Source organism: Microbispora rosea, assembly GCF_044460045.1.
Taxonomy (GTDB): Bacteria; Actinomycetota; Actinomycetes; order Streptosporangiales; family Streptosporangiaceae; genus Microbispora; species Microbispora rosea.
The window spans coordinates 850,802-905,253 of the sequence record NZ_JBITJO010000002.1 but is presented as its reverse complement, the minus strand read 5'-3'; the positions used below and the strand labels follow the sequence as shown (position 1 = coordinate 905,253).

At 68.6% G+C, this 54,452-nt stretch carries 55 protein-coding genes, 1 tRNA gene and 3 pseudogenes (2 of these 59 running past the window's edge); 33 read left to right on the top strand and 26 right to left on the bottom strand.

Annotated elements, in window-relative coordinates; genetic code table 11:
* The 10 genes from ACIBK1_RS11490 to ACIBK1_RS11445 form a co-directional block, all read right to left on the bottom strand.
* A protein-coding gene (locus ACIBK1_RS11490; RefSeq protein ID WP_030505678.1) for an acyl-CoA carboxylase subunit beta crosses the window boundary here: on the bottom strand, positions 1 to 192 show its start. It extends 1,230 nt beyond the left edge of the window; only the first 192 of its 1,422 coding nucleotides appear in the window; its start codon is at positions 190 to 192; the stop codon falls past the left edge of the window.
* 14 nt (positions 193 to 206) lie between these two features.
* Entirely contained in the window at positions 207 to 1,439 is a 1,233-nt protein-coding gene (gene fabF / locus ACIBK1_RS11485; RefSeq protein ID WP_076434471.1) for a beta-ketoacyl-ACP synthase II, read from the bottom strand.
* Positions 1,440 to 1,537: 98 nt separating this feature from the next.
* Positions 1,538 to 1,777: an acyl carrier protein gene (locus ACIBK1_RS11480; protein WP_030505676.1), complete on the bottom strand. Its 240-nt coding sequence runs from the start codon at positions 1,775 to 1,777 to the stop codon at positions 1,538 to 1,540.
* Positions 1,778 to 1,857: 80 nt separating this feature from the next.
* Entirely contained in the window at positions 1,858 to 2,814 is a 957-nt protein-coding gene (locus ACIBK1_RS11475; protein ID WP_030505675.1) for a beta-ketoacyl-ACP synthase III, read from the bottom strand.
* Entirely contained in the window at positions 2,811 to 3,707 is an 897-nt protein-coding gene (locus tag ACIBK1_RS11470; protein WP_030505674.1) for an ACP S-malonyltransferase, read from the bottom strand. Before ACIBK1_RS11470 ends, ACIBK1_RS11475 begins: the two co-directional genes overlap by 4 nt.
* 117 nt (positions 3,708 to 3,824) lie before the next feature.
* Positions 3,825 to 5,027, bottom strand: a complete 1,203-nt coding sequence (locus ACIBK1_RS11465) for a PucR family transcriptional regulator (protein ID WP_030505673.1) — start codon at positions 5,025 to 5,027, stop codon at positions 3,825 to 3,827.
* A 178-nt stretch (positions 5,028 to 5,205) separates the two neighbouring features.
* Positions 5,206 to 6,855 (bottom strand): DUF2079 domain-containing protein, encoded by a 1,650-nt coding sequence (locus ACIBK1_RS11460; RefSeq protein ID WP_396734209.1) that lies wholly within the window; start codon positions 6,853 to 6,855, stop codon positions 5,206 to 5,208.
* Between the two features lie 149 nt (positions 6,856 to 7,004).
* Positions 7,005 to 7,448: a DUF350 domain-containing protein gene (locus ACIBK1_RS11455; protein ID WP_357312549.1), complete on the bottom strand. Its 444-nt coding sequence runs from the start codon at positions 7,446 to 7,448 to the stop codon at positions 7,005 to 7,007.
* A gap of 40 nt (positions 7,449 to 7,488) precedes the next feature.
* Entirely contained in the window at positions 7,489 to 8,652 is a 1,164-nt protein-coding gene (locus ACIBK1_RS11450) for a glutathionylspermidine synthase family protein (protein WP_396734206.1), read from the bottom strand.
* 13 nt (positions 8,653 to 8,665) lie between these two features.
* Positions 8,666 to 9,091: a hypothetical protein gene (locus ACIBK1_RS11445; protein WP_396734203.1), complete on the bottom strand. Its 426-nt coding sequence runs from the start codon at positions 9,089 to 9,091 to the stop codon at positions 8,666 to 8,668.
* A gap of 186 nt (positions 9,092 to 9,277) precedes the next feature.
* Between ACIBK1_RS11445 and ACIBK1_RS11440 the strand changes: the two genes are divergently transcribed.
* The 4 genes from ACIBK1_RS11440 to ACIBK1_RS11425 all read left to right on the top strand — a co-directional run bounded on the left by ACIBK1_RS11440 (position 9,278) and on the right by ACIBK1_RS11425 (position 12,391).
* Positions 9,278 to 10,294, top strand: coding sequence for a PHP domain-containing protein (locus ACIBK1_RS11440; RefSeq protein WP_030505668.1), 1,017 nt, complete (start codon positions 9,278 to 9,280; stop codon positions 10,292 to 10,294).
* 69 nt (positions 10,295 to 10,363) lie between these two features.
* Entirely contained in the window at positions 10,364 to 10,822 is a 459-nt protein-coding gene (locus ACIBK1_RS11435; RefSeq protein ID WP_076434476.1) for a helix-turn-helix transcriptional regulator, read from the top strand.
* Positions 10,823 to 11,086: 264 nt separating this feature from the next.
* The gene (locus ACIBK1_RS11430) at positions 11,087 to 11,800 is read left to right on the top strand and encodes a helix-turn-helix transcriptional regulator (RefSeq protein ID WP_030505666.1); all 714 of its coding nucleotides are present in this window, start codon (positions 11,087 to 11,089) and stop codon (positions 11,798 to 11,800) included.
* Between the two features lie 195 nt (positions 11,801 to 11,995).
* Positions 11,996 to 12,391, top strand: coding sequence for a VOC family protein (locus ACIBK1_RS11425; protein WP_396734198.1), 396 nt, complete (start codon positions 11,996 to 11,998; stop codon positions 12,389 to 12,391).
* Between the two features lie 361 nt (positions 12,392 to 12,752).
* Here the strand turns inward: ACIBK1_RS11425 and ACIBK1_RS11420 are convergent, their stop codons facing one another.
* Positions 12,753 to 14,630, bottom strand: coding sequence for a trypsin-like peptidase domain-containing protein (locus ACIBK1_RS11420; protein WP_396734195.1), 1,878 nt, complete (start codon positions 14,628 to 14,630; stop codon positions 12,753 to 12,755).
* A gap of 172 nt (positions 14,631 to 14,802) precedes the next feature.
* A complete protein-coding gene (aceE, locus tag ACIBK1_RS11415) occupies positions 14,803 to 17,556 on the bottom strand; it encodes a pyruvate dehydrogenase (acetyl-transferring), homodimeric type (RefSeq protein ID WP_030505663.1) in 2,754 nt (917 codons plus the stop codon).
* 565 nt (positions 17,557 to 18,121) lie between these two features.
* Between aceE and ACIBK1_RS11410 the strand changes: the two genes are divergently transcribed.
* The 7 genes from ACIBK1_RS11410 (at position 18,122) to ACIBK1_RS11380 (ending at position 21,270) form a co-directional block, all read left to right on the top strand.
* On the top strand, positions 18,122 to 18,316 hold the full coding sequence (locus ACIBK1_RS11410) for a DUF1918 domain-containing protein (protein ID WP_030505662.1): 195 nt from the start codon (positions 18,122 to 18,124) through the stop codon (positions 18,314 to 18,316).
* Positions 18,317 to 18,380: 64 nt separating this feature from the next.
* Positions 18,381 to 18,734 (top strand): YjbQ family protein, encoded by a 354-nt coding sequence (locus ACIBK1_RS11405; protein ID WP_223867350.1) that lies wholly within the window; start codon positions 18,381 to 18,383, stop codon positions 18,732 to 18,734.
* A 140-nt stretch (positions 18,735 to 18,874) separates the two neighbouring features.
* Positions 18,875 to 19,303 (top strand): DUF3052 domain-containing protein, encoded by a 429-nt coding sequence (locus ACIBK1_RS11400; protein WP_030505660.1) that lies wholly within the window; start codon positions 18,875 to 18,877, stop codon positions 19,301 to 19,303.
* Positions 19,304 to 19,376: 73 nt separating this feature from the next.
* Positions 19,377 to 19,832, top strand: a complete 456-nt coding sequence (locus tag ACIBK1_RS11395; RefSeq protein WP_030505659.1) for a peroxiredoxin — start codon at positions 19,377 to 19,379, stop codon at positions 19,830 to 19,832.
* Between the two features lie 71 nt (positions 19,833 to 19,903).
* Positions 19,904 to 20,230: a hypothetical protein gene (locus tag ACIBK1_RS11390; RefSeq protein ID WP_030505658.1), complete on the top strand. Its 327-nt coding sequence runs from the start codon at positions 19,904 to 19,906 to the stop codon at positions 20,228 to 20,230.
* On the top strand, positions 20,227 to 21,183 hold the full coding sequence (locus ACIBK1_RS11385; RefSeq protein ID WP_396734190.1) for an ROK family protein: 957 nt from the start codon (positions 20,227 to 20,229) through the stop codon (positions 21,181 to 21,183). Before ACIBK1_RS11390 ends, ACIBK1_RS11385 begins: the two co-directional genes overlap by 4 nt.
* Positions 21,184 to 21,198: 15 nt before the next feature.
* Positions 21,199 to 21,270, top strand: a tRNA-Val gene (locus tag ACIBK1_RS11380).
* A gap of 59 nt (positions 21,271 to 21,329) precedes the next feature.
* Here ACIBK1_RS11380 and ACIBK1_RS11375 read toward each other — a convergent pair.
* Genes ACIBK1_RS11375 through ACIBK1_RS11365 form a run of 3 tightly spaced genes read right to left on the bottom strand, consistent with a single transcriptional unit; the run spans position 21,330 to position 24,147 of the window.
* Entirely contained in the window at positions 21,330 to 22,487 is a 1,158-nt protein-coding gene (locus ACIBK1_RS11375) for a tyrosine-type recombinase/integrase (protein ID WP_396734187.1), read from the bottom strand.
* Positions 22,484 to 22,690 (bottom strand): helix-turn-helix domain-containing protein, encoded by a 207-nt coding sequence (locus tag ACIBK1_RS11370; RefSeq protein ID WP_396734184.1) that lies wholly within the window; start codon positions 22,688 to 22,690, stop codon positions 22,484 to 22,486. Before ACIBK1_RS11370 ends, ACIBK1_RS11375 begins: the two co-directional genes overlap by 4 nt.
* Positions 22,687 to 24,147 (bottom strand): replication initiator, encoded by a 1,461-nt coding sequence (locus ACIBK1_RS11365; RefSeq protein ID WP_396734181.1) that lies wholly within the window; start codon positions 24,145 to 24,147, stop codon positions 22,687 to 22,689. The genes ACIBK1_RS11370 and ACIBK1_RS11365 overlap by 4 nt, the downstream gene beginning before the upstream one ends.
* Positions 24,148 to 24,258: 111 nt before the next feature.
* Here ACIBK1_RS11365 and ACIBK1_RS11360 point away from each other — a divergent pair, with 111 nt between their 5' ends.
* Positions 24,259 to 25,128: a GntR family transcriptional regulator gene (locus ACIBK1_RS11360; protein WP_396734178.1), complete on the top strand. Its 870-nt coding sequence runs from the start codon at positions 24,259 to 24,261 to the stop codon at positions 25,126 to 25,128.
* Between the two features lie 15 nt (positions 25,129 to 25,143).
* Here the strand turns inward: ACIBK1_RS11360 and ACIBK1_RS11355 are convergent, their stop codons facing one another.
* The gene (locus ACIBK1_RS11355) at positions 25,144 to 25,764 is read right to left on the bottom strand and encodes a DUF4240 domain-containing protein (protein WP_396734176.1); all 621 of its coding nucleotides are present in this window, start codon (positions 25,762 to 25,764) and stop codon (positions 25,144 to 25,146) included.
* A gap of 739 nt (positions 25,765 to 26,503) precedes the next feature.
* Here ACIBK1_RS11355 and ACIBK1_RS11350 point away from each other — a divergent pair.
* On the top strand, positions 26,504 to 27,886 hold the full coding sequence (locus ACIBK1_RS11350; protein WP_396734173.1) for a PIN-like domain-containing protein: 1,383 nt from the start codon (positions 26,504 to 26,506) through the stop codon (positions 27,884 to 27,886).
* 919 nt (positions 27,887 to 28,805) lie between these two features.
* On the opposite strand, the gene ACIBK1_RS11345 is transcribed toward ACIBK1_RS11350, so the two are convergent.
* A complete protein-coding gene (locus ACIBK1_RS11345) occupies positions 28,806 to 29,975 on the bottom strand; it encodes a helix-turn-helix domain-containing protein (RefSeq protein WP_396734170.1) in 1,170 nt (389 codons plus the stop codon).
* A gap of 124 nt (positions 29,976 to 30,099) precedes the next feature.
* Here ACIBK1_RS11345 and ACIBK1_RS11340 point away from each other — a divergent pair, with 124 nt between their 5' ends.
* Entirely contained in the window at positions 30,100 to 30,600 is a 501-nt protein-coding gene (locus ACIBK1_RS11340) for a DUF4265 domain-containing protein (RefSeq protein ID WP_396734167.1), read from the top strand.
* Between the two features lie 240 nt (positions 30,601 to 30,840).
* On the opposite strand, the gene ACIBK1_RS11335 is transcribed toward ACIBK1_RS11340, so the two are convergent.
* On the bottom strand, positions 30,841 to 30,984 hold the full coding sequence (locus ACIBK1_RS11335; protein ID WP_357312498.1) for a hypothetical protein: 144 nt from the start codon (positions 30,982 to 30,984) through the stop codon (positions 30,841 to 30,843).
* A gap of 298 nt (positions 30,985 to 31,282) precedes the next feature.
* Positions 31,283 to 32,683, bottom strand: coding sequence for a MocR-like pyridoxine biosynthesis transcription factor PdxR (gene pdxR / locus ACIBK1_RS11330; protein WP_396734164.1), 1,401 nt, complete (start codon positions 32,681 to 32,683; stop codon positions 31,283 to 31,285).
* A gap of 73 nt (positions 32,684 to 32,756) precedes the next feature.
* Here pdxR and ACIBK1_RS11325 point away from each other — a divergent pair, with 73 nt between their 5' ends.
* The 4 genes and pseudogenes from ACIBK1_RS11325 to ACIBK1_RS11310 form a co-directional block, all read left to right on the top strand.
* On the top strand, positions 32,757 to 33,278 hold the full coding sequence (locus tag ACIBK1_RS11325) for a GNAT family N-acetyltransferase (RefSeq protein WP_396734161.1): 522 nt from the start codon (positions 32,757 to 32,759) through the stop codon (positions 33,276 to 33,278).
* Positions 33,275 to 33,745: a pyridoxamine 5'-phosphate oxidase family protein gene (locus ACIBK1_RS11320; protein WP_396734158.1), complete on the top strand. Its 471-nt coding sequence runs from the start codon at positions 33,275 to 33,277 to the stop codon at positions 33,743 to 33,745. The genes ACIBK1_RS11325 and ACIBK1_RS11320 overlap by 4 nt, the downstream gene beginning before the upstream one ends.
* On the top strand, positions 33,745 to 34,680 hold the full coding sequence (locus tag ACIBK1_RS11315) for an NADP-dependent oxidoreductase (protein ID WP_396734155.1): 936 nt from the start codon (positions 33,745 to 33,747) through the stop codon (positions 34,678 to 34,680). Before ACIBK1_RS11320 ends, ACIBK1_RS11315 begins: the two co-directional genes overlap by 1 nt.
* 29 nt (positions 34,681 to 34,709) lie before the next feature.
* Positions 34,710 to 34,805 (top strand): annotated as a pseudogene (locus tag ACIBK1_RS11310) (ester cyclase); the annotation flags it as partial.
* 25 nt (positions 34,806 to 34,830) lie between these two features.
* Here ACIBK1_RS11310 and ACIBK1_RS11305 read toward each other — a convergent pair.
* Positions 34,831 to 35,493, bottom strand: coding sequence for a hypothetical protein (locus ACIBK1_RS11305; RefSeq protein ID WP_357312487.1), 663 nt, complete (start codon positions 35,491 to 35,493; stop codon positions 34,831 to 34,833).
* 29 nt (positions 35,494 to 35,522) lie between these two features.
* On the opposite strand from ACIBK1_RS11305, the gene ACIBK1_RS11300 reads away from it, so the two are divergent.
* The 3 genes and pseudogenes from ACIBK1_RS11300 to ACIBK1_RS11290 form a co-directional block, all read left to right on the top strand.
* Positions 35,523 to 36,134 (top strand): MarR family winged helix-turn-helix transcriptional regulator, encoded by a 612-nt coding sequence (locus ACIBK1_RS11300; protein ID WP_081903212.1) that lies wholly within the window; start codon positions 35,523 to 35,525, stop codon positions 36,132 to 36,134.
* A gap of 356 nt (positions 36,135 to 36,490) precedes the next feature.
* Positions 36,491 to 36,613, top strand: a pseudogene (locus ACIBK1_RS11295) (IS3-like element ISRhosp5 family transposase); the annotation flags it as partial.
* 8 nt (positions 36,614 to 36,621) lie between these two features.
* A pseudogene (locus tag ACIBK1_RS11290) lies at positions 36,622 to 36,789 on the top strand (integrase core domain-containing protein); the annotation flags it as partial.
* Here the strand turns inward: ACIBK1_RS11290 and ACIBK1_RS11285 are convergent.
* Positions 36,750 to 37,187: a zinc finger domain-containing protein gene (locus ACIBK1_RS11285; protein WP_197042389.1), complete on the bottom strand. Its 438-nt coding sequence runs from the start codon at positions 37,185 to 37,187 to the stop codon at positions 36,750 to 36,752. The pseudogene ACIBK1_RS11290 and the gene ACIBK1_RS11285 sit on opposite strands and share 40 nt — an antisense overlap.
* Positions 37,188 to 37,431: 244 nt before the next feature.
* Between ACIBK1_RS11285 and sigJ the strand changes: the two genes are divergently transcribed.
* From sigJ to ACIBK1_RS11245, 8 genes are all read left to right on the top strand, one after another.
* Positions 37,432 to 38,352, top strand: coding sequence for an RNA polymerase sigma factor SigJ (gene sigJ, locus ACIBK1_RS11280; protein WP_396734151.1), 921 nt, complete (start codon positions 37,432 to 37,434; stop codon positions 38,350 to 38,352).
* 259 nt (positions 38,353 to 38,611) lie between these two features.
* Positions 38,612 to 39,472 carry an NADP-dependent oxidoreductase gene (locus ACIBK1_RS11275; RefSeq protein ID WP_231513716.1) on the top strand — a complete coding sequence of 287 codons (861 nt, stop codon included), beginning with the start codon at positions 38,612 to 38,614 and terminating at the stop codon, positions 39,470 to 39,472.
* A 14-nt stretch (positions 39,473 to 39,486) separates the two neighbouring features.
* Positions 39,487 to 39,987 carry a cupin domain-containing protein gene (locus ACIBK1_RS11270; protein WP_357033053.1) on the top strand — a complete coding sequence of 167 codons (501 nt, stop codon included), beginning with the start codon at positions 39,487 to 39,489 and terminating at the stop codon, positions 39,985 to 39,987.
* A 120-nt stretch (positions 39,988 to 40,107) separates the two neighbouring features.
* Complete coding sequence (locus ACIBK1_RS11265) at positions 40,108 to 40,566, top strand: carboxymuconolactone decarboxylase family protein (protein WP_030505647.1); 459 nt, start codon at positions 40,108 to 40,110, stop codon at positions 40,564 to 40,566.
* Between the two features lie 72 nt (positions 40,567 to 40,638).
* Positions 40,639 to 42,042 carry an FAD-binding oxidoreductase gene (locus ACIBK1_RS11260; RefSeq protein ID WP_396734146.1) on the top strand — a complete coding sequence of 468 codons (1,404 nt, stop codon included), beginning with the start codon at positions 40,639 to 40,641 and terminating at the stop codon, positions 42,040 to 42,042.
* Positions 42,043 to 42,361: 319 nt separating this feature from the next.
* Complete coding sequence (locus ACIBK1_RS11255) at positions 42,362 to 42,706, top strand: hypothetical protein (RefSeq protein ID WP_396734143.1); 345 nt, start codon at positions 42,362 to 42,364, stop codon at positions 42,704 to 42,706.
* A gap of 185 nt (positions 42,707 to 42,891) precedes the next feature.
* Entirely contained in the window at positions 42,892 to 44,073 is a 1,182-nt protein-coding gene (locus tag ACIBK1_RS11250; protein WP_396734140.1) for an NAD(P)/FAD-dependent oxidoreductase, read from the top strand.
* A gap of 289 nt (positions 44,074 to 44,362) precedes the next feature.
* Positions 44,363 to 44,815 carry a DUF4265 domain-containing protein gene (locus ACIBK1_RS11245; protein ID WP_231513715.1) on the top strand — a complete coding sequence of 151 codons (453 nt, stop codon included), beginning with the start codon at positions 44,363 to 44,365 and terminating at the stop codon, positions 44,813 to 44,815.
* A 220-nt stretch (positions 44,816 to 45,035) separates the two neighbouring features.
* Here the strand turns inward: ACIBK1_RS11245 and ACIBK1_RS11240 are convergent, their stop codons facing one another.
* Positions 45,036 to 45,812, bottom strand: coding sequence for an SDR family oxidoreductase (locus ACIBK1_RS11240; RefSeq protein ID WP_396734136.1), 777 nt, complete (start codon positions 45,810 to 45,812; stop codon positions 45,036 to 45,038).
* 172 nt (positions 45,813 to 45,984) lie between these two features.
* Between ACIBK1_RS11240 and ACIBK1_RS11235 the strand changes: the two genes are divergently transcribed.
* Positions 45,985 to 46,866 (top strand): helix-turn-helix transcriptional regulator, encoded by an 882-nt coding sequence (locus ACIBK1_RS11235; RefSeq protein WP_030505642.1) that lies wholly within the window; start codon positions 45,985 to 45,987, stop codon positions 46,864 to 46,866.
* Positions 46,867 to 46,956: 90 nt separating this feature from the next.
* On the opposite strand, the gene ACIBK1_RS11230 is transcribed toward ACIBK1_RS11235, so the two are convergent.
* On the bottom strand, positions 46,957 to 47,832 hold the full coding sequence (locus ACIBK1_RS11230; protein WP_396721852.1) for an alpha/beta fold hydrolase: 876 nt from the start codon (positions 47,830 to 47,832) through the stop codon (positions 46,957 to 46,959).
* Positions 47,833 to 48,164: 332 nt separating this feature from the next.
* Between ACIBK1_RS11230 and ACIBK1_RS11225 the strand changes: the two genes are divergently transcribed.
* On the top strand, positions 48,165 to 49,955 hold the full coding sequence (locus ACIBK1_RS11225; RefSeq protein ID WP_396734133.1) for a hypothetical protein: 1,791 nt from the start codon (positions 48,165 to 48,167) through the stop codon (positions 49,953 to 49,955).
* 66 nt (positions 49,956 to 50,021) lie between these two features.
* Here ACIBK1_RS11225 and ACIBK1_RS11220 read toward each other — a convergent pair whose 3' ends face one another.
* Complete coding sequence (locus ACIBK1_RS11220) at positions 50,022 to 50,681, bottom strand: response regulator (RefSeq protein WP_030505639.1); 660 nt, start codon at positions 50,679 to 50,681, stop codon at positions 50,022 to 50,024.
* Complete coding sequence (locus ACIBK1_RS11215) at positions 50,678 to 51,901, bottom strand: sensor histidine kinase (RefSeq protein ID WP_396734130.1); 1,224 nt, start codon at positions 51,899 to 51,901, stop codon at positions 50,678 to 50,680. The genes ACIBK1_RS11220 and ACIBK1_RS11215 overlap by 4 nt, the downstream gene beginning before the upstream one ends.
* 204 nt (positions 51,902 to 52,105) lie before the next feature.
* On the opposite strand from ACIBK1_RS11215, the gene ACIBK1_RS11210 reads away from it, so the two are divergent.
* Positions 52,106 to 52,738 carry a hypothetical protein gene (locus ACIBK1_RS11210; RefSeq protein ID WP_396734127.1) on the top strand — a complete coding sequence of 211 codons (633 nt, stop codon included), beginning with the start codon at positions 52,106 to 52,108 and terminating at the stop codon, positions 52,736 to 52,738.
* Between the two features lie 65 nt (positions 52,739 to 52,803).
* On the opposite strand, the gene ACIBK1_RS11205 is transcribed toward ACIBK1_RS11210, so the two are convergent.
* Positions 52,804 to 53,706 (bottom strand): VOC family protein, encoded by a 903-nt coding sequence (locus tag ACIBK1_RS11205; RefSeq protein ID WP_396734124.1) that lies wholly within the window; start codon positions 53,704 to 53,706, stop codon positions 52,804 to 52,806.
* A gap of 503 nt (positions 53,707 to 54,209) precedes the next feature.
* Here ACIBK1_RS11205 and ACIBK1_RS11200 point away from each other — a divergent pair.
* Positions 54,210 to 54,452, top strand: partial view of a tetratricopeptide repeat protein gene (locus ACIBK1_RS11200; protein ID WP_197042385.1) — the 5' portion only. The gene runs 1,446 nt beyond the window's last position; 243 of the gene's 1,689 nt are visible here — the first part of the coding sequence; its start codon is at positions 54,210 to 54,212; its stop codon lies off the right edge, out of view.

The window sequence follows — 54,452 nt, the reverse complement described above, 5'->3', positions numbered from 1 at the left end:
GCTGCAGAACGCCACGACCGGCACGCCTTCGATGCGCCCGGCCACCGCCCGCACGCCGCTCTTGTCCTCGGGGGTGATCGGCCGGATCGAGCCCTCGTCGAGCAGGTGGCCCAGGCGCACCAAGGGGTCACGGGGGTCGACGGCGGCGGCGTCGGCGGCGTCGGCCACCGTCCTGCTGTCCAGCACTGTCATTCGAGACTCCCTTGTCAAACCGTCGTGAAGGCCACGGCGACGTTGTGTCCGCCGAACCCGAAGGAGTTGTTGATCGCGGCGAGCTGATCGCCCTCGAGCTTGCGGGGTTCGCCGCGTACGAGGTCGATTTCGATGCCGTCGGCCGGGTCGTCCAGGTTCGCGATGGCCGGCACGATCCGCTCGTGCAGGGCGAGAATGGTGAAGATCGACTCGATGCCGCCGGCGCCGCCGAGGAGGTGACCGGTCATCGACTTGGTGGCGGTGACGATCGCGTGGTCGCCGATGGCGTCCTTGATCGCACGGGCCTCGATCTCGTCGCCGAGCGGGGTCGACGTGGCGTGGGCGTTGACGTGGACGACGTCCGACGGGGCGAGGTCCGCGTTCTTGAGGGCCCGGAGCATGGCCTCCGTGCCGCCCTTGCCGTCCGGGTCCAGCCCGGTGATGTGGTAGGCGTCGCTGGTGTAACCGGCTCCGGCGGCCACGGCGTAGATGCGGGCGCCGCGAGCCAGGGCGTGCTCCTCCGACTCCAGCACCACGATGCCCGCGCCCTCGCCGAGCACGAAGCCGTCGCGGCCCTTGTCGAACGGGCGGGAGGCGCGCTCGGGCTCGTCGTTGCGGGTCGACATGGCCCGCGCCGCGGCGAACGACGCCACGTTCAGACCGTGGATCGCCGCCTCGGTGCCGCCGGCGACCACCATGTCGGCCCGGCCGGAGCGGATCATGTCGATGCCGTAGCCGATGGACTCGGCGCCGGTGGCGCAGGCGCTGACCGTGGCGTGCGCGCCGGCCTTGGCGCCCAACTCGATGCTGATCCAACCGGCCGAGCCGTTGGGCATGAGCATGGGCACGGTGAACGGCGACAGCCGGTTCCAGCCCTTCTCCCGGTAGAGGTCGTAGGCGGACAGGATCGTTCCGATGCCGCCGATGCCGCTGCCGACCACCACGCCCAGACGGTCGCCGTCCACCTCGGGGGCGCCCGCGTCCTGCCAGGCCTGCCTGGCGGCGATCAGGGCGAACTGCTCGGCGCGGTCGAGCCTCCTGGCCTCGGGCCGGGGAAGCACCTCGCCGGGGTCGACGGCCGCCACACCGGCGAACTTCACCGGCACGGTGTCGACCCAGTCCTCGGTGAGCGTGCGGATGCCCGACCGCCCCTCGAGGAGCGCCGACCAGGTCGATGCGACGTCTCCACCGAGGGGCGTCGTCGCGCCGAGCCCGGTGACTACGACACGTACCCGGTCCTTACTCACTTGTCTGCACTCCTCTTGGTATCGGGGCGTGAAAGGGGGCCGGACGCGCCCTGTCGCCTCGCCGGAGGCGGGACGGGCACGTCCGTGCGGCCGTCGAACTAGGCCTGGATGAAGCTGATGACGTCCTTGACGGTCTTGAGGTTCTTGAGCTGGTCGTCGGGGATCTCGACGCCGAACTCGTCCTGGGCCGCGACGGCGATCTCGACCATGGAGAGCGAGTCGATGTCCAGGTCGTCCACGAAGCTCTTCTCCGGGGTGACCTCGTCGGCCGAAATGCCGGTGATCTCGTTGATGATCTTGCCGAGGCCCGCGAGGATCTCCTGCTCGGTCAGTGCCATGTCGCGAATACTCCTTGGATTTACTGTCTTCCGGGTTTCCTGGGTTGCCCCAGCTCTGTACGGCAGGCCGTACAAGTTCCTCAGGGGATCTCGATCACCTGGGAGGCGTAGGTGAGGCCGGCGCCGAAGCCCAGCAGCAGCGCCAGGCCGCCCGACTGGACCTCGCCGCGCTCGATCATGCGCGAGAGCGCGAGCGGGATCGACGCGGCGGAGGTGTTGCCGGCGAGCACGATGTCCCTGGCGACGACCGCGTTGTCGGCGCCCAGCTTGCGCGCGATGGCCTCGACGATGCGCAGGTTCGCCTGGTGGGGGACGAAGGCGGCCAGGTCGGCGGGGTCCACGCCCGCACGTTCGCAGGCGAGCTTGGCCACCGGGTGAAGCGCGGTGGTGGCCCAGCGGAACACCGTCTGGCCTTCCTGATGGAGGAAGGACTGGCGGTCCTTGATCTGGATCGCGTCGGCCTTGTCGCCGGCGCTGCCCCATGCCACCGGGCCGATGCCGGGCCGGTCGGAGGGGCCCACGACCGCGGCGCCCGCGCCGTCGGCGAAGATCACGACGGTCGACCGGTCTTCGGGGTCGACCCACTGGGTGAGCTTCTCGCTGCCGACGACCAGCACGTTGGTCGCCGAACCCGACCGCACGGCGTCGGACGCGGCGGCCAGCGCGTAGCAGAAGCCGGCGCAGGCGGCGTTGAGGTCGAAGGCGCCGGGGGCCGTGATGCCGAGCCGGTGGGCGACGCGGCCCGCGGCGTTGGGGATGGGCGCCTCGATCGTGCAGGTCGCCACGATCACCAGGTCGATGTCGTCGCTGGACAGGCCGCTGGCCGCCAGGGCCTTGCCGCCCGCCTGCACCGCGAGGTCGATCTCCGACTCCTGCGGGCCCGCCACGCGGCGTTCCTTGATGCCGACGCGGCTCTGGATCCACTCGTCGTTGGTGTCGATCCGGGCGGCGAGGTCGTCGTTGGTCACGACCTGGGCGGGCTGGTATCCGCCGAACGCGAGAATCCTCGCCGCGGGGGCGCCTTGGCCGAGCCTCACTGCAGCACCTCCCGGGCGGTGTCCAGGTCGTCAGGGGTCTTGAGCGCGACGGTCTTCACTCCGGGCAGGGCCCGCCGGGCCAGGCCCGTCAGCGTGCCGCCGGGCAGCAACTCGATCATGGCGGTGACGCCGCGCTCGGCCATCGTCGCCATGCAGGAGTCCCAGCGGACCGGGTTGGCCACCTGGTTCACCAGCCGGTCGAGGAACTCGCCTCCTCCGGAGACGGCCGCGCCGTCGGAGTTGGACAGCAGCGTGACCGACGGATCCGCGGGGGCGAGAGCCTCGGCCTCCGCGCGCAGGTGGTCGACGGCGGGGGCCATGTGGACGGTGTGGAAGGCTCCGGCGACCGCCAGGGGGCGCACCCGCGCCTTCTCCGGCGGCTCGGCCGCGAAGGCCTCCAGCTGTTCCCGCGTGCCGCCCGCGACGATCTGGCCCGCGCCGTTCATGTTGGCGGGGGTCAGCCCGTGCTTGGAGATCGCGGCGAGGACGTCCTCCTCCGCGCCGCCGAGCACCGCGCTCATGCCGGTCTCGGTGACGGCGGCGGCCTTGGCCATCGCCCGGCCGCGCTCGCGCACCAGGGCGAGGGCCTGCTCGGGGGTCAGCACCCCGGCGATGGCGGCGGCGGTGAGCTCGCCCACACTGTGTCCCGCGACCATGCCGGGCCGGACCCCGAGCGTCTCGAACGACGCCAGGGCGGCCGCCACGAGCAGGGGCTGGGCCACAGCGGTGTCGCGGATCTCGTCGGCGCCTGCGGTCGTCCCGTACGCCACGAGATCGAGCTCCACGATCTCCGACCACGCGGAGATCCGCTCGCGGAACTCGGGTATCTCGAGCCACGGACTGAGGAATCCTGGGGTTTGGGCGCCTTGGCCCGGAGCGACGATGACGAGCACGTACTCAACCCTGCCCTGTAGAGGTTCACCACACTGATGGAGATCCGAACGAACTTTGTGGCCGCCGCGTTGTGGGGTACCTACAGTTTCGGTGTCGAGCTGATTAAGGCACCCGGCTCAGGTTACGGACAGGCGTCCGAGTATGAGACCCACCTGGAGGGTGAATGCGGACCGCCCCTCCGTGGGCTGGTACCCGGTCAGTTCCGTGATCTTACGTAGACGGTACCGCACGGTGTTGGGATGGACGAACAGCAGCCGGGCCGTCGCCTCAAGGGAGGTCCCCTGCTCCAGATACGTCGCGAGCGTGTCGAGCAGCGGGGTTCCGGCGAGCGGCTTGTAGACGTTCTCCACCAGCTGGGCCCTGGCGTCCTCGTCGCCGTCCAGCGCGCGCTCGGCGAGCAGGTCCTCGGCGAGGACCGGGCGCGGGGCGTCGGGCCAGCCGGCGGCGGCGCGCAGGCCCGCGATGGCGGCCCGGGCCGAGCTGGCCGCCGCGTGCAGGTCGGGCACCTCCGGCCCGATCACGACGGGCCCGGGGCCGAAGCGCGCCACCACGCCGCGCGCCGCGTCCTTGACGCCGTCCGCGCCGCCGACGATGACGATGAGCCGGTCGCCCTGCACTCCGGCGAGCAGCTCGTGGCCGAGGCGCCGCCCCTTGTCGCGCAGCCCGTCGATGACGCTCTGCGGGTCCTCGTCGGGGGCGCACCCGGCGAAGACGACGACCGGCGCGGAGGTCCAGCCGAGCGCGGCGGCCCACGAGTGCAGCCCGTCGTCGACCTGGCCGCGCACCAGCGCGTCCACGATCAGCGCCTCCAGCCGCGCGTCCCACGAGCCGCGCGCCTCGGCCTCCCTGGCGTACACCTGGGCGGCGGCGAAGGCGACGTCGCGCGTGTAGCGCAGCATCGCGTGCCGCAGCAGCTCCGCGCCTCCGGGCGCGGCCAGCTCCTCGACCTGGGCCTCGACGACCTCGACGACGATGCGGACCAGGTCGACCGTCTGCTGGAGCGACACGCTGCGCTTGAGCTCGCGCGGCGCGGTGCCGAAGAACTCGATGCTCGGCGTCGGCCGCCCCTCGCCCGCGTGGCCGAACCACTCGACGAACGCCGCGATCCCGGCCTGCGCCACCAGGCCGACCCACGATCTGTCCTCGGCCGACAGCGCGCGATACCAGGCCAGCCGCTCCTCCATCCGGGCCATGGCGGCCGTCCCGAGGCTGCCCATGGCCCGGTCGAGCCGCCGCGCCGTGTCCTCCCGGATCCTGTCGTCCTCCCGGGTTCCGGCGTCCTCCCAGGTCCCGGCGCCCTCCCGGACCCCGTCGCTCATCGGCACACCGTCTCCGGCCACCCGGACGACGTCTTCGCTCTGCCCGTCCGTACGCACCTGTCCGCCGTTCCACGCGCCCCGCTCGCTCACGCCCTCTAGCGTGCCAGGTCATGCCGTTGATCGTGCCGTACGGGGGTGTGGACGGCGTCTCCGCAGGTCGGAGCGGCGGCTCGCGGCCTCAGGCGCCGATGCGGTGCAGGACGACGATGTCCTCCCTGTCGAGGCGCAGCTCGTAGCCCTCGGTCAGGTAGCTGTCCACCACGCCGCGCAGGTCGTTGTTGACCGAGGCCACGATCCAGGGCGTGCCGCGCTTCTGGTAGTCCCACCACAGCACGGTCGTCCGGCCGGACAGCCGCGCGCCGAAGTCGTCGGTCGCCTCCACCACCACGCCGTCGGGGACCATGCTCATGGCCTGCTCCCTGGCCTCCGTACGGGGGTCGGGGTGGTAGAAGTCCGGGCTCATCAGGTTGTCGAACGGCCGGTAGGGGACCGTGGTGACGGCGACCGCGAAGACCGCGGCGGCGTAGGCCAGCCGCAGGCCGTGCCCGGGACGTGGCACCCCGCGCCGCTCCAGCCAGCGGATGAGCCGGGCGGCGCCGTCCACCCCGGCCATCAGCAGGATCACCACCACGAACGCGTCGTAGTGCCAGCCGGTCGACCACCAGTTGTCGGAGTCGGCGAGCAGCCGCTCCAGGATCAGCGGCAGCGCCGCCAGGAACAGCGGGGACAGCAGGCACACGAACAGCGCCGGCCACAGGAGCAGGCCCCAGGTGTCCCACTTCGAGTGGTCGTCGAAGAGCATGGCCACGAACTGGTGCGGGTGCGTGACGGCGCTCCACACCATCTGCGGCAGGTCCGCGCCGAGCTTGGAGTAGCGCGTGTAGTACGCCGGGTTGCCCCCCGCCAGGGGGATCACGAACTTGCGCACCACCTCGAACACGGCCACGCCGGTGAACACCAGCCCGGCGCCGAGCCTGCGCTGCCCGGTGAAGAACAGCCAGACGCCGAGGCCCGCCACCATGAGGCCCAGGTCCTCCTTCGTGAGCAGCAGGCCGAGCACCGCGAGCAGCCCGGGCAGCCGCCGCCCTGCGTGCAGCCGCTCGACGGCGATCGCGCTCAGCAGCGGCACGAAGGCCACCTCGTGGAACTCCACCGCCGTCGCCTGCGCGATGGGCCAGGAGATCGCGTACGCCACGGAGACGAGGTAGGCGTGCGGCGTGCCCAGCACACGGCGGGTGAACATCCACACGAACGGGATCGCCAGGGCGAACAGCACGGCCTGCGCGACGAGCAGCGTCTCGGGCCCGTCGTGGATCCAGTAGAGGGGCGCCAGCAGGGCCAGGATCGGCGAGAAGTGGTCGGCGAGCTGCATGTAGTCCATGCCGAAGCCGCCGGTGACTCCGCGCAGCGGCACGGTGGGCGCCGAGAAGTGCGAGTATCCGCGCACCGCCTGGTCGAAGATGACCAGGTCGTAGGTGGCCACCTGGAAGTGGGCGAACCTGAGCAGCGAAAGAGTCCAGTTCAGGGCCGACGACAGCGCGCAGAGCACGGACAGCGCGATCAGGTGCCGGTGGGACCTGAGGAACCGCGCGGCGGGGCCTCGCGCGTCCGCAGTGTCGGCCGGCCGCTCCTGCGGTTCGGCGGCGGCCGTGGCGCCGGAGGTGTCCGCGGGCTCCGCCTCGCCGCTCGACCTGGTGCCTGCGGCGTCTCCGGGCTCCGCGACGGCCGTTCCGTCCACGGCGGCTGCCTCCAGGGTGTCGTCGGGGTCGTTGCCTTTCCGGGGCGGCTCCTCCGCCGGTTGCCCGGACGTCGTGGTCCCCGTGATCACGAGGAGGAGAGTAGGCCCTTCCGGAGGGAACGGTCTATACGGGCGTATCTCCGGAAACCCCTCGGCGGGACGTCCGACGCTCCCACCTGGACCTCCTCGTGCGCGCCCATGAATCTTTCAGCGGCGCGGGACGACGACGTCCGTACGGGTCAGATGACGGCTACGGCCGTGATGAGGCCGATGAAGAAGTGCGTCACGCCGAGGAGGACGGTGGCGGGCTGCAGCGTGGTCTCCCGGACGAGCTCGCGCACCGAGATGCCGGCGACCTTGTCGAAGGCCACCATGCCGAGCGTCTGCACGGCGATGCCCACCAGGCCGAACACGAGCGTCGCCAGCAGCCCCTCCTGCAGGGCGCCGCCCGACGACCAGATGGAGGCCGCCACGACGAGCCCGACGCCGGCGACGCTGGAGGCGGCCAGCGCCGTGGCGTTGGGATTGCGGTCGGTGCGGATGATCTTGCTGAGCCGTCCGGGCGTCGCCAGGTCGATGACGTAGAACCCGGCGACGAGCAGCAGCACGCCCAGGATGGCGTACGCGAGGATCGCCAGGGCGCCGTGCGCGAGCACGTCGGCGATGGAGGTTGTCGTGTTCACGGGGGGCCTTCGCTTTCAGCCGTGGATACGGTGGGGGATTTCAGCCGCGGATACGGTGGGGGACGAAAGAGGACGTGTCGTCGGTGACGAGGCCGGAGGTCTCCCGGATGCCGAGCCCGGCCGACTCGTCGTCGACCACCCACGCTCCGAGCACCGGACGCCAGCCGTCGAAATCCGGCAGCGGCAGGAACTCCTGGTGGACGAAGCCCTCCCTGCCGTACTCGCCGTCCGTCTCCACCTCGACGCCCGGCGCGGCGATCCGCATCGAGGCGCCCTCGCGGCCGAGCAGCGGCTTGCGCACGTAGCCGGGGCCGGCGGCCAGCTCGCGGGGACCGTCGAGGTAGGCGGGCAGCAGGTTCGGGTGGCCCGGGTACAGCTCCCACAGGATCGCCAGCAGGGCCTTGTTGGACAGCAGCATCTTCCACAGCGGCTCGATCCACGTCATGGAGACCTGCTGGGCGAGCGCGTGCGGCGCGAACGGCTCGGCGACGATCCACTCCCAGGGGTACAGCTTGCACAGCGTCCGGACGACCCGGTGCTCCATGTCGACGAACCTGTGGTTGAGCGCGTCCCAGCCGATGTCCTCCATGGCGATCGCCGCCGTGACCAGCCCGGCCTGCTCCGCGGTCTCCTGGAGGTAGCCGATGGTCATCGCCTCCTCGCCCGTCTCGTCGGCGCTGGTCCACGCGAAGTGGGCCGGGCCCGTCTGGAGCGTGAGGGACTTCCAACGGTCGACCAGGCGCTCGTGGATCGAGTTCCACTGGTCGCCTTCCGGATAAACGTCCTTCAGCCAGAACCACTGCACGACGGAACTCTCGACCAGGCTCGTCGGGGTGTCGGCGTTGTATTCCAGCAGCTTGGCCGGCCCCGTGCCGTCGTAACGCAGGTCGAACCGGCCGAAGACGTGCGGGTCGCGCCGCCGCCACGACTCCGCGACGGCCGCGCGGCAGTGTGGGGGGATGCCGAGGTCGGCGAACCGGCCGGAGGTCACGATGTGGTCGGCCGCGGCCAGGCACATCCGGTGCAACTCCTCGACCTGCTCCTCCAGGGCCAGGACCTCGTCCATGGTGAACACGTAGTGGACGCTCTCGTCCCAGTAGGGCCGGGTGAGGCCCTCGGGGTGGGCGGAGCGGTGGAACGCGAGCCCCTGCGACTCGACGAGGGCGGCCCAGTCCTCCCTGGGCGCCGAGCTCAGCCTGCGCATGTGCCGGCCCCGCTCAGCCGCCGCCGCGGGAGTGGAAGCCGAAGCCGCCCCGCTGCACGACCCGCCCCGACCGGGTCGAGATGTGGGCGTCGGCCGGCCGGACCGTCGTGCCGTGGTAGACCCGGCCGCCGTTCCGGGTGCCGCCGTAGTACCAGCGGTACGCGCCGTGCGAGCCGTAGTAGTGGCTGCCACTGCCGTCGTCGTCGTCGCAGAGGTCGTCGTCGACGACCAGATACGACCCGTCCGGGTTGAGCGTCGAGGTGTCCACGCAGTCCGCGCCGACCTCCTCGTAGTCGTCCTGCGCCGCGCAGAAGCCGACGACGAGGACGGACAGCACGCCCAGGGTGCCGAGTTTGATCGCCGTGGAGGACTTGATGCCGCGCGACGGCGGCGGCGTTCCCGGCGGCGGCGTGCCCATGGCCATGGGGTGCGGGGGCACGGAGGAGCCACCGGGTGGCGGCGTCGGTGGGGGGCTCTCCCCGGGCTCTGCCAATCGGGCTCCTGCTGTCGAGATCGGCACACATTATCGTCTGGTTGGACGAACGGGACAGGCAGGTGCGGGGTTCCTGGTGAGTCTGTTTTCGCGTTCCCGGCTGAGATTCCGTACGCCGGGTAGCGTGCGCATGTGGATCCCGTCGAGGCGCTGAAGCGCATCGCCTTCCTGCTGGAACGGGCCGGCGAGCCGACCTACCGCGTGCGCGCCTTCCGGGGCGCCGCCGCCGCGATCGAGGACCTGCCCAGGGAGGAGCTCGTACGGCTCGCGCGCACCGGCGGCCTGACCGAGCTGCGGGGCATCGGCAAGGTCACGGCCCTGGCCGTCACCGAGGCGCTGGACGGCGCCGTGCCGACCTACCTGCGGCGGCTGGAGGACACCAAGGACGTCGACCTGGACGAGGCCGCGCAGGCGCTGCGGTCGGCGCTGCGCGGCGACTTCCACAGCCACTCCGACTGGTCGGACGGCGGTTCGCCCATCGAGGAGATGGCCGACGCCGCCCGCTCGCTGGGTCACGAGTACCTGGCGCTGACCGACCACTCGCCCCGGCTGACCGTCGCACACGGCCTGTCCGCCGACCGGTTGCGGCGGCAGCTCGACGTGGTCGCCGAGCTCAACGAGCGGTACGCGGGGGACGGCGGCCCGCCGTTCCGGATCCTGACCGGCATCGAGGTGGACATCACCGCGGACGGCTCGCTCGACCAGGAGCCGGAGCTGCTCGAACGGCTCGACGTCGTGGTGGCGAGCGTCCACTCGCTGCTGCGGATGGAGGCCGCGGACATGACCCGGCGGATGGTCGCGGCGGTGGCAGACCCCGACGTGGACGTCCTCGGGCACTGCACCGGCCGCGTCGTACGCGGGCGCGGGCGGCCGGAGTCCCGGTTCGACGCCGAGATCGTCTTCGAGGCGTGCCGGAGGTTCGGGGTCGCGGTGGAGATCAACTCCAGGCCCGACCGGCTCGACCCGCCCAAGCGCCTGATGCGGCTGGCGTACGAGATGGGCTGCGAGTTCGCGATCGACTCCGACGCCCACGCGCCCGGCCAGCTCGACTGGCAGCGGTTCGGGTGCGAGCGCGCGGCCCTGTGCGGGATACCGCCCGAGCGCATCCGCAACACCCATCCCTGGGGGATTGCCACGGACGTGGGGTGATAGTGCTGTGGCGTCCGAGTGAGGCGTGTTGTGTGGGTTTCGCCGCACTGATCGACGTAGCGTCGAATCATGAAACGCCGCGACGCGCTGGTGAAGGAGCTGGAATCCGCCGGATGCCTGCCGGCCCGCGAGCTCGCCTCGCGTCTCGGGGTCAGCAAGAGCACCGTCGTGCGCGACGTCGCGAAGCTGCGGGAGGCCGGCGTCCCCATCCGGCTCGACCAGGGCGGCTACGCGCTCGCGGGCCCCGACTCCGTGAAGCGCGCCATCGACAGGGCGCTGCGCGGGCGGCACGTGCTGCGCCTGGAGTACGTCAACAGCAAGGGCGTGCCCACCGTCAGGGACGTCGAGCCGAGCATCTGCCTCGGGGGCAGGGGCGGGCACTGGTATCTGGTGGCCTGGTGCCGTTTACGCGACGACGTGCGCGTCTTCCGGCTCGACCGCATCTCCTGGGCCGAGGTCATGGACGAGCGTTTCCCCGAGCCGGGCCGCGACCGTCTCGCCGAGCTCGCCGAGGCCGTCGGCGGCTGACCCTGCCGTCCGCCGACCGGTCCGCGCACCGTGCCGCGGGTACGTCCGGCCGGAACCCCTGCTGAACCCTGGCCGAACCCCGCCGAACCCCGCCGAACCCCGCCGAACCCCGCCGAACCCCGCCGAACCCCGGTCGAACCCCGGGAGGCGCCGGCGGGAGCGGCCGCCCGCGTAATCCGCGTGCCGCTGTGACGACCTGCGCCGACGGGATGTAGTCGAACGCGTCAGCGAGAAATGTCGGTGGGGTGGCCTACCCTCTGCGGCGTGAACCGTACCGACCGGCTCTATGCGATCGTCGAGGACCTGCGGGCGATCTCCCCGCGCTGCCGGTCCGCGCGTGAGCTCGCCCTGCGCTTCGAGGTGAGCTCGCGGACCATCGAGCGGGACATCTCCGCGCTGCAGCAGGCCGGCGTGCCGATCTACGCGGAGGTCGGGCGCAGGGGAGGGTACGCCCTGGACAAGAGGATGTCCCTGCCCCCGCTCAACTTCACCCCCGCCGAGGCCGTGGCGGTGGCGATCGCCCTCAGCCGCACAGAACAGCAGCCCTTCGCCGACGAGGCGCGCAGCGCGCTGCGCAAGCTCGTCGCCGCCATGCCCGGCCCCGAGGGGGACCGGGCCCGGCAACTGGCCGCCCGCGTGCAGATCCTCACCGACGACAAGCCGGAGTCCCGATACACCGGGTCGATCGGCAGGGTCATCGAGGAGGCCCTGCTCAAGGGGGTCGTCTTACGCATCCACTACGGCGACGCTCAGGGCGTGCTGACGACCAGGGAGGTGGAGCCCGGGGCGTTCGTCGGCGGGCGGAGCGGGTGGTGGTATCTGGTGGCCTGGTGCCGGCTGCGCGACGCCGTCCGCGTCTTCCGGCTCGACCGCATCGCCGAGGCCGTCGTCACCGAGGATCCGGTGCCCGGCCGGCCCCTGGAGGCGTTCGACGCCTGCGTGCCGGACATGATCGCGCGCACACCGGTGCTCGACTGACCGTTGATTCGAAAAAATGTTCGTGAATTTCTGGAAACGCCGACAGGGGGGTGTCGCCGGAGAGCGGGAGGCTCTACTCACACGACGAGGAACCGGCCGTGGCCCACCGAGCACCTTCCCCGCTCGTCACGCCGCCGCCGGAGCCGTCGCCCAGGAGAGCAACGCCCGCAGAGGCAACAGAGAAAGAGACCGATGATGACCACTCCCGCCGCCCCCGCCGTCAACACCGTCGCCTGGTTCGAGATCGCGAGCGACGACCCCGAGGGTGTCCAGCGCTTCTACGGCGACCTGTTCGGCTGGCGGTTCCGCACGGACGAGGGCTCGGCCGCCATGGGCATGGACTACCGGCTCATCAGCTACGACGGTGACGACGAGGTGCGCGGCGGCGTGTTCGGCACCCGCGGCGACATGCCTGGTCACGCCGTCTTCACGGTGCTCGTGCGGGACGTGGCCGAGACCTGCCGCACGGTGGAGGCCCTGGGCGGGAAGGTGCTCAGCCAGGTCGTGGGCAACGAGGGCGGCCCCGACTTCGCCTACCTCCACGACACGTCCGGCAACCTCTTCGGCGTCTTCGCTCCCGCCGGTTCCTGACCGGCCGGAGCGCACCCAGGCCGTCCGAACGCCCGCCGGGATCCCCCGTGCTTCCCCTGCGGCGCCTTTCCCTCCGGGCCCTTCCCCTCCGGGCCGTCAGGGCGCTCGGACGGCCGTACCCCGCCCCCGCCGGCCGGGTGGGGTCCGCCGGCCGCCCGTTCGAGGTGCCGAACGGGCGGCCGGCGGCGGCGCGTCGCCACGCCTGCGGTGGCGGTGCCTGCGAGAAAGGCCGGCGGCGGTTGCGTCGTGTCTGGTTGCTCCGTGCCTGGTTGCTTCCTGCCCGGTTGCCCCGTCTGCGGTTGCTTCGTCTGTCCGGTGGAGAAACGCGGACCGATACCGACGGGCGCCGCGGCGGGCCCCGTCACGCCTCCGGCTGCCGGTGCTGCAACTGGCGACGCAGCTCGGCGATCTCCCGCTCCAGGTCGGCGACGTCCGGAGCGCCGGAGTCGCCCGGGCCCCGTCCCGCCGCGGCCTGCGACCGCTGCTGCCCGTAGGGCGAGGGAGCGGGACGCACGTACTGCGTCGCGCCGTCGGGCCGCTGGGGGTCGTAGCCCCCGCCCGGCCGCTGGGGATCGTGGTCGTGCGAGCGTGCGGCCTCGTAGCCTCCGCCCGCCCGCCCGGGCTGGTGGCCGTTGGCCGGCGGCAGGCTCTGCGGCTGCCAGCCCTGCGGCAGCCCGGGCAGCTCCTGGAGCACCTGGCCGTTCACCGGCTGCCGGTCGTAGCCGCCGCCCGCCTGCGCCGGGAAGCCGCCGCCGTTCACGCCGGGGTACGGCCCGCCGTACGAGGGCGAGGGCGACCGGCCCTGCGGAGAGGAGGAGCTCTTCCTGCGCCTGCGCATGAGGAGCAGCAGCAGGACGCCGCCGCCGATCACGATCAGGACACCGGCGCCGACGGCGGCCCACAGCCACACCGGCTGCGGGGTCTCGTCCTTGCCGGACGAGATCGCCTGCTGCGAGTCGGTGATGTACTTCGCGACGTACGGGTGGCCCGGGAACAGCGCCTGCACCTCGCGGAACTTCGGCAGCGCGTCCTTGTAGTGCCGCTGGAAGAAGTCGTCGAGCGCCTCGTTGTACTTCGTCGTCGTCAACGACGCGGCGGGCTTGACGTTCTTCTCGTTGAGCTTCTCCTTGATGATCGAGACCGGGAGCACGAAGCTCTCGTTCTCCGACGCCTCGCCGTTCTCGCTCACCGTGCCGGCGATCAGCATGCCGACGACCTTGCCCGCACGGCTGAAGACGGGACCCCCGGAGTTGCCGTGGTAGGAAGGCGCCTGCGTCTGGATGTACGGCACGCCTTCCTGCGTGCTGCGCTTGGCGTTGTACGGCCCCTCGGTCAGCGCGGGGTCGAGCTTCGACTCGATGCTGAACCACGGCGTGTTGGTCACCAGGCCGGGGAAGCCGCTGATGTAGAGCGTGTCACCGGTCTGCACGTCGGCGTCGTCGCCGAGCGGCACGGTCGGCAGGTTCTGCTGGCCGTTGACCTTGAGCAGCGCGAAGTCCTTGCCCGGGTAGCTCTCGCCGACCGACACCAGCTCGGCCGGGACCTCCTTGGCCGTCTTGTCGACGCCGCCGCCGGGCAGGCTCTGCAGGACCGACAGGCTCTTGCGCAGGCCGCGGATCTCCAGGTGGGTGCTGTTGAAGGTGACGTAGATCTGCTGGACGAGCTCGATCATCTCCTTGTCGGCCTCGAAGTTCCGCAGGGCGTTGATCATGTCCTTCGCGTCCTGCTTGTTGAACTTCTCCAGCGCCTGCTGCGCGAAGGTCTGCGACAGCTCCTCGTTGCTCATCTCGACGCAGTGCGCGCCGGTGACCATGTAGCCGTCGGGGGTCACCCACCAGCCCGTGCACATGCCGCCGACCTGCGCCTTGACCGTGCGCTCCGGGCCGACGGGCTGGAGATACCGGTCGACGTCGGCCGCCACGCGCTGGAAGAGGAACTTGGCGATGCTCCGCTCGTCGGAGGGGATCTTGCCGGCGAGCACGGCCCGGGTGGCGTCGTTGGTCAGCTGGTCCCACGCGGCTTCCTTGGCCTGGCTGCTCGGGACGACGACCTCGCCGGAGTAGGTGATGCTGGTGAGCTGCACGGCCGGGTGGGTGCGAGCGGCCAGCCGGGTGCCGACGGGGACCTCGTCCCCGGTGTCCGCCGAAGCGGGAGCGGCCACGACGAGCAGGGCGAACGCCGCCGTCGCGGCCATCCCCCCGGTCAGTCTGCCGAAGTATTTCCTGAGATTTCCATCCACGGCCGCAAGAGTGATGGAACGGTCTTGTCTCTTGCTTGGAGGTGGCTTGGGACCGGCCGGTGGCGCGCCGCAGCGCCGCATCCGCGCCGCTCAGGTGGGGTGAGGGCGCCCGAGACGACCCGGAGACGACGGCGGCCCCCGCCGGAGCGGGGGCCGCCGGACGATCCGCGGATCAGACGCCCATCGACTGGGTGTCGTTGGTCTCCGGGGTCTGCTGAGCCACCACCTCGGTCACCCCGTTCTTGAGGTGATAACGGGCGACGGCCTCCTGCAGCGTCTCGGCCTTGATCTCGCCGCGCCGCACGAGCTGCGTCAGCACCGCCAGCGTGATCGAGGCCGCGTCCACGTGGAAGTGGCGGCGCAGCGCAGAACGCGTGTCGGACAGGCCGAAGCCGTCGGTGCCGAGCGAGGTCCAGTCGCCGGGCACCCACTGGGCGATCTGGTCCGGGACGGCGCGCATGTAGTCGCTGACGCCCACGAACGGCCCCGGCACGCCCGACAGCTTGGTGGTCACGTACGGCACGCGCTGCTCGGCGTCGGGGTTGAGCAGGTTGTGCTCCTCGACGTCCAGGGCGTCCCTGCGCAGCTCGCTCCAGGAGGTGGCCGACCAGACCGAGGCCGACACGCCCCAGTCCTCCGCCAGCATCCGCTGCGCCTCCAGCGCCCACGGGCCGGCGACGCCGGACACCAGGATGTTCGCCTTCGGCCCGTCGCCCGTCGCCGGGGCGTAGAGGTAGAGGCCCTTGAGGATGCCCTCCACGTCCACGCCCTCCGGCTCGGCAGGCTGCGGATAGGGCTCGTTGTAGACGGTCAGGTAGTAGAAGACGTCCTCGGGGTGCTCCCCGTACATCCTCCGCAGGCCGTCCCTGACGATGTGCGCGATCTCGAACGCCCACGCCGGGTCGTACGCCACGGCCGCGGGGTTGGTCGAGGCGATCAGCGGGGTGTGGCCGTCCTCGTGCTGCAGGCCCTCGCCGTTCAGCGTGGTGCGGCCGGCCGTCGCGCCGAGCAGGAAGCCCCGGCCCATCTGGTCGCCGAGCTGCCACATCTGGTCGGCGGTCCGCTGGAACCCGAACATCGAGTAGAAGATGTAGACCGGGATCATGTGCTCGCCGTGGGTGGCGTACGACGAGCCCGCCGCGAGGACCGAGCCCATCGAGCCGGCCTCGCTGATGCCCTCGTGCAGGATCTGACCCTCGGTCGACTCCTTGTACGACAGGAGCAGCTCGCGGTCGACCGCCTCGTACGTCTGCCCGTGGGGCGAGTAGATCTTGGCGGTCGGGAACATCGCGTCCACACCGAACGTGCGGGCCTCGTCCGGGATGATCGGCACGAACCTGGCGCCGATCTCCTTGTCCCGCATGAGGTCCTTGAGCAGGCGGACGAACGCCATCGTGGTGGCGACGTTCTGCTTGCCGGAGCCCTTGCGCAGGCCCGAGTAGACGGGGTCGCCGGGGAGCTTGAGCGGCTTGGCGCGTACGACCCGCTTGGGCAGGTAGCCGCCGAGCGCCGCCCGGCGCTCCTTCATGTAGGCGATCTCGTCGTTGTCCTCGCCCGGGTGGAAGTACGGCGGGAGGTCGGCCTCGAGGTCCTTGTCCGGGATGGGCAGGTAGAGCCGGTCGCGGAACTCCTTGAGCTCGGCCTTGCTCATCTTCTTCATCTGGTGCGTGGCGTTGCGCGCCTCGAAGTCCTTGCCGAGCGTCCAGCCCTTGATCGTCTGGGCCAGGATGACGGTCGGCTGGCCGACGTGCTCGCGGGCCGCCTTGAACGCGGCGTACACCTTGCGGTAGTCGTGGCCGCCGCGCGACAGCTTGCGGATGTCGTCGTCGGTCATGTGCTCGACCATCTTGCGCAGGCGCGGGTCGCCGCCGAAGAAGTTCTCGCGGATGTAGGCGCCCGACTCGACCGAGTAGGTCTGGAACTGCCCGTCGGGCGTGGTGTTCATCTGGTTGACCAGCACGCCGTCGACGTCGGCCGCGAGCAGCGGGTCCCAGTCACGGCCCCAGACGACCTTGATGACGTTCCAGCCGGCGCCGCGGAAGTACGACTCCAGCTCCTGGATGATCTTGCCGTTGCCGCGTACCGGTCCGTCGAGCCGCTGCAGGTTGCAGTTGATGACGAAGGTGAGGTTGTCGAGCTCCTCGCGGGCGGCCACGCCGATCGCGCCGAGAGACTCGGGCTCGTCCATCTCGCCGTCGCCGAGGAAGCACCAGACATGGCTGCGGCTGGTGTCCTTGATCTTGCGGCTGAGCAGGTAGCGGTTGAACCGCGCCTGGTAGATCGCGCCGATCGGGCCGAGACCCATGGAGACCGTGGGGAACTCCCAGAAGTCCGGCATCAGCCGCGGGTGCGGGTAGGAGGGCAGGCCCTTGATCCCGTGGGACAGCTCCTGGCGGAACGCGTCGAGCTGCGGCGCGTCGAGGCGGCCCTCCAGGAAGGCGCGGGCGTAGATGCCCGGGGCCGCGTGGCCCTGGATGAAGATCTGGTCGCCCGACTCCCCGTGGTCCTTGCCGCGGAAGAAGTGGTTGAAGCCCACCTCGTAGAGCGAGGCCGCGGACGCGTAGGTGGCGATGTGGCCGCCGACGTTGGTCCGCGCGTTGGCACGGGTCACCATCACCGCCGCGTTCCAGCGGATGTAGGCCCGGATGCGGCGCTCGACGTACTCGTCCCCGGGGAACCAGGGCTCGCGCTCCGGGGGGATGGTGTTGATGTAGTCCGTGCTGCGCAGGCCGGGCACGCCGACCTGGTGTTCGCGGGCGCGCTCGAGCAGCCGGAGCATCAGGTAGCGGGCACGAGTGCGGCCCTCGGTCTTGATGACGTTGTCGAGCGATTCGAGCCATTCGTTGGTCTCGCTCGGATCGACATCAGGCAACTGGCTGGGTAGGCCGTCACTGATGATCGAATAACGCTGGCGTCCGGAAGCCACTGGGTCTCGCCTTCCGAGAATGGACTTTGTCTCGTCGGATCTGTTACGTCTGTGTTGCCTGCTGCGATGCGGTCAGCGCATGATCGCGGCGTTGCGGTCTTCTTCCATCCTGTCTCGTCCCACCGGAAAGTGCATCTCTACCGCCCGGTAACCGGACCGTCCGCGCTGGCTACGGGGCAGGTCTTGGCCTAGACCACCGATGGTAGGACGATTTTTACCAACCATCCATTCCCGGCCTCCGCCGGGGGCGTCGCGAGGTCGCGGACGTCACATCGTGCCTGGTCGGAGGCTCCCTACCCGGCCTGACCGCGCCCTACCCGGAAGCGCGGGCGAAGTCGCCGCGCGGTCGCGGTCCTCGCCATTCCGTAATCGTCTTCGGCGCTCTTTCGCCTCGCCTGTCTCCAGGTCCGCGGCATGTCGCAGGAAACGGCCGTACGGGGCCGGTGGTGGTGGGACGGCCACGTAACGTTTTGGTATGAGTTGTCCCTTCCTCTGAGGAGAGGGGGGTTTCTGCTCTTTCCAGGTGGCGATAGCCGTACAAGGCTCTGGAGAGAGGGGGACCGAGATGCACGCAACGGTTGGGGACCGGCTGGTGGTGCACGGTGCCGTCGTGGGCGACCACGAGAAGCACGGTGTGATCGTCGAGGTCCGTGGTCCGGAGGGCGGCCCGCCGTTCCTGGTGAAGTACGAGGACGGGCACGAGGCGCTCGTCTTCCCCGGCCCGGATGCCGTCGTCCTCCCAGCTCAGCGCGAATCGTAATATCGCGGATGTGAAATCGACGGTGATCGAGGTGCGGACCGGCGCGCGCGAGCGCGTGCACGACATGACGAAGGAGTGCGCCGATTTCGTGCGCGAGTGCGGAGGAGACGGGCTGCTGCACGTCTTCGTCCCGCACGCGACGGCGGGCGTGGCGCTGCTGGAGCTCGGCTCCGGCAGCGACGAGGACCTGCTGGCCGCTCTGGGGGACCTGCTGCCGGCGGACGACCGGTGGCGGCATGCGCACGGCTCCCGTGGGCACGGGAGGTCGCATGTCATGCCCGCCTTCATTCCGCCGTACGCGACCGTTCCCGTCCTCGGGGGCAGGCTGGCACTGGGGACCTGGCAGTCGGTCGCCCTGATCGACCTCAACGTCGACAACCCCGACAGGCGTGTACGTTTGTCGTTTTTGACCGATTAAGAGATAACGGTGCGGGTCACCCGCCGTGGCGACCGTTGACGACGAAGGGTCGCAGCGTGTGGACTGTGCCGAAGCATGGCTCTCAACGAGCCGGGACAACCGCAAACATCGGCGGGGTCACCCAAGCAGGAGGGATAAACGTGAGCGCGACCGCGGGTCAGGCGCAGGACGAGCGCGGCCTGGCCGAACGACTCGGCCTCAAAGCCGGTCAGGTGGTGCAGGAGGTCGGCTGGGACGAGGACTGCGACGAGGCGCTGCGCCAGTCCATCGAGGAGCTGACCGGCAACGAGCTGGTGGACGAGGACTACGAGGACGTCGTCGACGTGGTGCTGCTCTGGTGGCGTGACGGCGACGGCGACCTCTTCGACGCGCTGAGCGACGCGATGACCGCACTCGCCGACGGAGGCCAGATCTGGCTGCTGACCCCCAAGGCGGGGCGCGAGGGCCACGTGGAGCCCAGCGACATCGGTGAGGACGCGGCGACCGCCGGGCTGTCGCAGACGAGCAGCGTGAGCGCCGCCAGGGACTGGTCGGGCACGAGGCTCGTCGCCCCGAAGGCCCGCCGCTGAGTATTGCCCTGCCGTACGGCCTGGGGATGCCGTACGGCAGGATGATGGGCGGACACCTGGGGAGGGACTGCTCATGGCGATAGAGGTCGGGCAGCGGGCTCCGGATTTCACGCTCAAGGACCAGCACGGCGTTCCCGTGCGCCTGTCCGGCCTGCGGGGCAGAACGGTGATGCTCGTCTTCTATCCCCTGTCCTTCAGTCCCGTCTGCCATGGCGAGCTCGCGGCCATCCGCGACGAGCTCGCCGGCTCGCTGCCTCCGCACGTCCAGGTGCTGGCGGTGTCGGTCGACTCGATGTTCAGCCAGCGCGCCTGGGCCGACCAGGAGGGCTTCTCCTTCCCCCTGTTGTCGGATTTCTGGCCCCACGGTGAGGTCGCCCGGGCGTACGGTGTCCTCGATGAGGACAGGGGCCTCGCGCTCCGGGGCACGTTCATCATCGACGGCGAAGGCGTCGTGCGCTGGAAGGTCGTCAACCCGATCGGTTCCGCACGCGATCTCGACGAGTACCGGAAGGCGCTCGCGGACATCTGATCGTTTCATTGCCCGCCCCCGGGCACTGACATATTCGACTCCGACTCCGACTCGCCCCATTGGAGGCCACGATGCCCTGCTACAGGTGCGGGGCCCGGCAGACCGACCCCGTTCGCGGCGCCAGCCCCTGGAAGCGCGGGGTGCGTCGCGAAGCGCAGGTCCTCGTCTGCCCGGACTGCCAGCGTGTGCACGACCTCGATCTCGACACGTGCGCCTCGTGCGGCTCGATCGCGCTGATCTGCCGCCTGGGGGAGATCGAGTGCCGCTCGTGCGGTGAGGTGCGGCTCGCCCGCACCGACGAGCCGCTCGTCACGGCCGGCTCGCCGGGCTCCGCCCGCATGCCCGGCCTCGCCGCGGAGGTGGAGGCGGCACTCGACCGCGTCCTGGGCCGCTCGTGACGTACGTCGTCGCACTGGACGTGGGCGGCACCTCCATGAAGGGCGGCCTCGTCACCCGGCGGGGCGAGGTCACCGTCCTCGCCGGGCGCCCCACGGGGCGTGAGAACGGCCCCGGCGCGGTCGTGGACGCCGTGCGCGCCTACGCCGGCGAGATCGCCGACCTCGGCCGCTCCCGGTACGGCGCCGAGCCCGCCGGGGTGGGCCTGGCCGTCCCGGGCATCGTCACCGCGTCCACCGCCGTCTACTCGGCCAACATCGGCTGGCGGGACGTGCCCGCCGAGGCGTTCACGCCTCCCGGCGTCCCGGCGCGGCTCGGCCACGACGTCCGCACGGGCGGCCTGGCCGAGAGCGTCTTCGGCGCGGGCCGCGACGTCGCCGACTTCCTCTTCCTGCCCATCGGCACCGGTATCGCGGGAGCGGTGGTGCTCAGCGGCGAGCCGTACGGCGGCGCGCACGGCTGGGGCGGCGAGATCGGGCACGCGTCCGTCTGGCCGGCGGGGGAGAAGTGCGCCTGCGGGCAGATCGGCTGCCTGGAGACCTACGCCTCCGCCTCGGCCGTGGCCCGCCGCTTCACGAGCCGCTCCGGCCGTACGGCGACCGCGAAGGAGGTCGTCGAACTCGCGGTCGCGGGAGACCCGGTGGCCGCCGAGGTGTTCGGCGAGGCGATCGAGGCCCTGGCCATCGCCCTCGCGTCGTACGTGCTCGTGCTCGACCCGGCCCTGATCGTCATCGGCGGCGGCCTGGCCGAGGCCGGTGCGGCCCTGTTCGACCCGTTACGGGAACGGCTCGCCGGCCGGCTGGCCTTCCGGGAGCCCCCGCCCGTACGCCCGGCCGCCCTCGGCCCTCGGGCGGGCATGCTGGGTGCGGCCCTCCTCGGGTGGCAGGCGGCGGGAGACGACGACGCGGGCGCCGGCTGGTCACTCGATGTGCTGAGAGGCGGGTCGGTGTCGTAAGGTGTAGTCCGGTCCGGGCGGTTAGCTCAGCGGTAGAGCACTCGCCTTACAAGCGAGGGGTCACTGGTTCGAACCCAGTACCGCCCACCTGGTGAAACGGCATGTTGCCGATCTTGTTTTCGCGGACCGAGTGACTATCTGAGTGACTATGCCTCGAAGAGGCTGTCCATCTTCTCCGCGCCCTGCATGAGCACCGGGCGGATCTGCTTGCGGTAGACGGTCTCGGTGACCACGGTGTTCCGGTGGCCGACGAGGCGGGAGATGTCCTCGATGGGGACACCGGAGTCCGACAGCAGCGACACGAAGCTGTGCCGCATCTCCCGAGGGGACCAGTCCTTACCAGGAAGATCGGCGTCGTCGAGGATCTTCCGGAAGTCGCGCCGTACGTTGTGCGCGGTGAGCGCCGTTCCGTTCTTGGTGCAGAAGACGAGATCGGAGTCAGTGGAGGTCTGCTTGTCGGCCAGGGCGTGAAGGGCGTCGACGCAGAGGCGGGGCAGCTTGAGGGATCGGCGGGACTTGACGGTCTTGGTGTCGCCCTTCTGCCGGACCGAGCGCCAGACGTGGATCGCGAACTCCTCGTGGTCCCAGCCGGCCTCGTCAACGGGCAGCCACGCCTGCCGCTCCTCGTCGTACGCGACGACATGCGACCAGGTGAGCGCGCGAAGCTCCTCGGTCCGAGCGCCGATCAGCAGCGAGAGCACGATGTACGCACGCATGCGCGGCGTGGCCTTGGCCGCCTCGTCGAGGATGGCCTGAGCCTGCGCCAGGGTGAGCGCCTTGGAGGGACGACCGGCACGCCCTTCCGGGATCTCGCAGAGGTCGACGACGTTCCGTTTCACCTTGTCGCGGCGCATCGCGCTCTTGACCGCACGGTTCAGGATGCCGTGGATCAGCTTGAGCGACCGTGTGCTGAGCTCTCCCTTCTTGCTGGCCAGCCAGGAGTCCACGTCCTCCACGGACAGGTCACGCAGCTTGCGCGCGCCGAGCGCCGGGAGGACGTGGGTCTCCGCGAACGTGGTGTACATCCGGACCGTGCTGGGGGACCGGCCGCCGAGGCCGTGAGCGAGCCAGTAGGTTACGGCGTCGCTCACGGTGTAGTTGCTCGGGGCAATGGCCAGGCCGTCTTCGTGGTCGCGGATGATCTCTTTGAGCTTGGCCTTGGCTTCGGTCTTGGTCTTGCCGCTGGCCTTCTTCACGATGCGTTTCCCCGCAGGGGAGTAGCCCAGGGTCACCGAGGCGATCCAGCGTTGCCGCTGTTCGTCCCAGTGCAGGCCGCCGTCTCCTTTGCTGCGTCGGGCGGTCATGATGCCTTCCTTGCCTCCTTTTCGAGTAGACGGATGTAGTCGTCGATGGCCGAGGCCGGGATGAGCCGGATACGGCCCTGGCGGACGGAGCGCAGTCGCCCCGAGCGGATGAGTTCGTAGATGACGCTGCGACTGAGGCTGAGCAGGCGCATCGCGTCAGGGATGCGGTAGAGCCGCCGATCGGCGGATGGGGGTGGGGTCATCCGCCCTCGCGCTCTGCCCTGATGGCGCGGGCGGTCTGGACGCGCTGGCGGATGTGCTCGGCCATGATCGCCTCACCAGGCGTGTGGCCGATCCCGGCCAAGCGCCAGTGGTCGAGGACGAGCGTGGTCGCGTCGCCGAGGGCGGGCAGCCCGTGGCGTTCGCGTGCTTCGGCGGCGCGGTGCTGGGCGCGAGCGCCGCGCAGGTCGCCGAGTTTGAGGGAGTAGGCGCGGCTCTTGCTGGAGAAGTGGCCCCGGAAGCCGAGCATGTGCGCCCATGGCCGCAGGCGCAGGGCGGCGAACTCCGGGCGTCCGCCGAGGTCCCAGCAGGTGCGGATCATGCGCCGGGCGTGGTCGGTGACCGGCAGTGCGTCCAGGTGGAGCCCCGGTTTGAGTCCGGTTCCGTGGCAGCGCCCGCAGGTGGCGATCAAGGTAAGTCGTCCGCGACCGCCGCAGGCCGGACACGACACGCGGTGATCGACGGTGCCGGAGGCTTCCGCACCTTTGGTGGCGTACTTGGCGATGTAGCCGGCCACCGCCCGTTCGCTGAGACCTTCGGCTTTCTCGTCGAGGAGGACGGGCCGGATGTCGAGCTGGTCGCCCCAGGTCAGCTCCCACTGTCCGAGGTCGCTTTCGGGTGAGGAGAGACGGACACGGGCGACCGCAGGTGGGACCGCCCGTACGAGCAGGTCGTGATCGGCCCATGCGGGAGGGGGTTCAAGGGCTCCTGCTGACCCGTCGAGACGAATGACCGCGTGGAAGTGGACCAGGCCGCGCCGCTGATACTCGGCGACCTTGGCGAAGGAGACGCGCACCTCCTTACCAAAGGCACGGCGGCTCATTCTCATCTGTGCGGCCAGCTCTTGCCGCATGGCCAGGGTGAAGCGGTGCCACAACGCGCCCGCGTGTGCCTGCCAGAGGACGGCCCCGATGTAGTCGTAGCAGTCCGGGCATATGGGTTGTCCGAGCTGGTCATCTCGTGGTTCGTGCCGGGCATGGCAGCCGACCGGCCGTCCGTGCTCGCACACCTTGTCACGCTTCCGGGGACGGCAGGCACGCCCGTCCCGATGGGAGTGGACCGGGCCGAAGGACGGAGCGGTCAGCGTGACGAAGGCCCGCGGATGGGAGCTGACCGTCTCCGGAACTCCCTTGCCACCTGACAGACCAGCGCGGATCAGGTGGAAGGTGTCGGCCCGGTAGACCTCCGAGCAGGCCGGGCACACCGAGGCGCGCCGGTTGCCGCAGGCGATGAGCAGGCGACCGCCCGGTTGGTCGGCCGTGGTGTAGCTGTGCAGGACCTCGCCGGTGCCCGTGTCCACGATGGCCGACTCGCCGGCCAGGTGGATGGGGTGGGCACAGCCGCCCGTCGCGGCCACCATCGAACGCCACCGGTCATAGCCGGGTGCGTTGATGACCCGAACGAGGTCGGTCATCCAATCGTGTTCGTCGTTCGCGCTCATGATCGGTACCTCCCTCCTGCCGTAGGACTACTTGTAGTACATGTTGACGTGCGTTGCTGGTGCTCGTCAACCTGTAGTACAAGTTGTGTTGAGAGAATTAGGAGGGATCGTATGGAGACCGAGGAGAAAGACCCGCGCTGGCGCGTCATCGCTACCGACCTACGCGCCGCCATCCTCGATGGCCGTTATCCGCCTGGCGGTGCGCTGCCGAGCGAACCGGAGCTGGTCAGAAAGTACGAGGTCTCCCGCCCCACGGTCCGCAAAGCCATCGACACTCTCGTCTCCGAGGGCCTGGCCTACGTCATGCGCGGACGAGGCTCGTTCGTGCGCCCCATGCCCGAGCGGCGCGCCATCATCATCACGGACCGGAACCGGCCGGACCTGGCCGCGCCCGGCAACCATCCGGACGTTCAGGAGTTTGGCTGGGATCTGGCCATGAAGGACGTCGAGCCCGAGGCCCCGCTGTTCACCGACGAGAAGATCAGCGCGAACCGAGACGTCGCCATCATGCTCGGCGTCCGGCCCGGACACCCGGTGATCCATCGCCGCAGCATGTGGCACCGTGGCCACGCTGCAGGCATCCACGGCGCGTCAGCCCGGCTGGAAATCAGCTCCTACACGAACGCGGACATGCTCCCCGAGTGGGACGAACCTGAGCGCTACCAGCAGTTCCGCAAGCGTCCCGGCTTCTTCTACCAGTCACTCATTCGTGAGCACGGCCCCGTCCGGTGGATGACCCTGACGACGGCTCGCATCGCGTACGAGGACGAGCGCGCGTTGCTGGGGCTGGACTACGCCGAGGCACTGCTGATCATCCGACGCACGATGGCCCACGCCAACGGCCGTCCGATCGAAGTCACCGAGGTCAAGGCCCCCGCCAACCGCTACGAGATCGGCTACCACACCGAGCTTGCCGACGATCCTGAGGCTGACCTCACGCCACAGGAACTCAGCGACAACGGCATCGACCTCGTGATTTAGATGCCGGCTAACGTCTTATTGGCCGTAGAGCTCGTTCAGGTACTGATGGATTCGGGGTAGGCGCCGCGCCGACTCTTCCCAGTCGTCGAGCTCCCATTCCTCGTCGCTGGGATGGGGATCTGACCGTATCTCGTGGCCACGAGCTCGAAGAGCTTCAAATAGTTCATCCCTGTTCCTGCAGGTCGCTTGTTCCCAAGCATCGCCCGACACATAGTCCAAGCACTCGAAGTCTGGCCAGTCATCATCAGTCCAGGCCGATATCTTCATGGCCCTCTTGACGGGCAAGCGTAACCACTCCCGCTGCTTTATGAGAAGTCGCTGGACTGCTGGTAATTCAGCAAGGGCATCCGGCTCACTCGCTACCCGTTCAAAGGCCTCACGTCCCAGGGCGACCAGCCACATTTGAAAATACCAGAAGCCATCGTTTGAGCCGAACTTGAACAGGGCTCGCATCGCGCCCCACATCAACCAGGTGTCAACTTTGCTCCGCGCCATCAACAGCCATTCTCCAAAGTCAATAATGTCTTTGGTGGAACGCTGCGCTAACCGCTCTCGAAGCCACTCCAAGCGCGCACTCTTCCCATCGGTTTCGCGCTCGGACTGCTCGATCAGATACCAGAACTCGTCGATCTCCATGAGGTGTGATCCTGACATACGCGTTACAGCCCGCCAAGAGCCAACAGATGCCAGACAGCCACTGCAAAGCTTGACCAGGTCGGCCACGCTGAACTGGCTCAGAGTTTCTTTACTTGTTCAAGGCGGTCCGCACTGCGGCGGCCCGCCCGCGCGCCGGGCGGCCAGCCGGCCGGGCATGCGGCTCTCCGGCCGGTCCCGGCCGGCGCCGCCCCGCGCTGAGCACAGGCGGTGCATAGCCGAGATGAAGCGGTCCTCTACAAGGTCGACCGCGCCAACCGCCGTGAGCACCCGCGGATAGTCCGTAGCCAAGCGGAGGTCCTTTCCTGCCTCCGGCGGGGTCTCCGGCCCCGAGGTGGTCAGGGCGCGTAAGCCGGGGTTAGTGGGTGGCTGGGGAGCCTGATCGCCTCGCCCGCCATCGACCCAGGCAAGCCCAGCAGACCGGCTCCTCCGGCTCAAGCCCGGCCGTAACCGTTGGCATCGAATGACCGAGGAACCACGACCAGGTTGACGTACACGCGAGGCCGACCTTGCGCCTTCGTCTCCGGCCCGCTGCCGCTCCGCGGTGGGTCGACGGCGCACGAGGTGATCAGGGAGTCGGTGAACTAGAGCAGGCTCATCGAAGTTCCTTTCCTATACGGCAGGCGTGCTATTGGGTAAGATTTGAGTCCGACGATCACCTGAACCGGCTCTAGCTTTTGGCCTCTAAACATCCGACCGTTGCGCAGGAGAGTGATGGTTTATGGATAGTCTTACCTCGCGTTTTGGCGCGTACTATCCTCCTTCAAACGAATTGCTCCAACGGATATTCAAAGAAGGTTTAATTGTTCTCGATGCAAATGTGTTGCTGAACCTGTATAGATATCTGCCTTCTGCTAGAGATGAGTTATTTAATGTCTTGGAGAGGCTAGCAACTAGCCTTTGGGTGCCCGATCAGGTTGGTTTTGAGTTCTCTCGGCGCCGATTGGCTGCAATTCGAGATCACCGCTCTGCCTTTGACAGTATTACGAGCGTGTTGACTAAATCCTTGGGTTCGTCAATCTCTGGAATAGCTGAGTTCGCAAATCGCATCTCTCTAGACCCTGAGATCAAGACGGGCATGATTTCTAAGCTGGAGGAGGTCTACGGGGTCGTTAGGAGCGAAATTGCCAAAATTGGTCCAGATTCCCAAATAAGTGGGAGCATCGACGCGGGCGTTGATCCCATTACCGTTCGTCTCGAGCAGTTGCTTGCAGGGAAAATTGGGCCCGCTCTTCCGGCACATGAGAAGGAAAAGGTGCGAGCTGAGGCGGCCCGTAGAGCTGACCTTGGTATACCGCCTGGATATAAGGATAAGGCCAAGGGAGATTCCAGCGGGGATTACTTGATCTGGTATCAAATGATCCTCGAAGCGGGCCTCCGGAAAGTGCCTGTAATGCTGGTGACTGATGACGTCAAGGAGGATTGGTGGCTGCGCGAGCACGGACAGACTCTCGGTCCGCGACCGGAGTTGTACGAGGAAATGTTAGAAAAGGCTGGTGTGTCATTCGTTATTACTACCACTGGAGGTCTTCTTAAGAGAGCTAACACCTTCCTTGGTGCAGAGGTTAGTGCAGCAACTATCGAGGCAGCACAAGAGGTACTTTCTACCGATCCCGACAGAGGGCATAGCTTGAACTCTGAGGCTGTGGAAGTTCTGCTCGCCATGGCAGACAGGGATGAATATCCCGCAGCCTTTCGCGGCACCATACAGTATCTCGCATACTCGGAGAAGGTATACGCTTTCCTGTCCGAGCTTCCAGGGATGAAGGTAAGGCGTCGTTCTGACGGCTCGGGATTCATTCTTGGCTCGAAAGATGGCAGTGCAATCCTCGTTCTGGTTAAATACTTCAGCGCAACATCTACGAGGACGCTCTCTTCTCGACTAAGAGAGTTTGAACAGCGGAAGGCGCCGCTTATTGATGTGGCGGCAGACTCAGTAGGCATACTCATGATCACAAATGTAGAACTTCCGGATTATTTGCTGGAGAGACATGCTCATGAAAATCCAGAAGGGTATCGCCGCGAGGTAGTCACCTGGAATGGGCAGCCACAAGAGACGCGGAGCCTGATCGAGGCGATCTCAAGGCTGATGCATAAAGACTAAGAGGGAAGGACTGATAGGCGAGACTGAAGGCCGGCCTGGCGAGCACCAAAAGGTCGCACTCCCGTCGGCCTGCAACTTCCGCTGTGGCAGAGAAGATCGTCTCAACCAGCCACTTACCCTTGCCGATCAACAAAATTCAGATGCCTGATTCCTCGTGGATGTCTACCACCACGTCTATCCGCCTATCGCGCTTCTCCGCACAGTAGGGCAGCCCATACGTCGCGCGCCTGGCGGAGAGGCCAGCGGTGGGTCTCCTTGATCTCCTGTTCGGGCTCAGACTGGAGAGTGCTGCGGATGAAGGCTTGGCCGCCGGCCTGGCATAGCTCGTAGATCGTCGCCCGGCAGTCGCAAGTCCAAGCCAGAACGCGGGCGCGTCCGATCCTGTAGAACGGTTCATGCCAAGCCAGCTTGAGGTGCCCGCGCTGCGCCAAAGGCACATGCGGAGCCAGACACTTGTCAGATTCGATCATGGTGCGCTGTTCGTCAGTAGGGCGGACAGCGGATGGTGCTGGCGGAGATCCTTGTAGCGGACGGCGATTCGGCGAGCGGTGGTTACAGGGTCGTCGACTGGACCGAACGCGTAGACCCACCGCTGCGTGCGGGCGGACTTACGTCCCGACCACCAGCGGTAGCAGCGGCCATCCGTCCAGACAACCAGTTCGACCCACACAGACACCAGGGCGAGCCCATATCCCTCGTGGATATCAGTCCGTATGCCGAGAGCCGCCAATTCATCGCTCAATCGCCCAGCGGCTAGCGATGGCGTTGTGGGTGCTTTCCTTCTTGCGTCAGTGGGATGGAATCCCGTCATGGCCGGATGCATGCTGCAACGCTATGAGCGGCCACAATAGCCTGGAAGTGCGATTTCGTGTCACTTCCCGATGCCCCCAAACGGAAGTGACACGAGCGGTGTCACAACTCAGTAATCGAGCCGCACAAAGTCTGCGAGATCGCGCATTTCGTCGGTAAGCGTTCGTCGCCTGCCGATAATTCCCTTGAGGATGTCTCGGGCGTATCGCTGGTTGGTCATCCACTCCGGGGCGTCACGTCGAACGCTTTGCAAGATGTCGAAGGCCTCGCTGTGCCGGTGCATCCGGCGGTGTGCCTCGGCCACGTCGAGGAGGTGGCGGTTCCGGTTGTTAGAAGTGGGCCGCAGGTCCGTAACCGGGATCGTCTGCGAGAGCTGGACGACCGTATCCGGCCGATCCTCGATCATCGCGTTCTCCACGCGCTTCATCGCGACTGTGATCGGGCCGAATGTGCGTAGAAAGTCCTCGTCCGGCGTCAGGTCGCGTCCCATGGCGACGGCCGCGGTTCGCGCAAGGCGGATTGTGTCGTCGGCTTCGCCAGGCCGGTTGTCGCGGATGGCGGCTGCTGAGGAGCGAAGCAGCAGCCAGCCCCAGGCGGACAACTGGTGTGGTGTGGCACGGGAAATGCGCGGCTCCACGTCGTCGGCCCAGTGCATCGCCATCTGGCGGGCTTCGTCGAGCCGTCCCTGACGTAGGAGAAGCCAGCAATGAGTGCTAACCGTCGCCGCCGCGTCAAGGGGATCGTTCATGTCGTCCATGGCCCGCGATAGCGCGAACTCGGCCTCGTCGAACTGGCGGGTCTGGGTCATCAGCCAGCCGACAAGGTGCAGCAGCCTGCCTCGTACGTGACGCGCCGACAGGTCCGCCTCTACGAGCGCATCGACGTCCCGAAGCATCACCGGCAGCATGGCCGCGATCTGCGAATAGCGATCCTGCTTCCACAGCGGCATCGACGCTTCTAGGGCTGAGCCCAGTCCTTCTCGGGTCGGCGCCTCTAAAGGCGGACCTTCGAGGCCGTAAAGCGCCCGCCGTACCGGCCCCCACAGGTCGAGAGTCTGCTCGTCGGCTGGCTCCGGGTCGTGCCGGATCATCAGCGAGGTTGTCGGCACCTTGAGGGCCACCGCTATTTTGCGCAGCGTTTCCAGCCGCACGTCTCTCCGGGCGTCCTGCTCAAGCTTCCGGATGAGCGAGGCGGACACGCCGGCGAGGTCGGCCAGGCCCTGCTGAGTCAGGCCCCGCCGCTTCCGGACGCTGCGGATGCGTTCGCCTATCGTGGCCATGAATCCATGCTAAAGACGGTTGTCTCGCGCCGCTGTTATCCGACCTCGCTATGTGGAGGGACGGGCGCGAGGTTGCCTGTGGTGGATCTGTACCGGAAGGAGCGTCTCCGACAGGATCGTCAGCATGGTCTCCTCCTCGTCCGAGAGCACAGCGATGATTGCTGATGGCAGGGTGAAAGTTTGGTACCGCTTCGCACCGCGTGAGGGGTGGCCGCGGTTCGACCAGGAAGGTGTGTGGGCGACCCTGCTCGGCGGGGATCTCGCACGGGTGGATAACGTTCCGTTCTTCGTCGATGGCGCTGCCGAGGGCGACATCGTGCGGTTCACCATGGACGCCGAGGGTGTCCGTTGGGTTGAGGAGCGCGTCGAATGGTCCGGTAGGTGCACGATCCTCGTCTTGCCGGTTCGCGGAGGGCCGAAGGCGACCGCCAAGGCGGTGCACGAGGTATTCGCTCCGTTGGGCATCGGAGCAGAGGGGTACAGCGCGGAATTCCCACTCGTTGCTCTCAGCGTGCCTCCTGATGCCGACGTCCGCGCCGCTAAAGCGCAGTTGAACCGAGGTGTGGAGGCGGGATGGTGGGATTATCAGGAGGCATGCATCGGGGATGCGTGGCGTACTGCATAGCAGCCGGGCAGGCCCTCTCATCCGGACGGTTATTGAGTGACTATCTGGGTGACAATCGCCGTGGACGAGCCTGGACGGCGGTGGATAACAGTGGACTGTACGCCCAGGTCAGGGCGGGAGGGAGTGCTGGTCCCGCCCCTTCCTGGGTTGACTTACAAGCGAGGGGTCACTGGTTCGAACCCAGTACCGCCCACCTGGTGAAACGGCGTATAGCCGATCTTGTTTTCGCGGACCGAGTGACTATGCCTCGAAGAGGCTGTCCATCTTCTCCGCGCCCTGCATGAGCACCGGGCGGATCTGCTTGCGGTAGACGGTCTCGGTGACCACCGTGTTCCGGTAGTTGGTGGGCATGAGGCTTGCCGATTTGATGGCAGCGTCCGGCATGGAATCGCCTTGCTCACGGATCGCCAGTGGTCGGGGGAGCGGGCAGTCTGCATGCTTTCGAGGGCGTCCGGCTCGCCGTGCTCATCGATGTACCGCGTCTGAGTACCCAGGAAGACATCGCATTCCGCCATGCCATAGGCGAGGTTGAGCGTGTGCAGCTGGTAGGACCAGTCGGCCATGCCAGCCGCGCTGCTGAACCGGTAGTTGAGTTGCCAGTGCAGCCACTGCCCGGGTGCGAGGCGTACGGCGGGAGGGTGCCGTCGGCGGGGCGGGACTAGCTCGCCGGTCGATGTGCATTTCATCGGGTTGATCCGTGCTGTCCGTTGGTGATGGTGGCGAGGAGGGCGATGGCCTCGTCGATGGCGTGGGGGGTGATGTTGCCGTAGCCGATGACGACGCCGAGGGGGTCCGCGGCAGGGGTGAGCTGGTAGCGGGTGATGGAGTCGAACGCGATCCCGACGGCTCGGGCGCGCGCGGTCAGCTGGTCGGAATGGGTGCCGTCGAGCTGGGTCGCGAGGGTCTGGACGCCGGCGGGTGCCCCTGCAAGCCGCAGGGGCACGTCATGACGGGTGATGGCCTGCTCGAGGGCTTGCCGGGCGGTTCGGTAGCGGGTCCGGGCGGCGCGGATGTGCCGGTCGTAGTCGCCGGCATCGATGAGGTGAGCCAGAGCGAGTTGATCGAGGGTCGGGCTGCCATGGTCGGCGAGGAACTTGGAGAGCAGCAGCTCGGTGTGTAGTTCGGCCGGGCTGACCATCCAGCCCAGACGTAGCGCTGGGGCGAGTGTCTTGCTGGTGGATCCAAGGTAGACGACACGGTCAGGCGCACGGCCTTGGAGACAGCCCACAGCGCGTCGGTCAAAGCGGAACTCCCCGTCGTAGTCGTCCTCGACGACGATCGCGCCGCAGCGGCCGGCCCAGGCCAGCAGTGCCTCCCGGCGGGCGGGTGCCATGACCGCGCCGGTAGGGAACTGGTGAGCTGGGGTGGTCAGTACTGCGTCAACGCCCTGCTCGGGTAGTTGGTCGACGAGGATGCCGTCGCCGTCGACCGAGACGGGCACGACAGCGAGACCGGCTTGGTGCAGGATCGGTGCGCGGTGAGGCAGCCCCGGATCCTCGATCGCGACGGTCCGGGCACCTCGGGCGCGCAGGGTATGGGCGAGCAGGTGAAGGCCCTGGGTGAAACCGGCACAGATCAGCAGTCGCTGCGCGTCGGCGTCCACGCCGCGGACCCGACCGAGGTAGGCGGCCAGCCCCTCGCGCAGCCGGGGATGCCCGGCGGAGTCGGGGTACGCCAGATCGGAATCTGCGGCAGCACCCAGCGCGGCCGTCCATGCCCGCCGCCACAGGTGGCGGGGGAACGCCGACAGCGCCGGAATACCTGGGCGCATGTCCCATCGGGCTGAGGGCTCCGGCGATCGGAGAGCAGCGGGCGCATTGGCGGCCGGCGGCAGGGGCAGATCAGAGACGCAGGTGCCAGAGCCGGGCCGGCTGACCAGATAGCCCTCGGCGGTCAGCTGCGTGTAGACCTCGACGACCAGGCGACGAGAGACTCCGAGGTCGCCGGCCAAAACGCGGCTGGCTGGCAACCGCTGACCGGCCGCGAGCCGACCGGTACGCACCGCGTCGCGCAGGGCGCTCTCAAGCTGAACGCGGCGAGGTCGTCCGGGCTGCGGTGGTTCGATCGGAAGGAGGAGCTCCACCCCAGAAGTGGTACCCATATCTGGCATGGATTTGGACCCTACTACGGGTCCGACTGTTGGCTAGCGTCGTCGCATGGAAGAAACCACAGCGAGCGCGGATACCCCGCTGATGCGCGCGTGGGCCCGTGAGCTGGAAGATCCGGAAGCTGACGATCAGGTTGTGGCGCTGTTGGCACAGCTGCGCCCGGACACCGTCGACCTGACTGGGGCCATCGCAGCGTCGGCGGCGCAACGGGTGCGTCATCTGGGTGCGTTCGAGCAGGCCGAGAGACTTGTCGGCCTGGCCAGCTGGCGAATCATGTCGACCACACGGAGGCGGGTGCTCTACGTCGACGACCTCGTGACCGATCCGGGGATGCGACGCATGGGCGCGGGCCGTGCGTTGCTCGCCTGGCTCGAGCGGGCGGGCGTCGCCGCGGGCTGTCAGACGATCGAGCTGGACTCGGCTGTGACGCGGACCGACCCGCATCGGTTCTACGCACGCGTCGGCCTGTCCGTAAGCGCTTTCACTTCGCCAGGACGCTCGCTGCCGGCTACGGACGTACGCGAAAAAGAGGGACTCAGAGAGGGAATAAGAGAGGAGTCAAGAGCATGATCAACGCCGACATGCGGCTGATCGTGGAGGCCGCCAAACTTACCTTCGTCGCGACGGTGCGGCCGGACGGCTCGCCCAATCTGTCACCGAAGGGATCGGCGCGGGTGTACGACGACGAGCACATCGCTTTCATGAACATCGCCTCGCCCCAGACGATCGCCAATCTCACCGCGGACCCGCGCATCGAGATGAATGCGGTGGATTTCCTCCGACGCCGGGGCTATCGATTCACCGGAACCGCGACGATTCATGGCCAGGGAACGCCGGTTTACGAATGGCTACGCACCTGGCTGCTCGACCTGAACGGACCGGGTTACCCCGCCCACGAAGCTGTCTTGGTCCACGTCGATCAGGCCCGACCGATCACGTCCCCCGCCTATGCCTTCGGCGACGCGGACGAAACCGCCCTCATCGCCGAGTGGTCTGCCAAGTACCAGATTGTTCAAAGTGAAGAGGAGGAAGTGTGATGCGTGCTGCTGGAGTGCGTGAGTCCGCTGGTCAGGTCGAGTTGCTCGACCTCCCCGACCCTCATAGCCCCGGTCCGGACGAGGTCCTGATCGAGGTCGAGGCGGCCGGTGTCGGCAACTGGGACGACATCGTCCGAACCGGCGTGTGGAACGTCGGGCCAACACCGCCGATGGCGCTCGGCGTGGAAGTCGCCGGCACGGTGATCGCGGTCGGTTCGCAGGTCACAGGCCTTCGGCAGGGCGACGAGGTCCTCGGTCACCCGCTGCCGCTGCATGACCAGGGTTGCTGGGCGGAGCGCGTCGTTGTGGACGCCGGTCTGGTCGTGCGGAAGCCTCTTGGCGTGTCGTGGGAGGTGGCGGCGGCGTTCCCGGTGCCCGCGCTGACCGCGAAGCAGGTCCTCGCTGAGTCGCTCAAGCTCGCCGAGGGCGAGACGCTGCTCGTCCACGGCGCAGGTGGGACAACCGGTGGGCTGATTGTGCAGCTCGCCGCCCTGTCTGGGGCTCGGGTGATCGCCACCGCCGGACCGTCGAGCGTCGCTCGAGTGGCAAAGGCCGGAGCGGCCGAGGTCGTCGACTACCACGACAGCGGGTGGCCCGATCGCGTCCGCGAACTGACCGGCGGCGCGGGCGTCGACGCTGCTGTCAACGCTGTTCGCGGGGGGAGTGCCGACACCATCCTGGCCTTGCAGGAGGGTGGTCGGATGGCGACCATCACCGGCGACCCGCCGGCAGCCGACCGTGGAATCAGCGTCGCCGACGTCTACGTGCGCCCGGACGCCACCCAACTCGCGGAGCTCTGTGCGCTACTGGGAGATGGCCGGCTGACCCTGTCGGTCGGCTCCGCACTGCCGCTGGCCGAGGCGGCGACAGCGCTTGAGCGCGCCATCGCGGGCGCCAACGGCGGTCCTGTTGTGCTGCAGGTCAAGCCCGGGTGACCTGCAGCGAGCCCGCGGTCACCGAATGGATGCTCGCCGGCACCCATCTGGGACCCTTTCTTCTCCCCTGTGGGCGTTACCTGGAAGCGACCGGCCGTCATATCGCCGTCCGCGGTTGCTGCGTGGCTCACGTCGAAGACGACAAGGTCATCACGCACCAGCAGTATTACGATCAGCTGGAGTTGTGCAGCACGCAGCGGAAAGTGCCGATTCGGAGGTGTCGGTATCTGTCGCCTGGTCGGCGGATTCCGGCCGTTGGACGCGTCGGCTGATCGCTGAGGCGAGCACGACCGAGGCCAGCAGCAGCGGTGTGGTGAACGCGACGAAGCCGAGGACCCGTTTGATCGCTGTGGCCGCGCCAGCCACTGCGATCACTGCGGGATGTGTGCGGGGCCAGTCCAGCAGCAAGGTCCATATGCCGATGTTCTCGACGTAGTCGAGGACGGTCATGGCAACTGTCGGCACCAGGACCGGCCACCATCGGTCGCCATAGCGGCGGGCCAGCAGTGCCGTTGCCACCACAAGCAGGGCGGCGAGGGCGGCCGGATATGCCAGGTCGAGCAGTTGCTGGTGCAAGTACGCGGTGCGGCCGGCAGGGCCGCATGCGGTCAGCATGGCCCGGGCCTCCTGCAGGGTCCACCAGCTGCGGACGTCCAAGGGCGGCAAATCGGCGCAGGCGCGGCTCACCGCCGCGAGGGAGCCGGCCGAGCCACCGAACATGAGCCCAGCCAGTGGGAGGTAGACGGCTGCCGTCACAGCGAGGTGGCGAGGACGGACGAAGGAGATGATTGAGCGCAGCACAGGGGTCGCCATCACTTCAGTTAGTGCTCTATCGTACGAATATGCAACGTATCGGTAGTAATCCTCGTCCGTCCAGTCTGTTGTTCGACATCTGGCTCGTGACGCACCTGACCACGAACCTGCTCGATGAGGCGTTGCGGGACCTGGCCGTCACCGCGGATGAGTTCGGGCTGTACTCACTGCTTCGCGAACTCGGACCGAGCACGCCGACGCAGATCTCGCGCTGGACCGGGATGGCACCGACAACCGTGTCCGGCATGGTCCGCCGGCTCACCGTCCGCGGGCATATCGCCCAGATGCCCAACCCGCGCGACGCTCGTTCACGACTGCTCGGACTCACCGACGAGGGCCATCGCGTCGCGAACGACGGCGGCGGTCGGCTCGCCGCAGTCATGCCGAAACTGCTCGACGCGGTCGGACCACACACGTCCATGGCACACGTCGGACTCCGGCGGCTCGACCGGGCGCTCCGGGTGGTGATCGGTGCCGCCGAACGGCCGGACGAGCCCTTGCCCGATGAAACCGGCGAGGCCGTCGACGGTGGCAGCGTGCCCTACGCCGGCACACCGCTGACCGAGACGCAACGGCAGGAAGTCCAGCAGTTCATCCGCTGGATCATCGATCGCGACGCATCACCCGCCAATCGTCGCTGACCGGCCGTCATCCAACACAGCAGCCGGCGGTACGCCAGGAACGGCAGCGCCGGCAGACCGCAGTCTCTTGCCGCGGAGCGTGAGCGTCGCCTCGTTCGGAACAGTCAGGACTGCCAAACATCCGGGCGTTTCGCGGCGCTCGTGGACCGGCCGCGCTGAGTGACTATCTGGGTGACAATCGCCAGGGACGGGCCCGGACGGCGGTGGACGACGCTGGACCGTACGCCCAGGTCGGGGCGGGTTCCGGTGCTGCTCCCGCCCTTTCCTGGGTTGACTTATAAGCGAGGGGTCACTGGTTCGAACCCAGTACCGCCCACCTACGAAAAGAGCCCCGTCTCCCATCAGGGAAAACGGGGCTGATGCGCGCCTATGGCATCGTCGGGCTGTACCTGCGTAAGAAGGTCCGTACCACCGTGCCGAAGCCGGCGGCGCAACAGGTGCCGGACCTGCTCAAGCGGGACTTCACCGCGGCGGGGCCGCCCCGGCGCGCGAGACGCTCCAGGGCGCCAGGCGCTGGCCCTCCGCCCGAGCCGCCCGCCTGGCCGTCTTCGCCTGGATCACCCGCTACAACACCCGAAGGACACACTCCAGCCTGGGCTACCTCAGCCCCATCGACTACGAGCAGCAGCCCCATAAGCTGCTGATCGCCGCATAACAGCCGGTGTCCACACATCGGGGGCAACCCCCCTTCTCCGAGAAGATGCGGGTGACCCCGGCTTCGGCGAGGGAGGCGAGCTGAGCGTCCAGGGGCTGCCTCGCGGTCGAAGCGCGGGCGTACCCGAGGCGGACGTGCCCGACGGGCTCGGCGCCGACGCACACCGGCCGGGGCAGCTCGGTCCACACCGACCCCGGTTCCCGTACGGCCGGGGTTGGAGCCTTCAGCACCTTGACGAGTTGGGGCACGAGGCGGAAGCGGGCGGTGTGGTATCGGATCGCCACCTTGCCCTTGCCGGTCCGGCACGGGGAGCCCGTCGGGGCCGCGCAGGTGGACATCGGGCAGTCGCGCGCTTCCATGGGAGTGAAGTCGTCGCTCACGACCCCGGGCTGTTTCATGGGGGCGTTTCAAACGCCCAGTCGTTTGCAACAGCTCATGAAACACGATCGCCGCAGGCGGACCGCCGGGCGGTCTGTTTCACGAGCGACCACCTATGAAACACCGCCCACAGCCGCTGGCATGCCTACGCCGACACCATCCCCAAAGCAGTTCGATCACGACTTACGGCTGCCGTGTCTGAGCGGGCTGGCTCGCTTTCGCGGAGCTGTCTTCGAAGATCCCGAGTTCGGATGGCTACGCTGGATGCGCAAGCTGGGGGAGGTTGCGATTTGTATGGGTGACGGGCACGGGCCCGGACGGTCTGAGCAGGAGGACCCGCTCGGAGCCGAATGGGAGAGGCACCGGCCCGCGGTTTTCGGTGTGGCCTACCGACTGCTGGGGAGTGTGGCCGATGCCGAGGACGTGACCCAGGACGTGTGGCTGCGGGCGGCCGGAACGGACCTACAGGACATCGATGATCTGCGGGCCTGGCTGGTGACGGTGGCCGCGCGACGGTCGTACGACATTCTCAAGAGCGCCCGTTTCCGCCGCGAGACCTATGTCGGGCCGTGGCTGCCGGAGCCGCTGCTGACAGGGCCGGACGCGTCGCAGCCGGTACTCGTCGACGAGTCCGTCAGTTCGGCGATGCTGCTGATCATGGAAGAGCTGAGCCCGCCGGAGCGGGTGGCCTTCCTCCTGCACGATGTGTTCGGCCTTGAGTTCGGCCGGATCGCCGAAGTGCTGGACGTCTCCGTGCCGGGTGCCCGGCAGCTCGCCTCACGGGCACGACGGCGCGTGGCTCAAGCGAAGCAGTCCACGCCGCAGGCGTCGAAGGCGGAGCGCGAACGCGTCCTCATGCTCTTCCGCGCTGCCTACGAGGCCGGGGACCTGGCCGGCCTGGTCAGGCTCCTGCACCCGGACGCCGTCTACGTCACCGATGGCGGCGGCAAGGTTTACGCGGCACGCAAGCTCATCCACGGCGGTGAGCGCATCGCCGAGGTCATGGTGCGTGTGGGGCACCAGTGGCACCCGGATCGCATCGACTTCGCCGAGGTCGGCGGCGAGCTCGCCCTCGTGTTCCGCCGGGAGGGCCGGGTCCACTCTGTCGACACGGTCCAGATCGCAGACGGTCTGATCACCGCGTACCGCAGGGTCATCAATCCCGACAAACTTGTGCGCGTCTGAGCTGTCACACCCTTAGGGGCTACCTCGTCTCCCTGATGAGAACGCAAAACGGGCGACGAAGGAATACACGACAGCAGGTGGGTCGATCCTGCAGAACGGCATACATCCACCTGCTGCGTCACCCCGATGACGAGCCGCTGTGAGTCCTGCGTGTGAACAGGCTGCGCGCTCGAGTCGCCCCTCCCCAGTGAGGACCTGTATGCAAGCCATCACTGTGCGAGACCGTAACGCCGGTCTTGCCGGAATGTCCCTGACGGACATGCCCTACCCCCATGCGGCCGAGAACGACGTCATCGTGCGGGTGCGTGCCGCCGGCTTCACCCCTGGCGAGCTGGACTGGCCCGCCACGTGGACCGATCGCGCCGGCCGCGACCGGACGCCGAGCGTGCCCGGACACGAGCTGTCCGGTGTCGTCGTAGAGCTGGGGTACGGCACCACCGGCCTGAGCGTCGGACAGCGGGTGTTCGGCCTGGCCGACTGGACCCGCAACGGCACGCTCGCCGAGTACACCGCGGTGGAGGCACGCAACGTCGCCCCGCTGCCGGCGGACATCGACCACACCGTGGCCGCCGCGCTGCCGATCTCCGGGCTGACCGCCTGGCAGGGCCTGTTCGACCACGGCCGCCTCACCACAGGCCAGACCGTCCTGATCCACGGCGCCGCGGGCGGCGTCGGCTCGATCGCGGTACAGCTCGCGCGCGAGGCCGGCGCCCGAGTGATCGGCACCGGCCGGGCCGCCGACCGGGACGGGGTACTCGGTCTCGGCGCCGACACCTTCGTCGATCTGCAGACTGAGAAGCTCGAGGACGTCGGCAAGGTCGACGTCGTGTTCGATGTGATCGGCGGCGACATCCTCGACCGCTCGGCCGCGCTGGTGCGCGCCGGCGGCACGCTCGTCACCATCGTCATGCCGCCCAAGGTCCAGCCCAGGGACGGGCGGGCGGTCTTCTTCGTCGTCGAACCCGACCGCGCCCGGCTCGCCGACCTCGCCACACGGCTGAGGGACGGCCGGCTCAAGCCGCTCGTCGGTGCTGTGCGGCCGCTCGCCGAGGCACCCGCGGCGTTCGCTCCCGGCAGGCGCATCCCCGGCAAGACGATCATCCGGGTCACGGAAGACTGAGTAGGAGAGCCATCGTGATTGGAACGCGGATTGCCGGTGGCCTTCTGGCTGTCGGCCTGGTGGCCACGGTCACCGGATGCGCTTCAACAGCAGAGCCCGCAACGAGCAAGGCGTCAGTCGCCGCCGCGAAACCTGTGACTGCCAAGGCGCCGTCCGCCGCCGCGGTTTCGAAGCCACCGTCCGAAACCCTGACGCCTCTGCTCACACAGGCGCTTCCGAACGTCAAGGGCAAGACGTTCACCTCGGCGATCGTCACCCTCCCGCCGACTGCACGCGCGATGCCGCACCGGCACGGCTCGGCGTTCGTCTACGCCTTCGTGCTCGAGGGCACTGTTCGCAGCCAGGTCACCGGCGAGCCGGTGCGTACGTTCCATCAGGGCGAGAACTGGGTCGAGCAGCCGGGTGCCCACCACCAGCTCACGGAAAATCCCAGTCAGACGGAACCGGCGAAGCTGCTGGTCGTCTTCGTCTCCAACACCGGAGAAGAGCTCAAGGTCAACGACCCGGGCTCATAGCCCTGGGCACGCAGCGGGCGGGAACACTCCGCACGAACTCTGCCCCTGCCGGAACACAAATCCCGCCACCAAGACGCGCCCGAAGGGCGCGGCGCAGACCACCAAAGAATCAAAGGAACCATGACCAACCACCAGCGCGTCAACATCGGCGAGCAGCACCCGGCTGCCTACAAGGCCCTCATCGCCCTGTCGTCGGAGGTGGAAGAGGCCGCTGCCGCGGCGGGCCTCAACCCGCTCCTGGTCGAGCTGCTGAGGATCCGCGCCTCCCAGATCAACGGCTGCGCGTTCTGCCTGCGCATGCACACCCGCGCCGCCCTCAAGAAGGGCGAGAATCCCGACCGGATCGCCGTGCTGCCCGCCTGGGCAGAGACCGACTACTTCTCCGAGACCGACCGCGCCGCCCTCCGCCTGACCGAGGCGATCACACTCGTGCCGGACGGACACGTCAGCGACGCGGACTTCGACGCCGCCGCGGCCGTACTCACCGCAGACCAGGTTTCCGCCATCGCCTGGCTGGCAACCGTGATGAACGCCTTCAACCGCGTCGCGATCACGAGCCGGTACCCCGTCGGCGGCTGACCTCGACGGTGACACCGGCCCGTCCGGTTGTCTCGGCTCCGGAATATTTGCACTAGTAACAGGATGTATGTAATGACTTTCGACGATTCATCCCTGCCGCCGGTCCTTCCGGAAGATGCCGCGGCCCTCGTGGCCGCGGTGGCAGGTTCGGTTCTGCTGCCGGGCGACGCGGGATACGACGAGGAACGCGCCGTCTTCAACCTGAATCACGAGCTGGTGCCCGCGGTGATCGTGGTGGCGGAGAGCGCTGCCGATGTCCAGGCCGCCGTCGCGTTCGCGGCAGGGCAGCACCGGCCGGTCCTGGTGAAGACCACCGGCCACCAGATGGTCGGCCCGGCGCACGGCGCCGTCGTGATCGCGACCCATCGGATGAATGACGTGGCCATCGACTCGGTCGGCCGCACGGCCCGGGTCGGCGCCGGAGCGATATGGTCCGAGGTCGTCGAGAGGGCGGCCAAGGACGGGCTGGCCCCGCTGAACGGGTCGAATCCCACGGTGGGAGTCTCGGGTTACACCCTGGGCGGCGGCCTCAGCCCGACCCTCGGCCGCTCCCACGGCTACGCCGCCGACCATGTGCGCTCGCTCGAGGTGGTGACCGCGGACGGCGAACTGCGGCATGTCGACGCGGAGTCCGAACCCGAACTGTTCTGGGCGCTGCGCGGCGGCAAGGGTAACTTCGGAGTGGTCACCGCGCTGGAATTCGCCTTGTTCCCGGTGCCCCGCCTCTACGGCGGCGGCATCTACTTCCCCGGTGAGCGGATGGCCGACGTGCTGCGCGCCTGGACCGCCTGGCACCCCGGCACACCGGAGACCATGATCTCGTCGTTCGCCGTGCTGCGGCTGCCACCGCTGCCCGAACTGCCCGAACCGCTACGCGGGGCGTTCGTGGTGTCTCTGCGGTTCGCCTACAACGGCACGGCCGAGGACGGCGAGCGGATGATAGCGCCGCTGCGGGCAGTAGCTCCGGCGGTCCTGGACACCGTGAGGGACATGCCGTACGCCGAGGTCGCGTCGATCCACGACGAGCCGACCGAACCGTTGCCCTACTACGAACGGGGCATCATGCTGCGGGAGTTCCCCGCGGAGGCGCAGGACAAGCTGGTCGAACTCGTCGGCCCGGGCTCCGAAACGACCCTGTGGATCGCCGAACTGCGTGCCCTGGGCGGGGCGTGGGACCGGGAGCCGGCGGTGCCCAACGCCGTGGCGACCAGGGGCCTGCCGTACAGCCTCCTGGGCGTCGAGGTCGGTCCGCTGTCGGAGGAGCAGCGGCTCAAGGAGTCGGTCGCCGCGCTGCTCGACGGAATGGAGCCCTGGCGGGGCGACCGGCGGCTGGTGAACAACCTCGCGCCGGATGAAGCGACCGACGCCGCCGCGATCTACGGCCCGGAGCGCTACGAGCGCCTGGCGGCCGTCAAGAAGACCTACGACCCGGCCAACATGTTCCGGATCAACCACAACGTGGCGCCGGGCGCCTGATCAGACACTGGCCGACCGGGCGGGGCCGGACGTGATCAATTCGTCGATCATGTCCGGCACCACCGCTCTCGAGTAGAGCCAGTCCTGCTCGGTGTCGCAGCCGATCCGGCGCCGGGCGGCCACCAGCTCGGCCAGGTCGCTGGAGGTGATCCCGGGCTCCAGACCTGCGTCGATACGGTCTTGTCTGCGCCAGTTGCAGCTGGTCTGGTCGCTAGATCGGCGGCCACTTGCTGCACGGTGCGGTCCGCCTTCAGCAGGTCCAGGACTCTGCGACGGAACTCGGGGGGATCTGACCGCCTTGAAGTGACACGATGCCTGCATGCAGCTTGATCAAACCCTTGTCGACGCAGCCATCGCACAGATGGATCGACGATGGCCGGCTGATGAGCCAGGTGGTGCTGCCGCCGTCTACTTGGAGGACGGGAAGATCCTCACCAGCGTCGGCTTGGACAACCTCAACGGCGGAGTGTCCCTGTGTCATGAGACCGATGCCATCTGCCAGGCCTACACGCTCAACAAGAAGGTCACTGCCTCGGTGTGCGTTTATCGGGCTTCCGACCGTGACCGCGTCCTCGTCCTTCAGGTCAGTGCACTACGGGTGGCGAGCATGGCTCCGTACAAACGAGCGGTCGCTGATTCGAACCCAACACCGCCCGCCAGGTGAGACCCGCCTGCGCCGATCTTGCTCATACGGCCTGGGCTCTTCAGCGCATCGCGTGCCGGCGGCGGCCGCCGGACCTTGTCGCCCGTGCCCGACGAGTCGTGACCTAGATCACACGCGGTCCCTGTCAGGGATCGCATGCATGGCCGGTTCAGGGGGGTGAAAGCAACCCCGCATAGGAGCGAGCCATGAAGCACCGCATCGTCGTCCTGGGAGCCGGGTACGCCGGAGCCAACACCGCCGGTCGCCTCGCCAAGCGGCTGCACCGCGACGACATCGAGATCACCCTGGTCAACGGCGACCCGGAGTTCGTCGAACGGGTACGCATGCACCAGCTCGCGTGCGGTCAGGATCTGCAGCCTCGCCCGCTGCGCGACCTCTACGCGGGCACCGGCGTACAGGTCCGGACCGCGCGGGTCACCGCTGTCGATGTGGAAGGCAAGACCGTCGACCTCGGCGGTGAGACCCTCGCCTATGACACCCTCGTGTACGCCCTGGGCAGCGCCGGCGCCGATCACGGCGTCCCTGGTGTCGCGGAGCACGCCTACAACGTGGCCGGCAAGCAGGCCGCTCTCCGGCTGCGGGCGCGCCTGAGCGAGGTGAAGCCCGGTGGGACCGTGCTGATCGTGGGCGGCGGCCTGACCGGTATCGAGGCGGCCACCGAGATCGCCGAAGCCCACCCGGACCTTGAGATCGCCATCGCCGCCCGCGGCCGCGTCGGCGGCTGGCTCAGCGACAAGGCGCAGCGCCACTTGCGCGGGGCCTTGGACCGGCTCGGCATCACGGTCCACGACGCTGTCGACGTCACGCGCGTCGAAGCGGACGGCGTGGTCACCGGCGCAGGCAGCAAGATCCGGGCCCAGGTGACCGTGTGGACCGCGGGTTTCACCGTGCACCCGATCGCGGCAGCCACCACCCTTGAGGTGTCCGACACAGGCCGGATCGTCGTCGACGCCGGCATGCGATCGGTCTCGCACCCCGATGTGTACGCGGTCGGCGACGCCGCGCTCGCCGAAGGAGCGGGCGGCAAGCCGCTACGGATGTCCTGCGCCTCGGCGAACCCGATGGCCTGGCTGGCCGCCGACGTCATCGCCGCGCGCTTGACGGGTCGCAAGGTTCCCGAGACCACGATCGGCTACTCCTTGCAGTGCATCAGCCTCGGACGCCGCGATGGGATCGTCCAGCGCGTGACCCCCGACGATCAGGTCACGTCCACTGTCTTCACGGGCCGGACCGCCGCCCGCATCAAGGAGATGATCTGCGCCAGCGCGGCCTGGAGCGTCTCCCACCCCACCATGATGTTGCCGAGCCGCCGCCGCCACCTCGCCCTCACGGGCGAAGTGGAGACCCGACCCCTCACGCGGTCATGACGAAGGGCGTTGCGATCGCCTGGGTCGCGCCGGGCGCCCCGTGCGTACGCTGGTGGCATGAGCGCGCAACCACAGGAGCTCACTCCTGCAGGTCCTCTTCCAAAGCAGAATCTGCGCGCAATTCGTAGGGCTGTGGTCGTGCCGCAGGACCGAGATGGGTTCGACTCAGGTCTTGACGTCGTCCTGGCTGAGGTCCGCGCGAGTCCGGACCCCTGGGGTCGAGCGGAAGCCGATCGTCAGCGTGGTCTCCCCCTGGTCCGAGAGCACGGCGATGGATGCTGATGGCAGAGTGAAAGTCTGGTACCGGTTCGTACCGCGTGAGGGATGGCCGCAGTTCGACCAGGAAGGCGTGTGGGCGACCCCGCTCGGCGGGGATCTCGCACAGGTGGACAACGTCCCGTTCTTCGTCGACGGCGCTGCCGAGGGCGACATCGTGCGGTTCACCATGGACGCCGATGGCGTCCGATGGGTTGAGGAACGCGTCGAATGGTCCGGTAGGTGCACAATCCTCGTGCTGCCGGTCCGTGGGGGACCGAAGGCGACCGCCAACGCGGTGCACGAGGTATTCGCTCCGTTGGGCATCGGAGCGGAGGCGTACAGCGCGGATTTCCCGCTCGTCGCTCTCAGCGTGCCTTCCGATGCCGACGTCCGGGCCGCAAAAGCGCAGCTGAACCGAGGCGTGGAGGCGGGATGGTGGGACTACCAAGAGGCCTGCGTCGGGGATGCCTGGCGTACGGCATAGCGCCGGGCACGTCCTATCATCCAGGGCGGTCACCGGGTGACGACCGGAGTGGACGAGGCTGGACGGTGGTGGACGATGAGGACCTAAGGCCCAGTCCGGGGCGGGTGGCGTACTCGCGAGGCCGCCCCCGGTCGACGACGGCGGGACGTGGCCGAGTCCCGGGTGTCCCGGCCACGTCCGGCCGCCCGCTCGGATCGGGACGGCGGCGCCGGGGGTGTGATCAGCTGGCCTCGCCGGTAGGCATGATCGTGACTTGCTGAAGGTTGACCCGTGCCGGCTGGGAGGCGAGGAAACCGACGGTGTGGGCGACGTCCTCCGCCGTCAGCCACTCCATCGTCTGCTTGGAGCCCTCCAGCCACTCCAGCGCCCCGGCGTCGGTGACGTGGCTCTGCAGTTCCGTACCGACGATGCCCGGCTCGATCGCCGACACCCGCACCTTCTTCGGGCCCAGCTCCATACGCAGGTGCCGGGACAGGTGCGAGACATAGGCCTTGGTGGCCGAGTACACGGCGAAGTTCGGGAAGAGGTTCTGCGCGGCGATCGAGGAGGTGTTGATCAGGTCGCCGACGCCGCGTTCGGCGGCCGCCTCGACCAGCTGGGGAACGAACGCCCCGATGGCGTTCATCAGGCCGGTGATGTTCAGGTCGATCTGGCGCTGCCACTGGTCGCCGGCCAGCTCCTGGATCGGAGCCGGGAGCATCACGCCTGCGTTGTTGAAGAGCAGGTCCGCGCCGCCCAGGTCGTTCTTCACGCGGCTGGCGGCGGCGCGTACGGCTCGGGCGTCGGTCACGTCGGCGGCGATCGCCAAGGCGGTGCCACCCTTCTCTTCGATGCGGGAGACCAGCTCGGCGAGCCGGTCCTCGCGCCGGGCCAGCACGGCGACCTTCGCTCCCAGCGATGCCAGGTGCTCAGCGGTCGCTTCACCGATGCCGCTGGAGGCGCCGGTCACGACGGTGACACGGCCGGCAAGCGGGGCGACAGAGGTCTGCGAGGTCATGGAGGTACCTTCCGTGGAACTTTCGGGCGGTGGTCCGTTCATCCGGGCCGCCCATCCAGCACACCACCGCCGGACCCACCGCCAAGAGCACCTGCCGTACCCTGCCGAGACTGGTACCGGCAGGGCCACCCACACCGGAAACGCCGCACATGCGAGACGTCACACTGGGGGTATGGACAGCCGAAGCGAGCTCGCCGACTTTCTTCGTATCCGGCGTGGCCGCCTGAAGCCTGACCAGGCAGGGCTGCCCGAGGACGGCCGCACGCGCCGGGTTTCGGGACTGCGTCGCGACGAGGTCGCGCGGCTCGCCGGGGTGAGCACCGAGTACTACACACGGCTCGAACAGGGCCGGGCCGGTAACCCTTCGCCCGAAGTCCTTGAGGCTCTTGGCCGGGCCCTGCACCTGGACGCGTCCGAGACGGAACACATGCGTGATCTGCTGAGCCGGCCGAACGCCGCCGCTCGCCGCGCCCACACCGGCCCACAGCGTGTCCGTCCAGGCCTGCACCTGATGCTTCGGACGTTGCAGCACGTGCCGGCATTCGTCCTCGGCCGGCGGACCGACGTCCTGGCCTCCAACCGACTGGCCCGGGCCGTCCTCACCGACTTCGACGCCCTGCCCGTGCCGGCCCGCAACCTGGCCCGCTACTATCTGCTCGACCCCTCCGCCCGGCAGACCGTCGGCGACTGGGAACGCATCGCTGCCGAAACCGTGGGAATCCTTCGCCTGGAGGCCGGGCGCCGGCCCCACGACCGGCAACTCGCAGACCTGGTGGGCGAGCTCATGCTGCGGTCACCGCACTTCACCACCTGGTGGAACGATCACCGGGTGCTACGGTGCACCCACGGTGCGAAGCTCCATCATCACCCCGTCGTCGGTGACCTGCATTTCGTCTTCGAGTCCTTCCCGGTTCCCGGAGACGCGGAACAGACCCTGTACGTCTACAACGTGGAACCGGACTCGCCGACCGAACAGGCGCTGCGCCTGCTCGAGTCCTGGAACGCACCCGCCCCTGACCGGGAATCGGCCCGGCCCGCGCCGCCCTCAGGCTGATGCCGCACAAACCCTCGGCCTCGGCAGGGGCTGTCATTCCCAGTGACGCTTTCCGTGACGCTCGATTATGTGAGCCGGGCCGGGGTCTCGCTACTTCGAGGCGGCCCGCACATGCTTGCGAATGTGCTCCGCCCAGGTCTCCGGAGAGTCGACGGGGCTGAAATGCCCTGTGTTCTCCATGATGTGCAGGTCGTAGTCGCTGTAGTAGTCGTCCAGCGTGTCGTTCCATTCCACGGGGAAGAGCGCATCGCTGTCCGGCCACAGGATGGTGACATTCTTCGAAAACCTGTCACCCGGCGCCGGTTTGGTCTCGTTGGCGTAGTAGGTGATGGGGTTGCCCTCGGGGTGGCGGAACCACATCGCGCTGGCCAGGAATGCGCCTGGTTCCGAGTGATTCCCGGTGAGATGGTCGAGGAGAGCGTCGACCGCGGGGGAGCCGGGGGGCGACCAGCTCACCAGATTCTCCCGCAGCACGGCACGGACGGCTTCCGGCTTTCCGTCGATCAGGTCCTCGACCAGGCTGGTCTTGTACATGATCGCGTGGAGGAAGGCGTTGACAGCCTTCTCCTCCAGGATTCGCCGCCCGACGCCCATGGTCGGCGGTGCGATGACCAGGGAGTGCGCCAGGTCCGGGCGCTTCATGGCGAGAGTCTGGACGGTGAAGCTGCCCACGTCGTACCCGCACAGCACCGCGTTGCTGATGCCCAGTTCGTCGATGAGCGCGATGACACCGTCGACCTGGCCGCTGAGTGAATAGGCGTTGCCGACGTCCTTCAGGTGTTTGTCGGATTTCCCGTACCCGCGCAGGTCCGGGGTCACCACGTCTGCAGTGTCACCCAGAAGCGGCACCACGCGGGAAAACTCCATGTGATCTCCCGGGTTGCCGTGTATGAGCACAACAGGTGTTCCGTGGCCCGAGCGTTCGTAGAAGATTCTGAAGCCCTGTCTCGCCTGCGAAAAAGGCATGGAATACGCCTCCGGTCGCCTCTCGGTGACTGCCCGGAGATCAGCGCGGCCTGAGCGTGGACGCTGATCCTGCCTGGTTGTCTCCTCAAGAACACTGTGGAGCGTGCTGCGATACCACGCATCGGGGGTTATTCAGGATTTTGGTGCCTTCAGCGCCGAATCTTGGGCATGTGGAGACCAAGGAGTCCCCGCTTCTCGGATGCGGGACCGTTCGTTCTGCTGTGGTCCGCTGTGCGGGCGGTGCCCCACTAAGATCGCATCCCGTGCCTCCGAATGGCTTTTGGCGGATTATCAGGATTGTTTTAGTAGGTCTGGTTCTTGCGTCGGCGGTCGTGGGGCTGGTGCTCGGCGACGCTTGGCTCTGGGCTGCCGTCGAATGGTCGCCGCCGGCCGTTGCGGAGTTCTACATACGCGGCGGGTTCGACACCCCTACGGTTGTGGCGCTGCTCGTGGCCGCTCTCGTGAAGGCCGCGCTCCTGTGGCTGATCCTGCGTGCCCCGGCGCCGGGCCCGCTGGACCGCCGGGCGAAGGCACTGCGCCGGCTGCTGTATCTGGCGGTGGCGTACGCCCTCGTGCTGCGGTATCCGATCGCGCTGCTCCCCGACGCGGTCGATGCGGCATTCCAGCTCGCGTTGTGGACCGCGATCGACGTCCTCTATTTGCTCGTTATCCGCTGGCGGTCCCGCATGCTGCGCGCGACGGCCGGAGCCGTCTTCGCGGTCGAACTGGCCGCGATGGCCGACGTACTGCTCGACGAACTCGACCTCCCAGAGCTGGGATCGGGCTACATCGTCGTACTGGGCTTGATGCTGGGCGGAGTGGCGGCGACCCTCATCACGCTCGTCGGGCAGCGCCGCGACGGCCGCTGGAGCCGCGGCACGCAGACCGCCGGATGGCTGTCAGTGGGTGTCTACGCGCTGGTGTTCCCGCTCGACGTCTTCGGAAGAATGTCCGGCGGCGATATGACGGTGCCGGTCATGGTGGACGCGCTGGGATACGTCGGCACCGTGTGGATCGCGGCGACCGCCCGTGAACTGCCCGAGGAGGGCCGCCCGGCGGACCTGCCGCCCGCGCGGCGGCGCGTGATCCGCGTCGCGGTGACGGCCGTGGCCGTACTGCCGATCATCGCACTGATCCACCCGGAGGCTACCCCGCACCTCACCTACACCGGCTGGTCGATGGACTGCTACGACCGGCCCAGCTTCGGCGACCTGAAACCTGCGGAACGCGACGCCGCGTTCCTGTGCCGGGCGCGGAGCACAGAGGGCGGAGTCCCGCCCATGTTCCCGGACAGCCTGTCGGACCAGGAGATCCTCGCGTACGGGCGGGCGCTGTGCCGGGCGAAGGACCACGACGAGCAGCAGGCGCTTCTGGCGCGGGCCGGGAGCGCGTCCGCGCGCAGCGCGGACCAGTGGGACCTCGTCTACGTCTGCCCGGAGATCGTCGGCGCAGCCCATCCCGAGCTGCTGTGGTCGACCACGGAGGCGGAGGCGGCGAACGCCGCCTACATCGCCGAGAAGAACGCGAAGTGCCGCGACCCGTGGCCCCGGACGAAGGGCGTCGTCCAGGCCACGGCCAACTACTTCCTGTTCGTCGACGGCGATCCCGGCTATCTGGTCCACGACCCCGAAGACGAGGCGGCCGACGAGGCGGAGGAGCAGGCGACGGGCAAGGTCTACGATGACAGCACCCGCGTCGGGGTGGCCGACAGCGCGGTGCTCATCGGCCATGTCGCAGACGTCGCCGACGTTTGTCTCACAGTGAAGGCCTTCCGCACCCCGCCGCCGCAGCGGACGGCCGGATGGGATCAGGTCAACGAGGTGTCGATCGTCAGCCGCAGCGGCAAGCTCACCGTGCCGGAGATGGGCGAGGGCGGAGAGGTGGGCGCGGGTGCCCCGATGCCGAACCTGGCGATCGCGGGGAAGGGCCGCTACCGGCTCCGTGTCTACGTGCGGGTCGACGATGCAGAAGAGGAGCAGCACCTGGTCGTCGTCTTCCCGGGCGCGTCGAGGAAGAGGCTCAAGCTGAAGCCGCGACCTGTTGCGGGGCGCGCGCTCTCCTTCAACAGCCCTTCTTCGGGCGGTCGGAGGGCGGTGGCCCGCGGCGCCGGCGGCCGATCATAGGCAGAGCTGTGGTCGTGAGTGCCATACGCCGCGAGCCGGGCCCGGGGCCGTTGGTGCGCGGCCGTGTCAGCGGCCGGGGTGGACGAGGCCGCATTCGTAGGCGAAGACCACGGCTTGGACGCGGTCGCGGAGACCCAGCTTGCCGAGGATGCGGGTGACATGGGTCTTGACCGTCGGCCCGCTGAGGAAGAGTTCCGCGGCGATCTCCGCGTTGGAGCGACCTCGGGCGATGAGCCGCAGTACCTCGAGTTCGCGTGGGGTCAGCGTCTCGAGCCCGGCAGGCCGGTCAGAGCCCGGCCGCGGGCGGCGGACGTAATCCTCGATCATCCGCCGGGTGATCTCCGGTGCCAGCAGCGCCTCGCCCGCGGCGACCGTACGGACGGCCCCGGCCAGCTCGCGCGGCGGAGCGCTCTTGAGCAGGAAGCCGCTCGCCCCGGCCCGCAGCGCCTGGTAGACGTACTCGTCCTCATCGAATGTCGTGAGGATGAGGATGCGCGCCCGGCAGGTGCCGCCGTTCAGCAGATGGCGCGTCGCCTCGATGCCGTCCAGGCGTGGCATGCGGATGTCCATGAGGATGACGTCGGGCTGCAGCACCGACCCTCGGTCGATGGCCTCGATGCCGTCGACCGCCTCGCCCACCACCTCGATGTCGTCCTGACCCTCCAGAATCGAGCGGAAGCCGCCGCGTACGAGGGCTTGGTCGTCGACGAGCAGGACTCTGATCATCGCTGGCCCGCCTCCAGCGGCAAGCGCGCCGTCACGGTGAAGCCACCGCCGGGCGTGGCCGCCGTCTCGAGTGAGCCGCCATAGAGCCCGACCCGTTCGCGCATCCCGATCAGGCCGTGCCCGACGCGGTTGGCGCCTGCTCCGCCCGACCCGCCCGCTCGCCCGGTGTCGCGGACGCTCACCTGTACGGACTGGTCGTCGTAGCGCAACCTGACGTGCGCGGTGGTCGGCGCGGCGTGTTTCAGCACGTTGGTGAGCGCCTCCTGCACGATCCGGTAGACGGTCAGGTCCACACCGGGTGGAAGCGGGCGGCTCGAACCCTCCACGGTGAGCTCGACGGGCAGGCCGATCGCGGCCATGTGGCCGACCAGTTCGGCCAGATCGGCCGTGCCCGGCTGCGGCTTGAGCGCGAGCCGGGCCCGTTCCCCGCGCAGCAGGCCGAGCATGCGCCCGAGTTCCCCGACGGCCTGCCGTCCGGTCTCCTGGACCGAGCGCAGCGGGGCTCGCGCCTTCTGCGGGTCACGGTCGAGCAGGTCCTCGGCGGCGCCCGCCTGGACCACCATGACGCTGACGCAGTGGGCCACGATGTCGTGCAACTCGCGCGCGATGCGGGCGCGCTCCTCGGCGAGCGCGGCTCGGATCGCTCCCTCGCGCTCGGCCTCCAGCCGCCGGGCCCGGGCGCGGTCGTCGGAGTGGCTGCGGGCGCGGGCACGCAGCACCCGGCCGGCGACGAAACACACCGCCAGAGGCACCGCGACGAACGGGATGTTGCCGACAGTGCCGGACTCGGGGTTGCGCAGGAACACGACGACCAAGCCCACGCCGACGGCCGCCAGGCCGATGAAGGCCCGCGCCGACTCGCTGTGCCGGGCCACCGAGTAGGTGGCGACCAGGATGGGCAGGAAGTCGCCCCACAGTGTGACCGTCAGCGGCGTCACCAGCATCGGCCCGGCGATCGCGACCGCGATGATGACGGCCGTGGCGAGCGGCGTCACCCGGCGCAACGCCAGGATCGAGGTCGCCACCAGCGTGGAGGCGACCACGGCCGGCATCGGGCCGTACGGCGTCGAGTTGTCGAGATGGAACGAAAGGTCGGCCTGGGCGAAGCCGGTGATCACAAGGGCGAGCAGCGCGTCGGGGAGCAGCCCGGCCGGTCTATGCCGCAGCCACGCACGCGTCGGCGACTCCACCCGCGACTGGGCCGGGTTCGTCACGTCCATCACAACCGCAAGTTACCTACGGGCGCGCTCGCGTGGCGTCATCCGCAGGTCGCATTTCCGGCCGCGTGGTTCGCGACCGGGGTATCGACCGGTGCCGACCCCGGTACGACGACGCCGCGGGTGTGCAGGGCCGACGCTGAGGACGCGCAGCCGGCGGACGGCCTTTGCGCACAGCGCCTGGCGCTGCGAACCATGGAGGAGACCATGACCGTGAACATGAGACGCCTCGCGGGGTCGGCGCTCGTCGTCGGCACGATCGTCACGTTGGCGGGTTACCTCGCCGCCAACCTGCTCGCGCCGGGCAACGGCGACGAGGTGTTCCGCTACCAGAACTGGCCGCTGTTCGAGGGGATCGCGCTGGTCGGGGACGTCGTCGTCGCGCTGGGACTGCCGGTGATCCTGACCTTCGCCGGGCGTGCGCCGAAGCTGCACATGGCCGGCTACGCCGGGGTGTTCGCCGCGCTGGTGATGCTCAATGTCGGCGAGGGCACCACTGAGGCGTTCGTCAAACCGTATCTGGCCGGCCACGGCGGCATCCCCGCGCAGGAACCGCCGGGTTTCGCCGCCTTCGAGGGGGTCGCGCTCCTGGCGCTGGTCGTCGGCTCGATCTGCCTCGGCATCGCCGTGCTGCGGGCGCGGACGCTGCCGTGGTGGATCGGGGTCGCATTGATCGTCTCGTGCCTCCTCGGCGCCCTTGGGCTGCCCGGGGCCTGGTTCCTGGTGCCCGACGGCGTCTTCTTCGCGGCGCTGTTCGCCATCGGCGTCTTCGCCGTGCGGGGACGGACGGACCATACCCCCGCGACGGCCGGGCAGCCGGCCGCCGGGACCCGGGGCTGATCTTCTCGTCCCGCTGCGGGGGAGTTCGCGGTACGGCTGTCCGGGTGTGAGCCAGGGATACGTCCTCAGTCGTAGGTGGAGATCTCGATGAGGTTGTGGTCCGGGTCGCGGATGTACAGGCTGGTGATCGGGCCGAGCGCGCCGGTCCTGGGAACCGGGCCCTCCTCGATGGTTACGCCCGCGGCGGTCAGATGGGCGGCCACCTGATCCAGAGGCGAGTGGGTGATCAGGCAGAGGTCGGCGCTGCCCGGCACGGGGCGGAGGGCGTGTGGCCGAATCTCGGTTCCGGCCTGGTGCAGGTTGATCTTGCTGGAGCCGAAGACGAGCGCGTGGCGGCCGCCGCCGAAGGTCACCGGCTCCATGCCGAGGGCGTCCCGATAGAAGTCGATCGTCCGGGGGATGTCGGCCACGGTCAGGACCAGGTGATCGAGGCTCGCGATGCGGACGGCGAATGTCTCCTTGACGGCCTCCCAGGCGGCCGGTGGCAGCAGGTCCCGGTTGCGGGCGAAGAACGCGTGGAGCGCGGTCCCGTGTTTCGCGCGGATCTCCGGGTTGTGCCGGGCGACGTCGATCTCGTTCGCGGCCGTGATCAGGATGAACGCCCGGAGTTCGGCGGCGGAGGGGTCGACCCGCCGGCCCGTGAACCGGTCCGTGAAGCGCAGTGCGGGATAGGTGGCGGCGCGGTCGCACGAGGCGTAGAGGTACACCAGCGCCTCGGCCGGGGCCCCGATCACCTCGGCCAGCGCGGCGCGATCGGTGAGGTCGAGGAGCCGGTGGCCGAAGCCGTCCGTGCCGTAGGCCGCGTGACACAGGCCGGCGAGCTGCACCTCTTCAGGCGCGTCCCAGTCCTTGAGCTGGGCGGCGACGCGGTGCAGATGCTCCAGGAGCGTGCCGCCGGGGTGAGGGAGCCCGGCGGCGCCCTTGGAGGCGAGGAATGCGGTCGAATCCGTAAAGGTATCCGCTGACATATTCGCCTTGTATACACCGGCGGGTGAGACCGTCCCCGGCGCGGGGCCCTGATGCGGAGGTCCGTTTCCGCGGTCGCCGGGGCGGCAGCGGCCGCCACGAGGCCGAGCCGGAGGAGAGCACGGGGGCCGCCGATCTGATCCTTTCAGACGAGGACCTCCCCGCCGTGGACACGCGTGCCTGGTCAGGCGCCTCCGCCGGACGGAGCGAGCCGCGACCGGTACCGGGTCCGATCAGCGCGGGCGTACAGTCCGAGCGGTCCAGGATTTCCGGGAACGCCCGCCTTCGGCCTCGTCGCGGACGACCGGAAAGCCGGCCGAAGAACGCCGGCGGGACCGGGACGCCCGACAGCGACGACGCTCACTGGAGGCGTGTGATGACGCCCGCTCATCCGGCCGTTCACCACGGTGCTCGTTATGCCGCCGCACGCGGAAACACGGCCCGAACGCGGGATCCTGCCCTGCACCGGCAGATTCTGTTCCTGATCGTCGCGGGAGCGTTCGCCGTGCACGCCAGCGGGCTCGGCAACGGCTTCATCTATTTCGACGATCCCGAGGGCGTGGTGGACAACGTCTCCATCCGGGATTTCAGCGCGACCAACATCGGCCACTGGTTCACCACGCCGCTGCAGTTCATGTACACGCCGCTGGTGTACGTGTCGTACGCGATCGACTATCTGTTCGGCCAGGGCGCGATCGGCATCTACCACTTCACGAACCTGATGCTGCACCTGGCCAATGTGGTGCTG

What these genes read in the sequence shown, in the direction of transcription:
- ACIBK1_RS11305 (WP_357312487.1), bottom strand. Translation starts at nt 35,493, where the DNA reads ATGGCGACCCCTGTGCTGCGCTCAATCATCTCCTTCGTCCGTCCTCGC.
- ACIBK1_RS11450 (WP_396734206.1), bottom strand. Translation starts at nt 8,652, where the DNA reads ATGCGCAGGCTGAGCTCGGCGCCCAGGGAGGACTGGGCCGCCCTCGTC.
- ACIBK1_RS11240 (WP_396734136.1), bottom strand. Translation starts at nt 45,812, where the DNA reads ATGACCTCGCAGACCTCTGTCGCCCCGCTTGCCGGCCGTGTCACCGTC.
- ACIBK1_RS11285 (WP_197042389.1), bottom strand. Translation starts at nt 37,187, where the DNA reads ATGAAACAGCCCGGGGTCGTGAGCGACGACTTCACTCCCATGGAAGCG.
- ACIBK1_RS11275 (WP_231513716.1), top strand. Translation starts at nt 38,612, where the DNA reads ATGCCCTACCCCCATGCGGCCGAGAACGACGTCATCGTGCGGGTGCGT.
- ACIBK1_RS11355 (WP_396734176.1), bottom strand. Translation starts at nt 25,764, where the DNA reads ATGGAGATCGACGAGTTCTGGTATCTGATCGAGCAGTCCGAGCGCGAA.
- ACIBK1_RS11315 (WP_396734155.1), top strand. Translation starts at nt 33,745, where the DNA reads ATGCGTGCTGCTGGAGTGCGTGAGTCCGCTGGTCAGGTCGAGTTGCTC.
- ACIBK1_RS11405 (WP_223867350.1), top strand. Translation starts at nt 18,381, where the DNA reads ATGACGAAGGAGTGCGCCGATTTCGTGCGCGAGTGCGGAGGAGACGGG.
- ACIBK1_RS11260 (WP_396734146.1), top strand. Translation starts at nt 40,639, where the DNA reads ATGACTTTCGACGATTCATCCCTGCCGCCGGTCCTTCCGGAAGATGCC.
- ACIBK1_RS11210 (WP_396734127.1), top strand. Translation starts at nt 52,106, where the DNA reads ATGACCGTGAACATGAGACGCCTCGCGGGGTCGGCGCTCGTCGTCGGC.
- ACIBK1_RS11235 (WP_030505642.1), top strand. Translation starts at nt 45,985, where the DNA reads ATGGACAGCCGAAGCGAGCTCGCCGACTTTCTTCGTATCCGGCGTGGC.
- ACIBK1_RS11205 (WP_396734124.1), bottom strand. Translation starts at nt 53,706, where the DNA reads ATGTCAGCGGATACCTTTACGGATTCGACCGCATTCCTCGCCTCCAAG.
- ACIBK1_RS11215 (WP_396734130.1), bottom strand. Translation starts at nt 51,901, where the DNA reads ATGGACGTGACGAACCCGGCCCAGTCGCGGGTGGAGTCGCCGACGCGT.
- ACIBK1_RS11375 (WP_396734187.1), bottom strand. Translation starts at nt 22,487, where the DNA reads ATGACCGCCCGACGCAGCAAAGGAGACGGCGGCCTGCACTGGGACGAA.
- ACIBK1_RS11370 (WP_396734184.1), bottom strand. Translation starts at nt 22,690, where the DNA reads ATGACCCCACCCCCATCCGCCGATCGGCGGCTCTACCGCATCCCTGAC.
- ACIBK1_RS11255 (WP_396734143.1), top strand. Translation starts at nt 42,362, where the DNA reads ATGCAGCTTGATCAAACCCTTGTCGACGCAGCCATCGCACAGATGGAT.
- ACIBK1_RS11395 (WP_030505659.1), top strand. Translation starts at nt 19,377, where the DNA reads ATGGCGATAGAGGTCGGGCAGCGGGCTCCGGATTTCACGCTCAAGGAC.
- ACIBK1_RS11300 (WP_081903212.1), top strand. Translation starts at nt 35,523, where the DNA reads ATGCAACGTATCGGTAGTAATCCTCGTCCGTCCAGTCTGTTGTTCGAC.
- ACIBK1_RS11360 (WP_396734178.1), top strand. Translation starts at nt 24,259, where the DNA reads ATGGAGACCGAGGAGAAAGACCCGCGCTGGCGCGTCATCGCTACCGAC.
- ACIBK1_RS11345 (WP_396734170.1), bottom strand. Translation starts at nt 29,975, where the DNA reads ATGGCCACGATAGGCGAACGCATCCGCAGCGTCCGGAAGCGGCGGGGC.
- ACIBK1_RS11390 (WP_030505658.1), top strand. Translation starts at nt 19,904, where the DNA reads ATGCCCTGCTACAGGTGCGGGGCCCGGCAGACCGACCCCGTTCGCGGC.
- ACIBK1_RS11340 (WP_396734167.1), top strand. Translation starts at nt 30,100, where the DNA reads ATGGTCTCCTCCTCGTCCGAGAGCACAGCGATGATTGCTGATGGCAGG.
- ACIBK1_RS11335 (WP_357312498.1), bottom strand. Translation starts at nt 30,984, where the DNA reads ATGCCGGACGCTGCCATCAAATCGGCAAGCCTCATGCCCACCAACTAC.
- sigJ (WP_396734151.1), top strand. Translation starts at nt 37,432, where the DNA reads ATGCGCAAGCTGGGGGAGGTTGCGATTTGTATGGGTGACGGGCACGGG.
- ACIBK1_RS11320 (WP_396734158.1), top strand. Translation starts at nt 33,275, where the DNA reads ATGATCAACGCCGACATGCGGCTGATCGTGGAGGCCGCCAAACTTACC.
- ACIBK1_RS11425 (WP_396734198.1), top strand. Translation starts at nt 11,996, where the DNA reads ATGACCACTCCCGCCGCCCCCGCCGTCAACACCGTCGCCTGGTTCGAG.
- ACIBK1_RS11230 (WP_396721852.1), bottom strand. Translation starts at nt 47,832, where the DNA reads ATGCCTTTTTCGCAGGCGAGACAGGGCTTCAGAATCTTCTACGAACGC.
- ACIBK1_RS11480 (WP_030505676.1), bottom strand. Translation starts at nt 1,777, where the DNA reads ATGGCACTGACCGAGCAGGAGATCCTCGCGGGCCTCGGCAAGATCATC.
- ACIBK1_RS11220 (WP_030505639.1), bottom strand. Translation starts at nt 50,681, where the DNA reads ATGATCAGAGTCCTGCTCGTCGACGACCAAGCCCTCGTACGCGGCGGC.
- ACIBK1_RS11465 (WP_030505673.1), bottom strand. Translation starts at nt 5,027, where the DNA reads ATGAGCGACGGGGTCCGGGAGGGCGCCGGGACCTGGGAGGACGCCGGA.
- ACIBK1_RS11265 (WP_030505647.1), top strand. Translation starts at nt 40,108, where the DNA reads ATGACCAACCACCAGCGCGTCAACATCGGCGAGCAGCACCCGGCTGCC.
- ACIBK1_RS11365 (WP_396734181.1), bottom strand. Translation starts at nt 24,147, where the DNA reads ATGAGCGCGAACGACGAACACGATTGGATGACCGACCTCGTTCGGGTC.
- ACIBK1_RS11350 (WP_396734173.1), top strand. Translation starts at nt 26,504, where the DNA reads ATGGATAGTCTTACCTCGCGTTTTGGCGCGTACTATCCTCCTTCAAAC.
- ACIBK1_RS11250 (WP_396734140.1), top strand. Translation starts at nt 42,892, where the DNA reads ATGAAGCACCGCATCGTCGTCCTGGGAGCCGGGTACGCCGGAGCCAAC.
- ACIBK1_RS11435 (WP_076434476.1), top strand. Translation starts at nt 10,364, where the DNA reads ATGAAACGCCGCGACGCGCTGGTGAAGGAGCTGGAATCCGCCGGATGC.
- ACIBK1_RS11410 (WP_030505662.1), top strand. Translation starts at nt 18,122, where the DNA reads ATGCACGCAACGGTTGGGGACCGGCTGGTGGTGCACGGTGCCGTCGTG.
- ACIBK1_RS11325 (WP_396734161.1), top strand. Translation starts at nt 32,757, where the DNA reads ATGGAAGAAACCACAGCGAGCGCGGATACCCCGCTGATGCGCGCGTGG.